The 55,048-nt window shown below is 69.3% G+C and carries 53 protein-coding genes (2 of these 53 running past the window's edge); 34 read left to right on the forward strand and 19 right to left on the reverse strand.

The window, feature by feature from the left end:
* The 3 genes in view from ttcA to AC3WQM_RS13435 are tightly spaced (at most 52 nt apart) and all read right to left on the reverse strand, a layout consistent with a single transcriptional unit that may run on beyond the window.
* Positions 1 to 90, reverse strand: the beginning of a protein-coding gene (ttcA, locus tag AC3WQM_RS13425) for a tRNA 2-thiocytidine(32) synthetase TtcA (RefSeq protein WP_487848062.1). The gene continues 840 nt to the left of window position 1, outside the view; the window shows 90 of its 930 coding nt (coding positions 1-90); it begins with the start codon at positions 88 to 90; the stop codon falls past the left edge of the window.
* Positions 91 to 142: 52 nt separating this feature from the next.
* Positions 143 to 520 (reverse strand): dihydroneopterin aldolase, encoded by a 378-nt coding sequence (locus AC3WQM_RS13430; RefSeq protein WP_056576172.1) that lies wholly within the window; start codon positions 518 to 520, stop codon positions 143 to 145.
* Positions 521 to 534: 14 nt separating this feature from the next.
* The gene (locus tag AC3WQM_RS13435; protein WP_492679315.1) at positions 535 to 1,320 is read right to left on the reverse strand and encodes an SDR family oxidoreductase; all 786 of its coding nucleotides are present in this window, start codon (positions 1,318 to 1,320) and stop codon (positions 535 to 537) included.
* Between the two features lie 42 nt (positions 1,321 to 1,362).
* Between AC3WQM_RS13435 and AC3WQM_RS13440 the strand changes: the two genes are divergently transcribed.
* The 8 genes from AC3WQM_RS13440 (at position 1,363) to AC3WQM_RS13475 (ending at position 8,631) form a co-directional block, all read left to right on the forward strand.
* Positions 1,363 to 2,475 carry a class I SAM-dependent methyltransferase gene (locus AC3WQM_RS13440; RefSeq protein WP_492679317.1) on the forward strand — a complete coding sequence of 371 codons (1,113 nt, stop codon included), beginning with the start codon at positions 1,363 to 1,365 and terminating at the stop codon, positions 2,473 to 2,475.
* A gap of 392 nt (positions 2,476 to 2,867) precedes the next feature.
* Positions 2,868 to 3,767, forward strand: a complete 900-nt coding sequence (locus AC3WQM_RS13445; RefSeq protein WP_492679319.1) for a TauD/TfdA dioxygenase family protein — start codon at positions 2,868 to 2,870, stop codon at positions 3,765 to 3,767.
* A 26-nt stretch (positions 3,768 to 3,793) separates the two neighbouring features.
* Complete coding sequence (locus AC3WQM_RS13450) at positions 3,794 to 4,804, forward strand: ABC transporter substrate-binding protein (RefSeq protein WP_492679321.1); 1,011 nt, start codon at positions 3,794 to 3,796, stop codon at positions 4,802 to 4,804.
* 60 nt (positions 4,805 to 4,864) lie between these two features.
* Positions 4,865 to 5,728: an ABC transporter ATP-binding protein gene (locus AC3WQM_RS13455; RefSeq protein WP_492679323.1), complete on the forward strand. Its 864-nt coding sequence runs from the start codon at positions 4,865 to 4,867 to the stop codon at positions 5,726 to 5,728.
* Positions 5,725 to 6,594, forward strand: a complete 870-nt coding sequence (locus tag AC3WQM_RS13460; protein WP_095948215.1) for an ABC transporter permease — start codon at positions 5,725 to 5,727, stop codon at positions 6,592 to 6,594. Before AC3WQM_RS13455 ends, AC3WQM_RS13460 begins: the two co-directional genes overlap by 4 nt.
* A 99-nt stretch (positions 6,595 to 6,693) precedes the next feature.
* The gene (gene hisN / locus AC3WQM_RS13465; RefSeq protein ID WP_492679325.1) at positions 6,694 to 7,470 is read left to right on the forward strand and encodes a histidinol-phosphatase; all 777 of its coding nucleotides are present in this window, start codon (positions 6,694 to 6,696) and stop codon (positions 7,468 to 7,470) included.
* 9 nt (positions 7,471 to 7,479) lie between these two features.
* On the forward strand, positions 7,480 to 7,674 hold the full coding sequence (locus AC3WQM_RS13470; RefSeq protein WP_056575522.1) for a DUF2905 domain-containing protein: 195 nt from the start codon (positions 7,480 to 7,482) through the stop codon (positions 7,672 to 7,674).
* A gap of 30 nt (positions 7,675 to 7,704) precedes the next feature.
* Positions 7,705 to 8,631, forward strand: a complete 927-nt coding sequence (locus AC3WQM_RS13475; protein WP_062477915.1) for an ROK family protein — start codon at positions 7,705 to 7,707, stop codon at positions 8,629 to 8,631.
* Here the strand turns inward: AC3WQM_RS13475 and AC3WQM_RS13480 are convergent.
* The gene (locus AC3WQM_RS13480; RefSeq protein WP_354345646.1) at positions 8,604 to 10,118 is read right to left on the reverse strand and encodes an aminotransferase-like domain-containing protein; all 1,515 of its coding nucleotides are present in this window, start codon (positions 10,116 to 10,118) and stop codon (positions 8,604 to 8,606) included. The genes AC3WQM_RS13475 and AC3WQM_RS13480 overlap by 28 nt on opposite strands.
* Before the next feature lie 171 nt (positions 10,119 to 10,289).
* Between AC3WQM_RS13480 and AC3WQM_RS13485 the strand changes: the two genes are divergently transcribed.
* Positions 10,290 to 10,628, forward strand: a complete 339-nt coding sequence (locus tag AC3WQM_RS13485) for a hypothetical protein (protein WP_489059247.1) — start codon at positions 10,290 to 10,292, stop codon at positions 10,626 to 10,628.
* A 46-nt stretch (positions 10,629 to 10,674) separates the two neighbouring features.
* Here AC3WQM_RS13485 and glmU read toward each other — a convergent pair whose 3' ends face one another.
* On the reverse strand, positions 10,675 to 12,105 hold the full coding sequence (glmU, locus tag AC3WQM_RS13490; protein WP_139705299.1) for a bifunctional UDP-N-acetylglucosamine diphosphorylase/glucosamine-1-phosphate N-acetyltransferase GlmU: 1,431 nt from the start codon (positions 12,103 to 12,105) through the stop codon (positions 10,675 to 10,677).
* Between the two features lie 49 nt (positions 12,106 to 12,154).
* Here glmU and AC3WQM_RS13495 point away from each other — a divergent pair, with 49 nt between their 5' ends.
* Entirely contained in the window at positions 12,155 to 13,003 is an 849-nt protein-coding gene (locus tag AC3WQM_RS13495; RefSeq protein ID WP_489059245.1) for a DUF6279 family lipoprotein, read from the forward strand.
* 19 nt (positions 13,004 to 13,022) lie between these two features.
* Here AC3WQM_RS13495 and AC3WQM_RS13500 read toward each other — a convergent pair whose 3' ends face one another.
* On the reverse strand, positions 13,023 to 13,793 hold the full coding sequence (locus tag AC3WQM_RS13500; RefSeq protein ID WP_492679327.1) for a Crp/Fnr family transcriptional regulator: 771 nt from the start codon (positions 13,791 to 13,793) through the stop codon (positions 13,023 to 13,025).
* Positions 13,794 to 13,885: 92 nt separating this feature from the next.
* Between AC3WQM_RS13500 and AC3WQM_RS13505 the strand changes: the two genes are divergently transcribed.
* Positions 13,886 to 14,302 carry a BLUF domain-containing protein gene (locus AC3WQM_RS13505; protein WP_492679329.1) on the forward strand — a complete coding sequence of 139 codons (417 nt, stop codon included), beginning with the start codon at positions 13,886 to 13,888 and terminating at the stop codon, positions 14,300 to 14,302.
* Between the two features lie 98 nt (positions 14,303 to 14,400).
* On the opposite strand, the gene AC3WQM_RS13510 is transcribed toward AC3WQM_RS13505, so the two are convergent.
* Positions 14,401 to 14,718 (reverse strand): DUF2917 domain-containing protein, encoded by a 318-nt coding sequence (locus tag AC3WQM_RS13510; RefSeq protein ID WP_062477930.1) that lies wholly within the window; start codon positions 14,716 to 14,718, stop codon positions 14,401 to 14,403.
* Positions 14,719 to 14,893: 175 nt separating this feature from the next.
* Here AC3WQM_RS13510 and AC3WQM_RS13515 point away from each other — a divergent pair, with 175 nt between their 5' ends.
* The gene (locus tag AC3WQM_RS13515; protein WP_062477933.1) at positions 14,894 to 15,877 is read left to right on the forward strand and encodes a LysR substrate-binding domain-containing protein; all 984 of its coding nucleotides are present in this window, start codon (positions 14,894 to 14,896) and stop codon (positions 15,875 to 15,877) included.
* Positions 15,878 to 15,883: 6 nt separating this feature from the next.
* On the opposite strand, the gene AC3WQM_RS13520 is transcribed toward AC3WQM_RS13515, so the two are convergent.
* The gene (locus AC3WQM_RS13520; RefSeq protein ID WP_095743648.1) at positions 15,884 to 16,501 is read right to left on the reverse strand and encodes a 5-formyltetrahydrofolate cyclo-ligase; all 618 of its coding nucleotides are present in this window, start codon (positions 16,499 to 16,501) and stop codon (positions 15,884 to 15,886) included.
* Positions 16,502 to 16,510: 9 nt separating this feature from the next.
* On the opposite strand from AC3WQM_RS13520, the gene AC3WQM_RS13525 reads away from it, so the two are divergent.
* The 3 genes from AC3WQM_RS13525 to AC3WQM_RS13535 all read left to right on the forward strand — a co-directional run bounded on the left by AC3WQM_RS13525 (position 16,511) and on the right by AC3WQM_RS13535 (position 19,988).
* Positions 16,511 to 18,541, forward strand: coding sequence for a lytic transglycosylase domain-containing protein (locus AC3WQM_RS13525; RefSeq protein WP_492679331.1), 2,031 nt, complete (start codon positions 16,511 to 16,513; stop codon positions 18,539 to 18,541).
* 93 nt (positions 18,542 to 18,634) lie between these two features.
* Positions 18,635 to 19,192 (forward strand): MgtC/SapB family protein, encoded by a 558-nt coding sequence (locus tag AC3WQM_RS13530; protein WP_492679333.1) that lies wholly within the window; start codon positions 18,635 to 18,637, stop codon positions 19,190 to 19,192.
* Positions 19,193 to 19,301: 109 nt separating this feature from the next.
* Entirely contained in the window at positions 19,302 to 19,988 is a 687-nt protein-coding gene (locus tag AC3WQM_RS13535; protein ID WP_492679335.1) for a glutathione S-transferase family protein, read from the forward strand.
* 16 nt (positions 19,989 to 20,004) lie between these two features.
* On the opposite strand, the gene AC3WQM_RS13540 is transcribed toward AC3WQM_RS13535, so the two are convergent.
* On the reverse strand, positions 20,005 to 20,742 hold the full coding sequence (locus tag AC3WQM_RS13540) for an OmpW/AlkL family protein (protein ID WP_492679337.1): 738 nt from the start codon (positions 20,740 to 20,742) through the stop codon (positions 20,005 to 20,007).
* Positions 20,743 to 20,907: 165 nt separating this feature from the next.
* Here AC3WQM_RS13540 and AC3WQM_RS13545 point away from each other — a divergent pair, with 165 nt between their 5' ends.
* From AC3WQM_RS13545 to otsA, 4 genes are all read left to right on the forward strand, one after another.
* Complete coding sequence (locus AC3WQM_RS13545; protein WP_492679339.1) at positions 20,908 to 22,179, forward strand: multifunctional CCA addition/repair protein; 1,272 nt, start codon at positions 20,908 to 20,910, stop codon at positions 22,177 to 22,179.
* Between the two features lie 72 nt (positions 22,180 to 22,251).
* Positions 22,252 to 23,043, forward strand: a complete 792-nt coding sequence (gene otsB, locus AC3WQM_RS13550; RefSeq protein ID WP_492679341.1) for a trehalose-phosphatase — start codon at positions 22,252 to 22,254, stop codon at positions 23,041 to 23,043.
* Positions 23,040 to 24,962 (forward strand): glycoside hydrolase family 15 protein, encoded by a 1,923-nt coding sequence (locus tag AC3WQM_RS13555; protein WP_492679343.1) that lies wholly within the window; start codon positions 23,040 to 23,042, stop codon positions 24,960 to 24,962. The genes otsB and AC3WQM_RS13555 overlap by 4 nt, the downstream gene beginning before the upstream one ends.
* Positions 24,959 to 26,344, forward strand: coding sequence for an alpha,alpha-trehalose-phosphate synthase (UDP-forming) (gene otsA / locus AC3WQM_RS13560; RefSeq protein WP_307695552.1), 1,386 nt, complete (start codon positions 24,959 to 24,961; stop codon positions 26,342 to 26,344). Before AC3WQM_RS13555 ends, otsA begins: the two co-directional genes overlap by 4 nt.
* A 19-nt stretch (positions 26,345 to 26,363) precedes the next feature.
* On the opposite strand, the gene AC3WQM_RS13565 is transcribed toward otsA, so the two are convergent.
* Positions 26,364 to 26,846: an Lrp/AsnC family transcriptional regulator gene (locus AC3WQM_RS13565; RefSeq protein WP_492679345.1), complete on the reverse strand. Its 483-nt coding sequence runs from the start codon at positions 26,844 to 26,846 to the stop codon at positions 26,364 to 26,366.
* Between the two features lie 141 nt (positions 26,847 to 26,987).
* Here AC3WQM_RS13565 and glmS point away from each other — a divergent pair, with 141 nt between their 5' ends.
* A complete protein-coding gene (gene glmS, locus AC3WQM_RS13570; protein WP_062481190.1) occupies positions 26,988 to 28,868 on the forward strand; it encodes a glutamine--fructose-6-phosphate transaminase (isomerizing) in 1,881 nt (626 codons plus the stop codon).
* A gap of 245 nt (positions 28,869 to 29,113) precedes the next feature.
* Here the strand turns inward: glmS and AC3WQM_RS13575 are convergent, their stop codons facing one another.
* Both AC3WQM_RS13575 and AC3WQM_RS13580 read right to left on the reverse strand, forming a co-directional pair.
* Entirely contained in the window at positions 29,114 to 29,920 is an 807-nt protein-coding gene (locus AC3WQM_RS13575) for a DUF1266 domain-containing protein (RefSeq protein ID WP_492679347.1), read from the reverse strand.
* A gap of 3 nt (positions 29,921 to 29,923) precedes the next feature.
* On the reverse strand, positions 29,924 to 30,445 hold the full coding sequence (locus AC3WQM_RS13580; RefSeq protein WP_489059222.1) for a hypothetical protein: 522 nt from the start codon (positions 30,443 to 30,445) through the stop codon (positions 29,924 to 29,926).
* 461 nt (positions 30,446 to 30,906) lie between these two features.
* Here AC3WQM_RS13580 and AC3WQM_RS13585 point away from each other — a divergent pair, with 461 nt between their 5' ends.
* The 5 genes from AC3WQM_RS13585 (at position 30,907) to AC3WQM_RS13605 (ending at position 35,753) form a co-directional block, all read left to right on the forward strand.
* Positions 30,907 to 31,293 (forward strand): hypothetical protein, encoded by a 387-nt coding sequence (locus tag AC3WQM_RS13585; RefSeq protein ID WP_492679349.1) that lies wholly within the window; start codon positions 30,907 to 30,909, stop codon positions 31,291 to 31,293.
* 234 nt (positions 31,294 to 31,527) lie between these two features.
* Positions 31,528 to 32,211, forward strand: a complete 684-nt coding sequence (locus AC3WQM_RS13590; RefSeq protein ID WP_099797390.1) for a response regulator transcription factor — start codon at positions 31,528 to 31,530, stop codon at positions 32,209 to 32,211.
* Positions 32,208 to 33,581: a sensor histidine kinase gene (locus AC3WQM_RS13595; RefSeq protein WP_492679351.1), complete on the forward strand. Its 1,374-nt coding sequence runs from the start codon at positions 32,208 to 32,210 to the stop codon at positions 33,579 to 33,581. Before AC3WQM_RS13590 ends, AC3WQM_RS13595 begins: the two co-directional genes overlap by 4 nt.
* Positions 33,582 to 33,719: 138 nt before the next feature.
* A complete protein-coding gene (locus tag AC3WQM_RS13600; RefSeq protein WP_139705330.1) occupies positions 33,720 to 34,208 on the forward strand; it encodes a tripartite tricarboxylate transporter TctB family protein in 489 nt (162 codons plus the stop codon).
* A gap of 33 nt (positions 34,209 to 34,241) precedes the next feature.
* A complete protein-coding gene (locus AC3WQM_RS13605; protein WP_070060062.1) occupies positions 34,242 to 35,753 on the forward strand; it encodes a tripartite tricarboxylate transporter permease in 1,512 nt (503 codons plus the stop codon).
* 9 nt (positions 35,754 to 35,762) lie between these two features.
* Here the strand turns inward: AC3WQM_RS13605 and AC3WQM_RS13610 are convergent, their stop codons facing one another.
* Positions 35,763 to 36,275, reverse strand: a complete 513-nt coding sequence (locus AC3WQM_RS13610; RefSeq protein ID WP_070060061.1) for a bacteriohemerythrin — start codon at positions 36,273 to 36,275, stop codon at positions 35,763 to 35,765.
* Positions 36,276 to 36,393: 118 nt separating this feature from the next.
* On the opposite strand from AC3WQM_RS13610, the gene AC3WQM_RS13615 reads away from it, so the two are divergent.
* Positions 36,394 to 36,822: a YbaN family protein gene (locus tag AC3WQM_RS13615; RefSeq protein ID WP_492679353.1), complete on the forward strand. Its 429-nt coding sequence runs from the start codon at positions 36,394 to 36,396 to the stop codon at positions 36,820 to 36,822.
* 12 nt (positions 36,823 to 36,834) lie between these two features.
* On the opposite strand, the gene AC3WQM_RS13620 is transcribed toward AC3WQM_RS13615, so the two are convergent.
* From AC3WQM_RS13620 to AC3WQM_RS13635, 4 genes are all read right to left on the reverse strand, one after another.
* Positions 36,835 to 37,962 carry a helix-turn-helix transcriptional regulator gene (locus AC3WQM_RS13620; protein ID WP_489059208.1) on the reverse strand — a complete coding sequence of 376 codons (1,128 nt, stop codon included), beginning with the start codon at positions 37,960 to 37,962 and terminating at the stop codon, positions 36,835 to 36,837.
* Between the two features lie 8 nt (positions 37,963 to 37,970).
* A complete protein-coding gene (locus AC3WQM_RS13625) occupies positions 37,971 to 39,110 on the reverse strand; it encodes a helix-turn-helix transcriptional regulator (protein ID WP_492679355.1) in 1,140 nt (379 codons plus the stop codon).
* A 218-nt stretch (positions 39,111 to 39,328) separates the two neighbouring features.
* Positions 39,329 to 39,736, reverse strand: coding sequence for an outer membrane protein assembly factor BamE (locus AC3WQM_RS13630; RefSeq protein WP_492679357.1), 408 nt, complete (start codon positions 39,734 to 39,736; stop codon positions 39,329 to 39,331).
* Positions 39,737 to 39,789: 53 nt separating this feature from the next.
* A complete protein-coding gene (locus AC3WQM_RS13635; protein ID WP_492679359.1) occupies positions 39,790 to 41,259 on the reverse strand; it encodes a YadA family autotransporter adhesin in 1,470 nt (489 codons plus the stop codon).
* 166 nt (positions 41,260 to 41,425) lie between these two features.
* Between AC3WQM_RS13635 and AC3WQM_RS13640 the strand changes: the two genes are divergently transcribed.
* The gene (locus AC3WQM_RS13640) at positions 41,426 to 41,818 is read left to right on the forward strand and encodes a carboxymuconolactone decarboxylase family protein (RefSeq protein ID WP_492679361.1); all 393 of its coding nucleotides are present in this window, start codon (positions 41,426 to 41,428) and stop codon (positions 41,816 to 41,818) included.
* 6 nt (positions 41,819 to 41,824) lie between these two features.
* Here AC3WQM_RS13640 and putA read toward each other — a convergent pair whose 3' ends face one another.
* Positions 41,825 to 45,565: a trifunctional transcriptional regulator/proline dehydrogenase/L-glutamate gamma-semialdehyde dehydrogenase gene (gene putA, locus AC3WQM_RS13645; RefSeq protein WP_492679363.1), complete on the reverse strand. Its 3,741-nt coding sequence runs from the start codon at positions 45,563 to 45,565 to the stop codon at positions 41,825 to 41,827.
* A gap of 159 nt (positions 45,566 to 45,724) precedes the next feature.
* On the opposite strand from putA, the gene AC3WQM_RS13650 reads away from it, so the two are divergent.
* The 4 genes from AC3WQM_RS13650 to AC3WQM_RS13665 are packed head-to-tail and all read left to right on the forward strand — an operon-like array spanning position 45,725 to position 48,082.
* Positions 45,725 to 46,330, forward strand: coding sequence for a helix-turn-helix domain-containing protein (locus AC3WQM_RS13650; RefSeq protein ID WP_492679365.1), 606 nt, complete (start codon positions 45,725 to 45,727; stop codon positions 46,328 to 46,330).
* Positions 46,327 to 46,878 carry a GNAT family N-acetyltransferase gene (locus AC3WQM_RS13655; protein ID WP_492679367.1) on the forward strand — a complete coding sequence of 184 codons (552 nt, stop codon included), beginning with the start codon at positions 46,327 to 46,329 and terminating at the stop codon, positions 46,876 to 46,878. The genes AC3WQM_RS13650 and AC3WQM_RS13655 overlap by 4 nt, the downstream gene beginning before the upstream one ends.
* A complete protein-coding gene (locus tag AC3WQM_RS13660; protein ID WP_492679369.1) occupies positions 46,875 to 47,654 on the forward strand; it encodes a class I SAM-dependent methyltransferase in 780 nt (259 codons plus the stop codon). The genes AC3WQM_RS13655 and AC3WQM_RS13660 overlap by 4 nt, the downstream gene beginning before the upstream one ends.
* 44 nt (positions 47,655 to 47,698) lie before the next feature.
* The gene (locus AC3WQM_RS13665; protein WP_492679371.1) at positions 47,699 to 48,082 is read left to right on the forward strand and encodes a PaaI family thioesterase; all 384 of its coding nucleotides are present in this window, start codon (positions 47,699 to 47,701) and stop codon (positions 48,080 to 48,082) included.
* A gap of 3 nt (positions 48,083 to 48,085) precedes the next feature.
* Here the strand turns inward: AC3WQM_RS13665 and AC3WQM_RS13670 are convergent, their stop codons facing one another.
* Positions 48,086 to 49,060 (reverse strand): DMT family transporter, encoded by a 975-nt coding sequence (locus AC3WQM_RS13670; RefSeq protein ID WP_492679373.1) that lies wholly within the window; start codon positions 49,058 to 49,060, stop codon positions 48,086 to 48,088.
* A 141-nt stretch (positions 49,061 to 49,201) separates the two neighbouring features.
* Here AC3WQM_RS13670 and AC3WQM_RS13675 point away from each other — a divergent pair, with 141 nt between their 5' ends.
* The 3 genes from AC3WQM_RS13675 to AC3WQM_RS13685 form a co-directional block, all read left to right on the forward strand.
* Entirely contained in the window at positions 49,202 to 50,080 is an 879-nt protein-coding gene (locus tag AC3WQM_RS13675; RefSeq protein ID WP_492679375.1) for a LysR family transcriptional regulator, read from the forward strand.
* A gap of 81 nt (positions 50,081 to 50,161) precedes the next feature.
* Positions 50,162 to 54,949, forward strand: coding sequence for a CapA family protein (locus AC3WQM_RS13680; protein WP_492679377.1), 4,788 nt, complete (start codon positions 50,162 to 50,164; stop codon positions 54,947 to 54,949).
* On the forward strand, positions 54,946 to 55,048 hold the 5' end (the start) of the coding sequence (locus AC3WQM_RS13685) for an alpha/beta hydrolase family protein (protein ID WP_492679379.1). Its footprint extends 857 nt past the window's final position; 103 of the gene's 960 nt are visible here — the first part of the coding sequence; the start codon lies at positions 54,946 to 54,948; its stop codon lies beyond the right edge, outside the window. Before AC3WQM_RS13680 ends, AC3WQM_RS13685 begins: the two co-directional genes overlap by 4 nt.

A 55,048-nucleotide genomic window follows, 5' to 3' on the forward strand; every position in this document is an offset into this window, starting at 1 on the left:
CTTTTCGAGCTTGTGCGTCTCGCGTTCGATCTTCAGCGAGTTGGAGGGCGCACCGGCTTCGGGCGTATCGTCGATCCAGACGGCGTTCATTGGGGGGCTACTTCGGGCAAATCAGGGGAAAGACCCCCGATTTTGCCTTGGATCACCATTCCCCGGCTTCGATGCGGATGGCGACTTCGCAGTCGTCGAAGATTTCGAGCTTGGCGATCTTCACGCGCACGCCCCGCACGCCGGGCAGTTGCAGCAGGCGCTGCGCGAGCTTGCCGATCAGGCTTTCGAGCAGGTTGACGTGCTCGGCGGTGCACTCGTCGATGATGATGCGGCGCACCTTGCGGTAGTCCAGCACGTGGAAGATGTCGTCGTCCTGCGGCAGCAGCGGCTGCGGGCCGAGGTTGAGTTCGGCGTCCACCAGGATCGGCTGCGGCGCGGTCTTTTCCTGCTCGAGGATGCCCAGGTTGGCGTCGAAGCGCAGGCCCTGGAGGGTGAGTGTCTGGTGGCCGTGCGGTGTGTTCGTGGACATGGTGGTGGTGCTCGTCACATGAGCGAGAAGTCGCGCTCGAATTTCATGAGGTGCTGGCCGCCGTCGACGAGCAGCGTGGTGCCGGTGATCGAGCTGTTTTCCAGCGCGAACTTCACGGTGGCGGCCACGTCGTCGGGCGTGGACGAGCGGCCCAGCGGCGACAGCTTGTGCAGCTGCGCGAACTTGTCATCGTCGAGCATGTGGCTCGCCAGCGTGAGGCCGGGCGCCACGCCCACCACGCGCACGCGCGGCGCGAGCGCCAGCGCGAGCATGGGGGTGGCGGCTTCGAGCGCGGCCTTGGAAAGCGTGTAGCTCAGGAAGTCGGGGTTCGGGTTCCACAGCTTCTGGTCGAGCAGGTGCACCACGGCGCCGCCGTGCGCATCGCGCCGGGCCAGGTGGTCGTGCAGCGCCTGCGCCAGCAGGATGGCCGCGCCGGTGTTGCTGCGCGCGTGGCGCTCCATGAGCGCGTAGCTGAAGCTGGCGGCGTCGTCGTGCTCGAAGAGGGCGGCGCTGTGCACCACGGCATCGACAGCGCGAAAGCGTGCCGCCACGCGCGGCAGCAGGGCGCGCGTGGCCTGCTCGTCGGCCAGGTCGGCCTCGAACAGCGCCGAGTCGCCCGAGCGCGCGGCGCAGTCGGCCACGGTCTGCTCGGCTTCGGCGCGCGAGCTGCGGTAGTGCACCGCCACCTGCCAGCCGCCCGCGGCGAGCGCCAGCGCGATCTCGCGGCCCAGCCGGCGGCCCGCGCCCGTGACGAGGACGGTGCGGCGGCGATCGGGGGAGGAGGGGGGGATGGCGCTCATTCGGAGGAAGAAGACAGAAGACAGGAAGAGGACAATGGCGCCGTGACGACGCCAACGACAAACAGTTTACCCATCGCCCTCGACCATCTGATTGCACGCTCCGTCGAGCGCGCGGGCGGATGGATCGGCTTCGACCGCTTCATGGCCCTGGCCCTGTATGCGCCGGGGCTGGGCTACTACGCCAACACCTCGGCCAAGTTCGGCCACATGCCCTCGTCCGGCAGCGACTTCGTGACCGCGCCCGAGCTGACGCCGATGTTCGGCCACACGCTCGCGGTGCAGGTGCTCGAGGCGCTGGAGAAGACCGGCACCGACACGGTGTGGGAATTCGGCGCGGGCTCGGGGGCGCTGGCGGTGCAGCTGCTGCATGCGCTGGGCGAGATGGGGCGCAGCGATGTGCGCTACCGCATCGTCGATCTGTCGGGCACCTTGCGGGAGCGGCAGCAGCAGGCGCTGGCGGGGCATGCGGGGCGGGTTGAATGGCTCGGGGAACTGCCCGAGTCCATGCAGGGCGTGGTGGTCGGCAATGAAGTGCTCGATGCGATGCCGGTGCAGCTGCTGGCGCGGGTGAAGGGGGCTTGGTTCGAGCGGGGGGTGGTGCGGAATCCGGCGGGGGATGGGTGGACGTGGGCGGACCGGGCTACCGAGTTGCGGCCGCCGGTGGAGGTGTCGGGGGTGCATGACTACCTCACCGAGGTGCATCCGCAGGCGCAGGCTTTTATTGCGACGCTGGCGGATCGGCTTGAGAAGGGGGCGGCGTTTCTCATCGACTACGGGTTTCCTGAAGGCGAGTACTACCACCCGCAGCGGCACATGGGGACGGTGATGTGCCACCGGGGGCATCAGGCGGATGGCGATCCTCTGTCGGAGGTTGGGTACAAGGACATCACTGCGCATGTCGACTTCACGGGGATTGCCGTGGCGGGGCAGGAGGCGGGGCTTTCTGTTCTTGGCTACACGAGCCAGGCGCGGTTTCTTTTGAACTGCGGGATGTTGGGGCTGATGGAACAAGGGACTGTGGCGCAGCGGGGGATGGCGGCTCGGTTGATTCATGAGCATGAGATGGGGGAGTTGTTCAAGGTGGTGGGGTTTGCTGTCGGTGAAGCCTGGGACGCTGTGGGGTTTGCTGAAGGGGATCGGAGTCACACCCTCTGAGGGTTTGCTTCCCGAGGCCGGGTCTCGCCCCGGCGGGCGACTCACTTTCTTTTGCTTCGCCAAAAGAAAGTAAGCAAAGAAAAGGCGACCCCACTGTCTGCGACCCTCCGCTTCGCTACGGGCAACCTGCGGTGCTCGCGTTTCGCGGGGTCTCGCCCAAACTCGCTTCGCTCAAACAAGGGCGAGCCCTGATCCGCGAAACGCTGCGCTCCTCGGCGCAGCCAGAGGGGCTTGGGAGCCGGGCGGGCCGTCGCTGCGCTCGGCCACCATGGCGCCAAAGGCGCTGCGCGCTTTGGGCGCCTGGGGCTTGTGCTTTCAACGGAAAGAGTTGGTCATAAGCAAGCAACAAAGACTTCGTTGGGGAATGGAGGGCGCGCTTCTACATTCGCGGCATGACTGCCGTTCTTTCCCGTGCAACCTCCACTGCCGAGGTCCCGGCGCAGCCCTTCGAGGTGCGGCCTTTCGATGCGCCTGTCGGTGCGGAGATCGTCGGGCTCGACATCGCTGAGCCGATCAACGCCGCCGACTTCCAACGCATCCACCGCGCGCACCTGGACCACCACGTGCTGGTCTTTCGCGACCAGCGCATTACGCCCGCGCAGCACATCGATTTCAGCCGCCGCTTCGGGCCGCTCGAGATCCACGTGTTGCACCAGTTCCAGCTGAAGAACCACCCCGAGATCCTGATCGTCTCGAACATCAAGGAGAACGGCGAGCCGATCGGCCTCGGCGACGCGGGCGTGTACTGGCACTCCGACATTTCGTACAAACCCCATCCCAGCCTGGGCTCGCTGCTGCACGCGCAGGAGCTGCCGAGCGAAGGCGGCGACACGCTGTTCGCCGACCAGCACCTGGCGTGGGAGGCGCTGCCTGCCGATCTGCAACAGCGCATCCTGTCGCTGAAGGCCGAGCACAGCTACCTTGCCAAGTACGAAGAGCTGCGCGCCAAGAATCCGTGGCGGCCCAAGTTGTCTCAGGCGCAGATCGATCAGGTCGCTCCCGCCGTGCAACCCGTGGTGCGCACGCACCCGGAGACGGGGCGCAAGGCGCTGTTCGTCAGCGAGCACTTCACGACGCGCATCGTCGGCCTGCCGCAAGGCGAGAGCGATGCGCTGCTGGCCGAGCTGTTCGCGCACAGCACGCGGGCGGAGTTCGTGTACCGCCACACGTGGGCGCCGCACGACCTGGTGTTCTGGGACAACCGCTCGCTGATGCACCTCGCGGCAGGCACACCCGACCACCTGCGCCGCCGGCTCAACCGCACCACCATCGTGGGCGACACGCCGTTCTGATTTCTTTTTATCTTCCGGACTTTCCAATGAACCGCTTCACTCGCCGCGCCGCCGCGCTCGTCACCGGCCTCGGCCTTCTCGCCGGCAGCCTGGCCGCGCACGCCGAAGGGCAGATCCGCATCGCCGAGCAGTTCGGCATCGTCTACCTGCTGCTCAACGTGGCGCAGGAGCAGAAGCTGATCGAGAAGCACGCGAAGGCCGCGGGGGTCGATGCGAAGGTGGAGTGGGTCAAGCTCTCGGGCGGCTCGGCGGTGAACGACGCGCTGCTGTCGGGCAACATCGAGATCGCGGGCGCCGGCGTGGGGCCGCTGCTCACGCTGTGGGACCGCACCAAGGGCAAGCAGAACGTGAAGGGCGTGGCCTCGCTGGGCAACTTCCCGTACTACCTGGTGAGCAACAACCCGAACGTGAAGTCGATCGCCGACTTCACGGACAAGGACCGCATCGCGCTGCCTGCCGTGGGCGTGTCAGTGCAGTCGCGGGTGCTGCAGATCGCGTCGGCCAAGCTGTGGGGCGACAAGGAGTTCAACAAGCTCGACAAGATCAGCGTGGCGCTGCCGCACCCCGATGCGGCGGCGGCGATCATCAAGGGCGGCACGGAGATCACGGGGCACTTCGGCAATCCGCCGTTCCAGGAGCAGGAGCTCGCGGGCAACCCGAACGCGCGCATCGTGCTGAACTCGTACCAGGTGCTGGGCGGGCCGTCGTCGGCCACGGTGCTGTACGCCACCGAGAAATTCCGCAACGAGAACCCCAAGACCTACAAGGCGTTCGTCGATGCGCTCGACGAGGCGGCGAAGTTCGTCACGGCCAACCCCGAGAAGGCGGCCGGCATCTACCTGAAGGTGAGCAACGCCAAGCTCGACCGCGAACTGCTGCTCAAGATCATCAAGAACCCCGAGGTGCAGTTCAAGACCGCGCCGCAGAACACCTACGTGTTCGCGGAGTTCATGCACCGCGTGGGCGCGATCAAGAACAAGCCGGCGTCGGTGAAGGACTATTTCTTCGACGACGCGCACACGGCTTCGGGGAATTGAGTGAGCACGGCGAAGGTGCGCTCGGGGTTTGACTCCTTCCCCCTCTGGGGGAAGGCTGGGATGGGGGCGGGCAGAGCGGTGGCGAAGCTGGCGCCGTCTGCCCCCACCCCGGCCCTCCCCCGGGAGGGGAGGGAGGAAGACCGCAGCCAAGACCTTGCCCCGCTGCTGCAGGTCGACAAGGTCAGCCTCGAGTACCGCACGCCCGAGCGCGTGGTGCGCGCCACGCACCGCGTGAGCTTCGACGTGCATGCCGCCGACCGCTTCGTGCTGCTCGGGCCCTCGGGCTGTGGCAAGTCCACGCTGCTCAAGGCCGTGGCCGGGTTCATCCCGCCGGTCGAGGGCGAGATCCGGCTCGACGGCCGGCGCGTGACGCAGCCGGGGCCCGACCGCATCGTCGTGTTCCAGGAGTTCGACCAGCTGCCGCCGTGGAAGACGGTGAAGCAGAACGTGATGTTCCCGCTGCTCGCCTCGCGCACGCTGGGGCGCAAGGAAGCGGCCGAGCGCGCGCTGCACTACCTCGACAAGGTGGGCCTCTCGAAATTCGCCGACGTGCACCCGCACCAGCTCTCGGGCGGCATGAAGCAGCGCGTGGCGATCGCGCGGGCGCTGGCGATGCAGCCGCGCGTGCTGCTGATGGACGAGCCCTTTGCCGCGCTCGACGCGCTCACGCGCCGCCGCATGCAGCAGGAGCTGCTCGAGCTGTGGGACGAGGTGCGCTTCACGCTGCTGTTCGTCACGCACTCGATCGAGGAAGCGCTGGTGGTCGGCAACCGCGTGGCGCTGCTGTCGCCGCATCCGGGGCGCATGCGCGCCGAACTCAACAGCCACGGTTACTCGCTGGACAGCCTGGGCGGTGCGGACTTCCAGGCGACCGCGCGGCGCATCCACGACATGCTGTTCGAGGAAGAACGGGGCACCCCATGAGCACCCTGACGCCCCCCATCCGCCCTGAATACGAACGCACGCTCGAGCCCTTCACCGAACTGCCGGTCGAACGCGCGCTGCCGCTGGCCACGCGCCTCGCCTCGCACACCTGGCTGCGCAAGGGCCTGATCCTTGCGGTCATCGCCGTGCTGTGGGAGCTGGCGGCGCGCTGGCAGGACAACGACCTGCTGCTGCCCACCTTCACCGCCACCGCCCGTGCATTGATCGAAGGGCTGGCCAGCGGCGAGCTGGTCGAGAAGGTGCGCATCTCGCTGGCCGTGCTGCTGCAGGGCTACCTCGCGGGCGTGCTGCTGGCCTTCGGGCTCACGACGCTGGCCGTGTCCACGCGCATCGGGCGCGACCTGCTGGACACGCTGACCTCGATGTTCAACCCATTGCCCGCGATCGCGCTGCTGCCGCTGGCGCTGCTGTGGTTCGGGCTGGGCCGTGGCAGCCTGGTGTTCGTGCTGATCCATTCGGTGCTGTGGCCGCTGGCGCTCAACACCTATGCGGGCTTCCAGGGCGTGCCCGAGACGCTGCGCATGGCGGGGCGCAACTACGGGCTGAAGGGGCTGCGCTACGTGCTGCAGATCCTGGTGCCGGCCGCGCTGCCGTCGATTTTGTCGGGGCTGAAGATCGGCTGGGCCTTTGCGTGGCGCACGCTGATCGCGGCCGAGCTGGTGTTCGGCGCCTCGTCGGGCAAGGGCGGGCTGGGCTGGTACATCTTCCAGAACCGCAACGAGCTGTACACCGACCGCGTGTTCGCCGGCCTCGCGCTGGTGGTGCTGATCGGCCTGCTGGTGGAAAGCCTGGGCTTTCGCACGCTGGAGCGGCTCACGGTGCGGCGCTGGGGCCAGCAGCGCTAGCCCCCGGGTGAAGGGGCCGGGCGGACGAATGTCCCGGCGATGGCGCAAGGGCCGTGGGCTCGGGTCTAATCGCAGCTTTTGGCACGCGTTCTCCTTCCCATGAGCTCTTCCGCCCCCGAACTTTCCGCGATCGCCGGTGCGCTGGCCGATGCCGCCGCCGCCCAGTCGATGCGCTACTTCCGCACGCCGCTGGACATCATCACCAAGGCCGACGAAAGCCCGGTCACGCTGGCCGACCGCGCCGCCGAGACAGCCATGCGCGAGATCCTCGGCGCACGCGTGCCCACCGACGGCATCTTCGGCGAGGAGCACGGCCCCGAGCGCCTCGACGCCGACCGCATCTGGGTGCTCGACCCGATCGACGGCACGCGCAGCTTCATCACCGGCTCGCCGCTGTGGGGCACGCTCATCGGCGTGCTGCAGGGCGGGCGCGTGGTGCTGGGCATGGTCGACATGCCGGTGCTGAAGGAGCGTTGGATCGGCGAGGCCGGCAAGGGCGCCACGCGCGACGGCCAGCCCGTGCGCGTGAGTGGCTGCACCGAGATCGCCAAGGCCCGCATCGTGACCACCTCGCCCGACATCTTCTCGCCGGCCGACTGGAGCGCCTTCGACCGCCTGAGCCGCCAGTGCGCGATGCGCCGCTTCGGCGGCGACTGCTACGGCTACGCGCAGCTCGCGGGCGGCACCATCGACCTCGTGGTCGAGACGGGGCTGCAGCCCTACGACTTCCTGGGCCCGGCGGGCCTGATCGAAGCCGCGGGCGGCGTCGTCACCGACTGGGAGGGCCGGCCGCTGGGGCTGAATCCCGACCAGCGCGTGATCGCTGCAGCCACACCCGAACTTCACCGACAAGCCCTGGCTGTACTGGCCGCCTAGACTGTCTGCATGTTCCGCTGGCTGATCGTCGTCGTCCTGGCGCTGGTGCTCATGAGCGGCCTGACCGCCTGGCTGCGCCGCTTCGGCTTCGGACGACTGCCCGGCGATTTCGAGTTTCGCGCCTTCGGCCGCGACTGGCAGCTGCCGATCGCGAGCACGGTGGTGCTCAGCATGATCGCGGCGCTGGTCGCGCGGCTGCTCTGAGAAACGCCTGAGAAAGAAGAGAACCCCGTAATGAGAGCCTGCGTAGACATCGGCGGCACCAAGGTCGCCGTGAGCCTTTCCGCTTCGAGCGATGCGCCGCTGATCGGCCGCCGCAGCGAGCCCACCGCCAAGACCGGCAGCAACGACGCCGTGGCGGTGCAGATCCTGCGGCTCATCGACGAGGTGTGCGCGGAGCAGGGCATCGATCCGGCGAGCATCGACCGCGTGGGTGTTTCGTCGACCGGGCCTTTCGAGCTGCACGACGGCATGGTCGAGCTGGCCACGCCCAACATCTGCGGCGGCATCGCCGGCCCCTCGCGCGGGCTGCCCAACAACTGGATGACGGCCATCGTCGAGGCGCCGCTGGCGCGCCGCTTCGCCCGCGTGCGCGTCGAGAACGACGCCGTGGCCGCGCTCGAGGCCGAGCGCCACTGGGGCGCGCTGAAGGGGCTCGACAACTGTGCCTACGCCACCTGGAGCACCGGCGTGGGCGTGGGCCTGTGCGTCGACGGCAAGGCGCTGCGCGGCAAGAACGGCAACGCCGGCCATGCGGGCCACAGCTTCGTGGTCGACGACGACAGCGGCGCGCTGTGCGGCTGCGGCAACCTGGGCGACGTGGAAGCGCTGGCGGGCGGCAATTCGATCGCGCACCGCTTCGGCCAACCCGCAGCCGATCTGTTCACGGCCGCCGCGGCCGGTGACGCCGCGGCACTCGAGAAGGCCGACGCGCTGTGCCGCGTGATCGGCCGCATGCTCTACAACCTGGTCATCACGCTCGACCTGCAGCGCATCAGCCTGGGCGGCAGCGTGTTCTGGCACCACCGCGACTTCGTGCTGCCGCGGCTGCAGGCGCAGGTCGACGGCAAGCTGCCGCCGCTCACGCGCGGCGTGTTGCTGGTGCCCGCCGGGCTCGGCGACAAGGTGGGCGACTACGCGGCCCTGGCGCTGCTCGACTGAGCCGCGGCGCGCGGCGATCGCACCCCCGTCGCCGGCGGGTGCTTCTGCGCCGCACAGCCTTCCTCGACGATCCGTCCGAGCCGCCGCAGCCCCGCATCGACCGCCTCGCTGAAGGGCCAGCCGCAGTTGATGCGCAGGTAGTGGTCGAAGCGCGAGGCGTTCGAGAACTGCGCGCCCGGCGCCACCAGCATGTGCTCGCGCAGGGCCGCCTCGAACACCGCCACCGACGACAGTCGCTCGGGCAGCTCCACCCACAGCTGGAAGCCGCCGCGCGGCAGGTTGAGCCGCGTGCCGGCCGGGAAGTAGCGGGCGATGGCGTCGGCGGTCTGGTCGCGCTGCGTGTGCAGGCGTTCGCGCAGGCGGCGCAGGTGGCGGTCGTAGCCGCCGCTGGCAATGATCTCGCCCGCGGCGATCTGCGCCAGCGCCTCGTTGTTGCGCGTCTGCGCGTACTTGAGCATTTCGACCTGCGCGTGCCAGCGCCCGGCCGTGATCCAGCCCAGCCGCAGGCCCGGTGCCAGCACCTTGTGCAGCGAGGCGCAATACACCACGTTGCCCGTGCGGTCCCAGGACTTGATGGCGCGCGGCGGCACCTCGGTTTCCACCAGGTCGCTGTAGGTGTCGTCCTCGACCAGCGCGATGCCGTGGCTTTCGCACAGCTGCACCAGCCGCTGCTTGTGGGCGTCGGGCATCACGCTGCCGATGGGGTTCTGCAGGTGCGGCACCACCACCACGGCCTTGATGTCGTCGTAGGTGTGGATGGCCAGGTCGAGCGCCTCCAGCGAGATGCCGGTCTGCGGGCTGGTGGGAATCTCCAGCCCGCGCAGGCCCAGGCTTTCGAGCACCTGCAGCAGGCCGTAGAAGGTGGGCGATTCGACGGCCACGGTGTCGCCGGGCTTGGCGATGGCGCGCAGCGCGAGGTTCAGCGCCTCGATGCAGCCGTTGGTGACCAGCACGTCGTCGGGCGCCACCGTCATGCCCACGCGCAGGTTGCGCTGGGCCACGACCTGGCGGAATTGCTCATGGCCTTTTTGCGAGGAGGCCGTGGTCAGCAGTTCGGGGCGCTGGCGCAGCGCGCGCGTCATGGCGTTGCGCAGCGCCTCGGCCGGGTAGAGCTCGGGGGCGGCGCGCGAGATCGCGAAGTTGAGCTTCACGTCGTTCAGCCGCCCGCGCGCCATGAAGTTGGCCATGCGCGTGCGCATGTTGACGAACTGCGCCGGGTCGGGCGGCAGGCCGGACACGGGCTCTTCCATGGCCGCGATGGCCAGCCGCTGCGGGCGGCGCACGAAGTAGCCCGAGCGGTCGCGCGCCTCGACCCAGCCTTCGCTTTCCATGGCGCGGCAGACCTGCAGCGCGGTCGAGAGGCTGATGTCGTGCAGCCGCATCAGGCTGCGCAGCGACGGGAGCTTGTCGCCGGCCTTGAGCGAGCCGGCGTGGATCGCGTCGACGTAGTGCGCCGCGAGCTGGCGGTAGAGCGGTAGCGAGTCCATGGGTCGATGTTCCCCGCATCGGGCATCCAAAAACAGATGCAGTTGCTCGGGAAAATGACCATAACAGATGGTGCGACAGACCGGCTGTTCCGGTCGCAATAGCCATCGGGTGTGCCTGTTTTTCGGGCGGCGAAATTCCTACGATGAACCCTCATCCACCCGAGGTCCGCCATGATCACCACCCTCTGCGAAGCGCCCGATTCCATCGTCCTTGAACCCGGCCAGTCGCTGCGCACCGCCGTCGATGCGGGCGCCTGGCTTCAACTGGCCGAAGGCCGCGCCCGCGTGGTGTCGCCGCCGGGCTGGCTGGGCGAGAGGGTGTTCATGACCGAGACGCTGCTCGGCGAAGGCGACGTGCACTGCGTGCCGCAGGGCGGCTGGATCGAGGTGTCGGCGGTGACGGCGGTGCACCTGCGGGTGCATGCGCCGGTGCGGGCGGTTCGGGCCACGGCGCCGGTCGAAGAGGCGCGGCCGGTGATGCGCTTCGTGCGTTTGCTGACGGGCTGGTGAGGCCCGGGGCAGGGCGCCTGCCCCGAACAAGCGCCCAAAGCCGCCGTCAGTTCTTCGGCAACTTCTGCGGCCGCTTCCAGTTCGCGAAGCTGACCTGCTTGCCCCGTGCGACGGTCAGCGCGCCCGGCTCGGTCGACTTGTTCACCGTCGAGCCGCCGCCGATGGTGCCGCCCGCGCCGATGGTCACGGGGGCCACGAGCACGCAGTTGCTGCCCACGTGCACGTCGGCCTCGATCACGGTGCGGTGCTTGTTGGCGCCGTCGTAGTTGGCCGTGATGCTGCCCGCGCCGTAGTTCACGCGCTCGCCCACCGTGGCGTCGCCCAGGTAGGCCAGGTGGTTGGCCTTGGCGCCGGCCGCCAGCGTGGAGTTCTTGACCTCGACGAAGTTGCCGATGTGCACCTCGGCGCCCAGCTGGGCACCGGGCCGCAGCCGCGCAAAGGGGCCGACCAGCGCGCCCGCGCCCACCGTCACGCCGGCCTTCTCGCCGTCGATGTGGGTGAAGGGGTGGATCACCGCGCCCGCTTCGATGCGCACGTTGGCGATCACGCAGTTCGCGCCGATGCGCACGCCTTCGCCCAGCGACACCGTGCCTTCGAACACGCAGTTGACGTCGATGTCGACGTCGGCGCCGCAGCTCAGCGTGCCGCGCAGGTCGAAGCGCGCCGGGTCGGCCAGGCGCACGCCCTGTTCCATCAGCGCATTCGCCTGGCGCAGCTGCCAGGCGCGTTCCAGCGCCGCGAGCTGGGCGGGGCTGTTGATGCCCGCCACCTGCAGCGCGTCGGTCGTGACATGCGCCACCACCGGCACGCGGTCGTCGGCCGCGAACTTCACGATGTCGGTCAGGTAGTACTCGCCCTGGGTGTTCTTGTTGTCCAGACGCGCCAGCCAGCCCTTGAGCAGCCGCGCGGGCGCGGCCATCACGCCGCTGTTGATCTCGCGCACGGCGCGCTGCGCCTCGGTGGCGTCCTTGTGTTCGACGATGGCCGTCACCTCGCCACCTGCCGTGGTGCGGATGATGCGGCCGTAGCCGGTGGGGTCGTCGAGTTCGATGGTCAGCAGCGCGAGCCGCTCGCCGCCGCTGGCAGCGATGAGGGTGCGCAGCGTGTCCTCGGCGATCAGGGGCACGTCGCCCGACAGGATCACCACGGTGCCGTCGTCCGGCAGCTGCGGCGTGGCCTGCTGCACGGCATGGCCGGTGCCCAGCTGGGGCTCCTGGCGCGCGAAACCGAGGGCGGCGGCGTTCACGGCGGTGGCCTTGATGGCGGTCTCGACCTGCTCGGCGCCGTGGCCCGTCACGACCACGACATGGCGCGCGCCGATGCGCGCGGCGGTGTCGGTCACGTGGGCCAGCAAGGCGCGGCCGGCCAAACGATGCAACACTTTGGGCAGCTTGCTCTTCATGCGCGTGCCCTTGCCGGCCGCCATGATGACGACGTCGACCGGTCCCTGGTTGCTCTGCTGCGGAGTCTGATTCATGCGCTTTTCTTCCCGGATTCGTTGTGCTGGACTGGCCCGAATTATCGGTGTGCTGCTGCTGGCCGCTGCCCTGGGGGCTTGCAGCGCGGTCAAGCTGGCCTACAACAACCTGCCCGAACTGAGCTATTGGTGGCTCGACGGCTACTTCGACTTCGACGGCGCCCAGACCCCCAAGGTGCGCGACGAACTCACCCAGCTGCTGGCCTGGCACCGCCAGAACGAGCTGCCGCGCATCATCGGCCTGCTGCAGGAGGCCCAGGGCCTGGCGAGCGCCGAGGTGACGCCGGCCCAGGCCTGCCAGCTGGCCGACCGGGTCCGCGAGCGCCTGCTGGCCGTCACCGAGCGCGCCGAGGCCGCCAGCGCTGAGCTCGTGCTGAGCCTGAGCGACGCGCAGCTGCAGCAGCTCGAGCGCAAGTACGCGAAGAACAACACCGAGTACCGCAAGGACTGGCTCGACCGCAGCCCCGCGCAGGTGCAGGACAAGCGCTACGACCAGTTCCTCGAGCGCCAGGAAGACTTCTACGGCCGCCTGACGACCGAGCAGCGCGCGCTGCTGCGCCAGCAGGTGGCGCAGTCGGTGTTCAGCCCGCGGCTGGCGTTCGAGGAACGGCGCCAGCGCCAGCAGGAGGCGCTGGTGCTGCTGCGGGGCTTTCTCGGCGCCAATGGTGCCCCGCGCACCTCGCCGGCCGAGGCCCGCGCCGCGCTGCATGCCTATATCCTGCGCATCGCCGATCCGCCGCCCGGCCCGTGGCGCGACCAGCAGCAGGCGCTGCTGCAGGAGGGGTGCCGCAACCTGGCGGCGCTGCACAACACCACCAGCGCCACGCAGCGCGAACAGGCGGTGCGGCGGCTGCAGGCCTACCAGAGCGACCTGCGGCAGCTGGTGGCGGCGCGCTGAGGCGACCGGCCGGCTCCCCTCAGATCATCGGCACCGGCCGCAAGGGGCGCTCGAAGTAGTCGCCCAGCGTTTCGAGCGCATGCGGCTCCAGGATGCGCAGCCAGCCGCCGTCGAGCTTGTACAGGCCCAGGCGCTGCAGCCGCCGCATCGTCTTGTTGGTGTGCACCAGCGACAGCCCCAGCGCGTCGGCGATGTGCTGCTGGTTGAACGGAAACTCCACCCAGCCGTCGCGCACCATGCCCACGCGCTGGGCGCGCCGGTACAGGTGCATGAGCAGCATGGCCACGCGCTCGCCCGCATTGCGGCGCCCGGCGCTGACGAGGTGGTCGTCCACCAGTTTTTCCTCGCGCGCGGCCAGCCAGGTGATGTCGTAGCCGAGCCGGGGCTGGGTCTGGAACAGCGCCCACAGCCGCTCGCGCGCGAAGGCGCAGAGCGTGGCGTCGGTCACGGCCTCGACGCCGTGGGTCTGGCCGTCGGCAAACTCGTCCTGCAGGCCGACGAAATCGCCGGGCAGCAGAAAACCCAGGATCTGCCGCCGGCCGTCGCTCAGGGTCTTGTAGCGGAAGGCCCAGCCCGCGTAGAGCGTGAACAGCTGCGGGCTGGCGCGGTGCTCGTCGACGATGGTGCCGCCCGCCTCGACGCGGCGGGTGCCGGTGCGAAAGGACTGGATGGCCTGCAGCTGCTGCGCCGTCACCGGCAAGAAGGCCTCGAGGCGCCGCAGCGCGCAGTTTTCGCAGGGGTTCGTGCCCTGCGGGGGAGAGGCGGCGACGGGGTAGTCCTCGAATTTCACGCCGCACTATAGGCTGGCGTTGCTATGTCTTTTGACATTTCGGGGCGTGCGGCGGGCCTCTAGACTCGAAGCGACTTCCCCTTTCGCACCGCATGACACAAGAACAAGCACCCGCAGAACTGCTGCACGAATTCCTCTATTGCAGCCTGCTCGCCCCCGACCTGCCGCCGGCCACCGTGGGCGCGATCGTCACGCAGGCCCGCGCGCGCAACGCCGAGGACGGCATTTCCGGCCTGTTGGTGTTCGACGGCCAGTGCTTCTGCCAGCATTTCGAGGGGCCGCGCGAGGCGGCGCAGGGGTTGATGGCGCGGCTGCAGCGTGATCCGCGCCACGTGGCGCTCGTGGTGGTCCACGAAGGCCCGCTGGCCGAGCGGCGCTACACCGGTTTTGCCATGGGCCTGGCCGAATGCGAGGGCCCCGACCCGATCTCCGCGCTGCAGGCCCTGCGCGGGGAGGCCGCGCTGGCGCACTTCCTGGCGCTGCGCGCCAGCTTCGACATCAGCGGCTGAACCCCGGGGCCCCGGCGGCGGGGCACGAAAACGACGGGCAAAGAAAAAGGCGGCCGAAGCCGCCTTTGTTCAGAAGAGCCGGGAGTGCAGGCGGTCGGTCAGACCGGGTCCCACACGTAGGTGGCACCGTAGCCATCCCAGGCTTCCATGACGATGCGCTGGCCGGCGGCCACGGTGAGCGACTCGCCCGGGGCCAGCACGATGTCTTCGCTGGGGCCGTGGGCGGTGGCGTCGGGCGTGACCCACACGCGGCCCTGCTTGACGCGCAGCACGCTCGCCGACCGCGCCTTCAGGCTCATCGCCTCGCCGGGCGCAATCTGCCAGGCGCCACGGCGCACGGCCGGCGGAATGGCCGCAGTGCGGGTGGAACGGGACAGGGAAGCGAGCGATTCGTTGGTGCAGACGGCGGTGGACATGATGAGGACTCCTTGGCTGATCCGAAGCGCCTTTGACAGACAGAGAGGTTGGCGCAGTTCGGGAATGAATGATCGTTTTTGCGGCCTTGGAGGTCCAATGAAAACGAGGTAGCCTACTGATGCGATTCCCGCATCAATCGGCCGGCCGCCGGGAACGCACACCAAAGTCATACCCATGCAACATTCGCAAACCCACCTGCGCTCCCGCCCGATTTCCGCGGGGCACCTGCGGGCCTTCGAGGCGGTCGCGCGGCACCTCAATTTCCGCGCCGCGGCCGAGGAAATGGCGCTCACCCAGTCGGCCGTGAGCCGGCAGATCCAGTCGCTCGAGGAAGAGGTGGGCGTGTCGCTGTTCCTGCGCCACACGCGGGCCGTGGAGCTGACCAGCGCCGGGGCGCAGTTGCTGCTGTCGGTGCAGCAGGCGCTGCCGCGCATCGACATGGCGGTGCGGCAGATCCGCCAGAGCGCGGGGCGCAAGAGCGTGGCGCTCACCACCTTTGCCTCGTTCGCCTCGATGTGGCTGATTCCGCGGCTGGAAGCCTTCCAGCGCGACAACCCCGAGATCGACATCCGCATCGACGCCAGCGACATCGCGGTCGACCTCGACGTGGCCGACGTGGACATCGCGCTGCGCTACGGCCCGCCCGAAGGCATGCCGCCCGGTGCCGTGCGTCTGTTCGGCGAGACGCTGACGCCGGTGGCGAGCCCGTGGCTCATCAAGAGCAACCCGCCGATCAAGACGCCCGCCGACATCGCCCGCTTCACGCTGATCGAGGCGGGCGACGCGCACCGCACGCACCTGGAATGGCTCACGTGGCGGCGCTGGTTCGAAGTGAACGGGCTGGAGCGCGCGCAGCCCAAGCGCTGGCTCTATTTCAACTATGCGTACCAGATGGTGCAGGCCGCGCTCACGGGCCAGGGCCTGGTGCTGGCGCGCAGCTCGCTCATTGCCGAAAGCCTGGCCAACGGCGACCTGATCGAGGTGCTGCCGCAGCACCGGCTGGACTCACCGATGGCCTACTGGCTCATCTCGGGGCCGCGCAACGCGCTGCGGCCCGAGATCAAGGCCTTTTCCGACTGGCTGGAGGCGCAGGCCGTGACCACGCGCCAGACCATCGGCGAGGTGCCCGACCCGGACACGGTGGACAACCTCGACTGAGCCGGCTCAGGAGGTCGGCCAGACGACGCCGTTGTCGTTGAGGATCGCATCCAAGGGCAGGTCGTGCGCCTCGGGCTCGAAATCTTCCAGGAAGCCGTTCGTGAAGCCCAGCCCCACGGTGAACGGCCGCGGCTCGAGCGCTGCCAGCGTGCGGTCGTAGAAACCGCCGCCGTAGCCCAGCCGGTAGCCGCCCGCGCTGTAGCCCACGCAGGGCACGAACAGCAGGGTCGGCACGATCAGCTCGGTGTCCTTGGGCTTGGGAATGCCGTAGGCGTCTTCTTCCATCTGGCAGCCCGGGTACCAGGCATGGAAGGTGAGCGTCTTGTGAACTTTGTCGATCACCGGCAGTCCGATGCGGCGGCGCTGTGTTTCTTCCATGAGTTCGCCGTCTTCCTTCCAGCGATGCAGTGCGGGCAGCGGGTCGAACTCGCCCTTGATCGGCCAGTAGGCGCCGATCACGGTGTCGGGCCGGCCGACCAGCCAGATCCGCATCACCCGCTGCAACAGGTCGGCCCGCGCGAGGCGGTCGGGCAGCGCCAGGCGTTGCTCGATGAGTGCCTTTCGCAGTTGACCCTTCAGAAAACTCGCCGTGGCCGAGGTGTCGGCATCCTTTGACTTGTCCATAATCCCCCGATGCAGTTCCCAAGCATTTTGGCATCCGCGCGCGCTCGTCAGCGCCGCGGCGCGCCCGCCCTGGTTTTTTCCGCCGTTCTCGCACTCGCCGCGCTGCTGTCGCAACAGCCCGCCGCCGCGCAGAACAACACCAACGACGACGTGCTGGTCCAGATGAAGCAGGCCTTCCAGCGCGGCGACAAGGCCCGTCTCACGGCCTTGCTGCCGCAGGCCCGCGGCCACGCACTCGAACCCTGGGCCGCCTACTGGGAGCTCAAGGCCCGCCTGCAGGAGGCTGCCCCCAACGAGGTGCAGGACTTCTACGCGCGCTACCCCAACACCTACCAGGAAGACCGCCTGCGCAACGACTGGCTGCTGCTGCTCGGCCAGCGCCGCGACTGGGACGGCTTCGCCGCCAACATCGCCGGCTTCCGCATGGGCGACGACGCCCAAGTGCGCTGCTACGCGGTGCTGGTCGACACGCTGCGCACCGGCACGGCCACGCAGGCGCAGGCCGACGAGGTGCGCCGCAACTGGTTCGCGCAGAAGGACAGCGACGACGGCTGCCTCACCGCCGCCGACCGCATGGTCGCGGCCCGCCTGATGACGACCAACGACGCCTGGAAGAAGGCGCGCCTGGCCATCGAGGCCAACCGGCCCGCCGCCGCACGCGGCGCCGTCACCATCGCCGCCCCCGATGCGCTGCCGCTGTTCGAAGAGGTCAACGCCAGCGCCGCCAAGTTCCTCACCGGCCGCGCCTTCGTGGCCGCCAAGTCGCGCAAGGAACTGGTGGTGCTCGCGCTCATCAAGATCGCGGTCGCCGACCCCGACCAGGGCGCCTCACAGCTCGAGGGCAAGTGGGGCCCGATGCTCTCCGCCGAAGAGCGCAACTGGGTCTGGGGCACCATCGGCCGCGCGGCCGCGAACAAGCTCTCGCCGATGGCCGTGAGCTATTTCGGCAACGTCACGAAGAACAGCGACCTGTCGGACGACATGCTCGGCTGGCGCGTGCGCGCCGCACTGCGCGCCGGCCAGTGGAAAGACGTCGCACCCGCCATCAACGCCATGAGCGACGCCGCCCAGCAAGACCCCACCTGGGTCTACTGGAAGGCCCGCGCACTCAGCAGCGCCGGTGGCGACGAGCGCCGCGCCCAGGCCCGCGAGCTGTACACCAGCATCGCCGGCACGCGCGGCTTCTACGAAATGCTGGCGCTCGAAGAGCTGGGCCAGCGCGTCGTGGCCGCCACGCGGCCCGCGCCGCTCACGCCCGAGGAAAAGAACGCCGCGCGCACCAACCCGGGCCTGCAGCGCGGCCTGCAGGCCATCGGCATGGGCCTGCGCTCCGAAGGCACGCGCGAATGGAACTACGCCACCAACCTGCACGACAAGGGCGGCATGGACGACCGCGCCCTGCTGGCCGCCGCCGACCTGGCCTGCCAGCGCGAGGTGTGGGACCGCTGCATCAACACCAGCGAGCGCACCAAGGGCGTGATCGACGTCGAGCAGCGCTTCCCCATGCCCTTCCACGACACGGTGCTGCGCAAGAGCCAGGACATCGGCCTGGACCCCGCCTACGTGTACGGCCTGATCCGCCAGGAAAGCCGCTTCATCATGGACGCGCGCTCGGGCGTCGGCGCCTCGGGCCTGATGCAGGTCATGCCCGCCACGGCGCGCTGGACCGCCCGCAAGATCGGCCTGACCGACTTCACGCCCGGCCAGATCAACGACCGCGAGACCAACATCACCATCGGCACCAACTACCTGAAGCTCGCGCTCGACGACTTCGACGGTTCGATGGCGCTGGCCGCCGCGGCCTACAACGCCGGCCCGGGCCGCCCGCGCAACTGGCGCAACGGTCCGGTGATCGACGCCGCCATCTGGGCCGAGAACGTGCCCTTCAGCGAGACGCGCGACTACGTGAAGAAGGTGCTGGCCAACACCACCCACTACGCGGCCATCATCAGCGGCAGGCCGCAGTCGCTGAAGGAGCGCCTGGGCCGCGTGGGCCCGCGCAACGCCGCCGAGCCCGAGCCGAACAAGGACCTCCCCTGAAGCACATGAGCCCCCACGCTCATCACTTCGTGTATTCGCTGCCCCCCGAGGGGGCGCAGGCCTCCCTTGGGGCGGCCCGGCGCGAGGCCTGACATGACCTGGCGCGACGAGGTGCTCGACACCGTCGCGTCCGAATTCTCGGACGTGGGCGACGTCGCGCAACTCACGCGCATCTCGGTGCGGCTGCTGCTGGCAGCCGTACTGGGCTTTTTCCTCGGCTTCGAGCGCGAGCAGCAGGGCAAGGCGGCCGGCGTGCGCACGCACATGCTGGTGGCCATCGGCTCGGCGCTCTTCGTGCTGATCCCGCAGCAGACCGGCATCGTGCCGGCCGACATGAGCCGCGTGATCCAGGGGCTGGTGGCCGGCGTCGGTTTCCTGTGCGCCGGCACCATCCTCAAGCAGGGCAAGGACGAATCCCACGTGCAGGGCCTCACCACCGCCGCCGGGCTGTGGATGACGGCCGCCATCGGCATGGCCTGCGGGCTGGGCCGCGAGGTCACGGCCGTGTTCAGCGCGCTGCTGGCGCTCGCGGTGCTGTCGCTGGTGCCGCGCCTCGTGGGCCTGATCGAGCGCGTCGTGAAACCATCCACGGACGCCGCCGGCCCGCGCGTGATCGTCCCGCCGGAATCCCGCCAGGGCGACCAACGCTGAAGCAGCCCGCATCAATTCGCGCCGCCTTCGTCATCAATCGCAGCCCGCCGCCCGGCTAGCATCGACGGCTTTGCCCCGCATTCCCGCACTGACCCGGAGACCCTGACAGATGTCCAAGCTCTACATCGGCAACAAGAATTACTCGTCGTGGTCCATGCGCCCCTGGGTGCTCATGACGCAGGCCGGCATTCCCTTCGAAGAGGTGATGGTGCGCTTCGATTCGTTCGACGCCACCTCGCAGTTCAAGCACGTGGTCGGCGCCATCAACCCGGTGGCCAAGGTGCCGGTGCTGGTCGACGGCGACCTCGCCGTGTGGGACACCCTCGCCATCGCCGAGTACCTGGCCGAGCGCTTCCCCGAGAAGCAGCTGTGGCCCCAGGGCGTGGCCGAGCGGGCCCGTGCGCGCAGCATCTGCGCCGAGATGCATTCGGGTTTCACCGAGCTGCGCGGCAACTGCCCGATGAACATCGAGGCCTCGCTGCCCGAGGTGGGCGCGCGGCTTTTGGCCGAGCAGCCCGGCGTGCAGCAAGACCTCGACCGCATCGTGCAGATGTGGACCGAGCTGCTCGAGACGCACGGCGGCCCGATGCTGTTCGGCGCCTTCACCATCGCCGACGCCTTCTTCGCGCCGGTGGGCATGCGCATCCGAGGCTACGGCTTGCCGGTGCCGCCGGCCATCGATGCGTACATCGCGCGCGTGGCGGCCCTGCCGGGCGTCGCTGCGTGGATCGCGGGCGCCCTGGCTGAAAAAACCTTCGTGGCTTTCGACGAGCCTTACCGCACCTCGCGCGACTGAGGCTCGCCGGACCTCATCAGAACCGGTACGTCGCCGCCAGGTAGGTGACGATCGGGTTCAGCTTCAGGCTCGCCTCGCTGCGGGCCACCGGCAGGCCGGTGATGCTGGTCGTGGTGAGCTTGGCCTTGGTCTTCAGCGGGATGTAGGACACCGAGAACGACACGCCCCAGTGCTTGTCGAACTGGTAGGCCACGCCGGCGTTGAGCACGGGCGCGAACGAGCTGTCGAGCTTGGCGGTGGTGTTCACCGAATACGGCGACACGTGGAACTGGCTGGCGAGGGCGCCCTGCAGGTTCGACGTGAGCTTCACGTCGCTGTACCAGACGTAGGTGGCGCCCAGGCCCACGAACGGACGGAAGGCGTCGTTGCCTTCGTTGAAGTAGTACTTGGCCAGCACGGTCGGGCTCCACTGGCGGGCCTGGCCGAGTTCGCCCACGCGCGCCAGCGTGCCGCTGCCGTTGAGCTTGAACTTGGGCGGCACGCCGAGCACGCCCTCGACGGCCCAGTGGGGGTCGATGAAGTAGGCGACGTTCATGCCCAGCGTGTCCGAGTCGGTGACGCTCGCGCCCGAGCCGGCCAGCACGCTGTGCACGGGCGAGGTCACGGTCAGCGGCTTGCTCGAATCCTGCGGCGACAGGTGGAACCAGCCCGTGCCGACGACCCAGTCGCCCGCGTTCTGCGCCAGGGCGCTGCCCGATGCCAGGACCCCGAGTGCCGCCAATGCCAACGATGCTGTTGTTGTGAGTTTCTTCATAGCTGTGAATGCTCCTTGGGTATTGAAAACAGCCCCGCGCACGGGGGCGCCGGCCAGCGACCGGTGCTTCGCGCGACGCGGATTTACGAACGACCGTTCGCATCGCTCGTCGATTATCGAACGACCGTTCTTTTTTTGCCTAACGAGTATCCCTACACTGCACTCATGAACATTTTTCTCGTCGGCGGTGCACTGCGCGACCGGCTGCTGGGCCGCCCCGTCTCCGACCATGACTGGCTGGTGGTGGGCGCCACGCCCGAGGCCATGGTGGCGCGCGGCTACCTGCCCGTGGGGCGCGATTTCCCCGTGTTCCTGCACCCGCGCACGCGCGAGGAGTACGCGCTGGCCCGCACCGAGCGCAAGAGCGCGCCGGGCTACCGCGGCTTCGTGGTGCACGCGGCGCCCGACGTCACGCTGGAGCAAGACCTCGCGCGGCGCGACCTGACCGTCAACGCCATCGCGCTGCCTGCCGAGCACGTGGGCGCCGACGGCAGCTTCGAGGCGCGCCCCGAAACGCTGGCCGACCCCTTCCATGGCCAGCGCGACCTGCGCGACAAGGTGCTGCGCCACGTGACCGACGCCTTCCGCGAAGACCCGGTGCGCATCCTGCGCGTGGCGCGCTTTGCCGCGCGCTTCGACGACTTCAGCGTTGCGCCCGAAACCATGGCGCTCATGCGCGAGATGGTCGCGGCCGGCGAGGTCGATGCGCTGGTGCCCGAGCGCGTGTGGCAGGAGCTCGCGCGCGGCCTGATGGAAACGCGGCCCTCGCGCATGTTCGAGGTGCTGCGCGACTGCGGCGCGCTCGCCGTGCTGCTGCCCGAGGTCGATCGGCTGTGGGGCGTGCCGCAGCCGGCGCAGCACCATCCCGAGATCGACACCGGCGTGCACCTGATGATGGTGCTCGACACCAGCGCGCGGCTGGGCGCCACGCTGCCCGTGCGCTTCGCCTGCCTCATGCACGACCTCGGCAAGGGCACCACGCCCGCCGACATGCTGCCGCGCCACATCAACCACGAACTGCGCAGCGTCGACCTGCTGCAGGCGGTGTGCGAACGCTGGCGCGTGCCGGTGGAGCTGCGCGAGCTGGCCGAGGTGGTGGCGCGCGAGCACGGCAACATCCACCGCAGCGGTGCACTCGACGCGACGCCGCTGGTGCGCTTGCTGGAGCGCTGCGACGCCTTCCGCAAGCCGGCGCGCTTCGCCGAGGCGCTGCTGGCCTGCGAATGCGACGCGCGCGGCCGGCTCGGCTTCGAGGACGCGGCCTACCCGCAACGCCCGCGCCTGCTCGCGGTGCTCGCGGCGGCGCAGAGCGTGGCCACCGACGTGGTGGCGCGCGAGGCGCAGCAGGCCGGCGCCACGGGGCCGCGCATCGGCGAGGCGATCCACCGGGCGCGCATCGCGGCGGTGAAGGCGGCCTTGCCCGCCACGGCCGACTGAATCCGGTCATCGGCGCACGCCGGGACTTTGGCCGACACGCGCCGCGTGCGAGCCGTGCTATGGTTTTTCCCAATGCCAAAGTCCTCCAGCAGCAACGCCCAGTTGCCACCTCCGCCGGGCCGGGACGCCGCCCTTTTTCTCGACTTCGACGGCACGCTGGTCGGCCTCGCGGCCACGCCGGAAGCCATCGAGGTGCCGCCCGCCCTCGTGCCTCTGTTGAGCGACCTGCGCGACCTGCTCGGCGGCGCGCTCGCGGTGGTGTCGGGCCGCCAGATCGACGCCATCGACCGTTTTCTCGCGCCGCTGCGGCTGCCCGCGGCCGGTGAACATGGCGTGCAGCGGCGCGACGCGAAGGGCGGCATGCAGGAGCAGCGCGCGCCCGACCTCGTGCCCATCCTGGACGTGGCCAACGAACTCGCACGCATCCACGAAGGCCTGCTGGTGGAGCGCAAGCACGCCGCCATCGCGCTGCACTACCGGCTCGCGCCGCAGCTCGAAGCTGTCTGCCGTGACGCGATGACGCGCGCCATCGAAGGCCATCCGCAGCTGGAGCTGCTGCACGGCAAGTTCGTGTTCGAGGTGAAGCCCGCGGGCGTCAACAAGGGCCTCGCGATCGAAGCCTTCATGAACGAGGCACCCTTCGCGGGCCGCACACCGATCTTCGCGGGCGACGACACCACCGACGAGAGCGGCTTCGCCGTCGTGCAGCCGCGCGGCGGTGTCGCGATCAAGGTCGGCACCGGGCCGAGCCTGGCGCTGCACCGGCTCGAATCGCCGCGCGCGGTCTACGAATGGCTGGTGCAGGCACGCGACCTGCTGGCCGCACCCGATCACCACAAAGCATCACCGAGGAGCCCCGCATGAGCGAACAACAACTGCCGGTGGCCCCCGAGGACCGCGCGGGCAACGCCCTGGCCGGCGCGGCGGGCCCCGACGACCGGGCGCCCGTCGACGCCGCGAAAGTGGCGGCAGCCTTGCCGCGCGGCTTTGCGCCGCCGGCCGAGCCGTCGCTCAATGTCGGCGTGATCGGCAACTGCGCCTACAGCGCGCTCATCGATGCGCGCGCCCGCGCCGTCTGGTGCTGCCTGCCGCGCTTCGACGGCGACCCGGTCTTCAACGCGCTGCTGCATCCCGGCGAAGAAGCCGGTGCCTGGGCCATCGAGATCGAGGACTTCGCCTCCAGCAAGCAGTGGTACGAGCCCAATACCGCCGTGTTGCGCACGCAGCTGTTCGACAGCGCAGGGCAGGGCATCGAGATCACCGATTTCGCGCCGCGCTTTCACAGCCGCTCGCGCTATTTCCGCCCGCTGATGATGGTGCGCCGCGTGCGCCCCATTGCCGGCACGCCGCGCATCCGCGTGGCGCTCGACCCGCGCTTCCAGTGGGGCGCCTCGGAGCCCATCGAGGTCACGCGCGGCAGCAACCACATCCGCTACGTCGGGCCCGACGTGACCCTGCGGTTGAACACCGATGCGTCGATCTCGCACATCCTGTCGCGCCAGCCCTTCGTGATCTCGCGCGAGTACAACTTCATGTTCGGCGTGGACGAGACGCTGCTCGAAGGCATCGCCGACACCGCGCGCAAGTTCGAGCAGGAAACCATCGCCTACTGGCGCACCTGGAGCAAGCGCCTGGCCATTCCTTTCGAGTACCAGGACGCGGTGATCCGCGCGGCCATCACGCTCAAGCTCTCGCTGTACGAGGACACCGGCGCCATCGTCGCCGCCATGACCACCAGCATCCCCGAGGCGCCGGGCAGCCAGCGCAACTGGGACTACCGTTACTGCTGGCTGCGCGACGCCTTCTTCGTGGTGCGCGCGCTCAACTCGCTGAGCGAGGTGGGCACCATGGAAGACTATCTGCGCTGGCTGGCCAACGTGGTGATCGGCTCGCACGGCGAGCACATCCAGCCGCTGTACGGCATCGGGCTGGAGCGCGAGCTGCCCGAGTCTTTTGTCGACGGCCTTCCGGGCTACCGCGGCATGGGGCCGGTGCGCGTGGGCAACCAGGCGCAGGAGCACTTCCAGCACGACGTGTACGGCAACATCGTGCTCGGCGCGGCGCAGGCGTTTCACGACCACCGGCTGCTGAGCCGCGCAGGCGTGGCGGAGTTTCCGCACCTGGAGGCCGTGGGCGAACAGGCGGTGCGCGTGTACGGCACGCCCGACGCCGGCATGTGGGAGCTGCGCACGCGCGCCCGCGTGCACACCAGCTCGGCGCTCATGAGCTGGGCCGCCTGCGACCGGCTCGCCAAGATCGCGCGCACGCTGGAGCTGCCCGAACGCGCGGCCTACTGGCACGGCCATGCGGCACGCATGAAGGAAGAAATCCTGGCCAAGTCGTGGTGCGAAGAGCGCCAGGCCTTTGCCGAGAGCTTCGGCGGGCACGAACTCGACGCGAGCATCCTGCTGATGGTCGAGGTGGGGCTGATCGATGCGCGCGACCCGCGCTTCATCTCCACCGTCGACGCCATGGAAAAGTCGCTGTGCGACGGTCCCTACATGCGCCGCTACGAAGCCGCCGACGACTTCGGCAAGCCCGAGACCGCCTTCAACATCTGCACCTTCTGGCGCATCGACGCGCTCGCCAAGATCGGCCGCAAGGCCGAGGCGCGCCAGATCTTCGAGACCATGCTCGCCGCGCGCAACCCGCTGGGGCTGCTGTCGGAAGACACGCACCCGGTCACGGGCGAGATGTGGGGCAACTTTCCGCAGACCTATTCGATGGTCGGCATCATCAACGCGGCCGTGCGCCTGTCCGCCCCTTGGGATTCGTGCATATGAGTCGACTTGTCGTTGTTTCCAATCGAGTGGCCGACCCACGCAAGCCGGCAGCCGGCGGCCTCGCCGTGGCGCTCGGAGAAAGCCTGCAGCAAAGCGGCGGCCTGTGGTTCGGCTGGAGCGGGCAGATCGTCGAGGGCGGGCCCACGGGCGAAGGCGAGATGCACAAGCAGCAGGCCGGCAAGGTGACGCTCGCCACGCTCGACCTGAGCCGCGACGACCACGACAGCTACTACCTGGGCTACAGCAACGACGTGCTGTGGCCGGTGTTCCACAACCGCCTGGACCTGGCGCATTTCGATGCCGGCTTCATCGGCGGCTACCGCCGCGTGAACCAGCTGTTCGCGCGCAAGCTGATGCCGCTGCTGAAGGACGACGACATCATCTGGATCCACGACTACCACCTGATGCCGCTGGCCGCCGAGCTGCGCGCCATGGGCTGCAAGCAGCGCATCGGCTTCTTCCTGCACATTCCGCTGCCGCCGCAGATCATCATCGCGGCCATTCCGCAGCACGAATGGTTGATGCGCTCGCTGTTCTCGTACGACCTGATCGGCTTCCAGGCGCAGCAGGACGTGCAGCACTTCGAGCACTACGTGCGCAACGAGGCCCATGGCGAGTACCTGGGCAACGACATGTACCGCGCCTACGGGCAGACGGTGCGCTGCAACGCCTTCCCCATCGGCATCGACGTGGACGAGTTCGCGGCGCTCACGCACGCCAAGGAATCGCGCGACATGTACGAGACCATGAAGCGCGAGTACTCCAGCCGCCGGCTGCTGCTGGGCATTGACCGGCTCGACTATTCGAAGGGCATCCCGCAGCGCGTGCGCTCGTTCCGCGAGCTGCTGGCCAACTACCCCGAGAACCGCCGCAGCGCCACGCTGATCCAGATCGCCTCGCCCACGCGCGAGACGGTCGATGCCTACGCCGACATCCGCCGCGAACTCGAATCGCTGTGCGGCGCCATCAACGGCGACTACGGCGAGCTCGACTGGATGCCGGTGCGCTACATCCACCGCATGGTGGCGCGCCGCCGCGTGCCGGGCCTGTGCCGCGCGGCGGCCGTGGGGCTGGTGACGCCGTTGCGCGACGGCATGAACCTCGTGGCCAAGGAATACATCGCGGCGCAGGACCCGGCCGACCCCGGCGTGCTGGTGCTGTCGCGCTTTGCCGGTGCGGCGGAGCAGCTGAAGGAAGCGCTGCTGGTGAATCCGTACGACACGCACGGCACGGCAGAGACGGTGCAGCAGGCGCTTCAGATGCCGCTGGAAGAGCGGCGCGAGCGGCACCAGAAGCTGCTGTCGCGCATTCGCGAGCACGACATCCACTGGTGGCGGCGCACCTTCCTCGAAGCGCTGCGCGAGGCGGCGAGCGAGCGCTGATCGCGACCAGAGCCCCGCGTCAGCCCAGCGGCACCCGGGCCCCGAACTTTGCGCGCTTGAGGCTGAAGAACGCCTTCACGTTGCGCACGTTGGCGTCGGCCGTGAACAGCCGCTGCGTCAGCGCGCCGTAGCCGGGCATGTCGCGCGCCACCACGACCAGCACGAAATCGGGCCCCGGCGACACGCGCCAGCACTGCTGCACGGCGTCGTCCGCGATCACGCGGGCCTCGAAGGCGTCGAGCGCGGCGGCGTCCTGCCGGTCGAGCGAAATCTCCACCACCGCCTGCAGGCCGTGACCCAGCACCGTGGCGAGCCGATCGGGCGAGAGCAGGGCGACCTGGCGCTCGATGAGCCCCTCCTGCCGCAGGCGCTGCACCCGACGCAGGCAGGTGGGCGGCGAGATGCCCACCTCGGCCGCCAGGCGCTGGTTGGTCTGCGAGGCGTCGTTCTGGAGCGCATCGAGCAGCTTGAGGTCGATGGTGTCGAGGGAGATTGATTCCATATGAGTTGAAATTATGGAATAAAACTCCATCTATGGGTTTCGGTGAAATAAAAGTCCGAAACTGAGGAGATTTAGACGCCATATTTCTTGGTCGTCTCCCTACCATCGAGCCCTTCTGTTCTTCAAGACAAGGTACATCCCATGTGCGGCATCGTCGGCGCAGCCTCCCATCGCGACATCGTTCCGGTCCTGGTCCAGGGCCTTCAGCGGCTCGAATACCGCGGCTATGACTCCTGCGGCGTCGCGGTGCATGCCGGCGGCCTGAGCCGCGCGCGCACCACCTCGCGCGTGGCCGACCTGCTGACGCAGGTGCGCGACGACAAGGTCGAAGGCCTCACCGGCATCGCCCACACGCGCTGGGCCACCCACGGCGCACCGGCCGTGCACAACGCCCACCCCCACTTCAGCCACGGCGTCGGCGCCGACGCGCCTGCCGCGCGCCCGGGCCGCATCGCGCTCGTGCACAACGGCATCATCGAGAACCACGAGCCGCTGCGCGCCGCGCTCGAGGCCAAGGGCTACGTGTTCGAGAGCCAGACCGACACCGAGGTCATCGCCCACCTCGTCGACAGCCTCTACAACGGCGACCTGTTCGAAGCCGTCAAGGCCGCCGTGCTGCAGCTGCACGGCGCCTACGCCATCGCCGTCATCTGCCGCGACGAACCGCAGCGCGTGATCGGCGCGCGCGCCGGCTCGCCGCTGATCCTGGGCGCCGGCAAGGACGGCACCGAGAACTTCCTGGCCAGCGACGCGATGGCGCTGGCCGGCGTGACCGACCAGATCGTGTACCTCGAAGAAGGCGACGTGGTCGACCTGCAGCCCGGCAAGTACTGGATCGTCGACAAGAACCACAAGCCCGTCACGCGCACCGTGCGCACCGTGCACGCCCACAGCGGCGCGGCCGAGCTGGGCCCGTACCGCCACTACATGCAGAAGGAAATCTTCGAGCAGCCGCGCGCCATCGGCGACACGCTCGAAGGCGTCGAGGGCATCGTGCCCGAGCTGTTCGACGGCATCGGGCAGGACGGTGCCACCGGCGCGAGCGCGCACCGCGTGTTCCAGGACATCGACAAGATCCTCATCCTGGCCTGCGGCACCAGCTACTACAGCGGCTGCACTGCCAAGTACTGGCTCGAGAGCATCGCGAAGATCTCCACCCAGGTCGAGATCGCCAGCGAGTACCGCTACCGCGACTCCGTGCCCGACCCCAAGACGCTGGTCGTCACCATCAGCCAGTCGGGCGAAACCGCCGACACGCTGGCCGCGCTCAAGCATGCGCGCTCGCTGGGCATGGAACAGACGCTGACCATCTGCAACGTCGCCACCAGCGCCATGGTGCGCGAGTGCAAGCTGGCGTACATCACGCGCGCCGGCGTCGAAATCGGCGTGGCCTCGACCAAGGCCTTCACCACCCAGCTCGCGGGCCTGTTCCTGCTCACGCTGGCCATCGCGCAGTCCAAGAACCGCCTGAGCGCGCTCGACGAAGCGCGCTACCTGAAGGAAATGCGCCACCTGCCCGTCGCGCTGCAGTCGGTGCTCGCGCTCGAGCCGCAGATCATCGGCTGGGCCGAAGACTTCGCGCGCAAGGACAACGCCCTGTTCCTGGGCCGCGGCCTGCACTACCCGATCGCGCTCGAAGGCGCGCTCAAGCTCAAGGAAGTGACCTACATCCACGCCGAGGCCTATGCCGCCGGCGAACTCAAGCACGGCCCGCTCGCGCTCGTCACGAGCGAGATGCCCGTGGTCGCCGTGGCGCCGAACGACGCCCTGCTCGAAAAGCTCAAGAGCAACCTGCAGGAAGTGCGCGCCCGCGGCGGCGTGCTCTACGTGCTGGCCGACGGCGACACGCAGATCGCCAGCGGCGAAGGCCTGCACGTGATCCGCATGCCCGAGCACTACGGCGCGCTGTCGCCGCTGCTGCACGTGGTGCCGCTGCAGCTGCTGGCGTATCACACGGCGTGTGCGCGCGGGACGGACGTGGACAAGCCGCGGAACCTCGCGAAAAGCGTGACGGTGGAGTGAGCGTGCGTGGGCGGCGCGATCCTGATGATCGCGCCAAATAAAGTCTTGAACGCGCAAATAGCGTCTTAAATACTTTGAATTTGTTGATTTCCGTTTACGAGTAATCCAGTCCTCCATGCGAACAACGGCCGCAAGAAATTGCGGCCGGCCAGTTCGCGTCGGACAGGTGGATCAAACGTCCACGGAAATCAACATGAAGCGATCCGACGAGCTGGATCTTTTCCAGCGCTGTCGTCGAATGCAACTCACAGAGGCGACAGCACCCAAGGGCTGCGCTCATCGGTCATGAGATCTTCGGCAATACCGATGATTCCGCCCAGCGTCATATTCTGACCTGCCCAGCTGGCCCGGCCAATGATGTAGCTCTTTGCAAACTGCGGCCATGACGAAAAATTCGAGCGCAATTCTTTTTCTGCATGCGAAAGAATGCGATCGAATTCAGCCTGCTCGATGTATTCGCAGTCCAATGACATCCTCGCAACCGTGACGAGGCGGCCCAGATCCCAGGCGAGGATGCCGGCACTGTAATCCTTGGGAAGGTACGCGCCATTGACTTTGTCTCCGAGAAGACGAAAAACGGATCGCAGATTCTCCAGCATCTCCATCGCCTGCGCCAAAGCCGAGAAAACGAGATCTTTTTCCTCGTTCGACCCCTGCGCGGCAATCTGCTCGCGCACCGTTTCCGGGGAGCCGTATCGACCGCTGGCGATCAAGGCCTCGAGAACCTCCTGGCGCTCGTCTCCTGAAGCACCATCGCTGTAAATACGAAAAACAATGTCGTAAAAAAAGCGATGGCCATGGCGACCGAGTGACGCCAGGGTTTCAGCAGCCTCCTGGGGCGAGCGTATGCCCCAGTGCGAGCCAAGTCCCTCGACGAGCGCATCGTCCGACAGCCCCGTTGCGTAGCTGTCGCAATACGCCATGATCTGTTCGGAGTTGATGAGCCCCGCTTGAAGGGCTCGCTGCGCCACCGGATCCACTGCGGCCCCATCGGGGCAATTCCTGTATTTCTTGCCAGAAACTATCTGGAATAACTTCTTCAAGAAACCCATGGGTCAGATTTGCTTGAAGGTGGCATTGACGGCGCGATGCTTGAGCGCATTCACAAGAACTTCAAAGTCTGAATCCTTCACCATGTGAATGGCATCGAATTCGTGCTTCTTGGGTGCCATCGACGGCGTGCTGATTTCTATTGTTTTCTCTGCACTCGATGTGGAGGTTTCCGGAATATCCGTGATGGTGACTTGCTTGATGGCGTCATAGCCCACGGTGGTCAGTACGCCCGAGAATTTCTTGACAGTCGTGAAAGACATGCCCTTTTCATCAAGAACAATGCTGGCGCCCTGGCTGTTGGCTGCGCGCTTCTTGAAAAGAGTTCCCACCGTCAGGTACGTGACATATGCTCCGATCAACATGAGAATGCCATTGGCCACGCCGGTCGGCAGGTGAAGCCGAAGGGTGCCTATTTTCAGATCGGCAATCGGATAGAAAATGGCGGCAATGATGATTGCCGGGCCAATCAGGCCGAAAACGTACTCGAGAATCGAGTATTCCATCTTGTAATTGATGGTGTGCATGTAGCATTTTTCCTTATAGTTGATTTGGCCGGGCGATCGCCCGATAGGTAGTCGGTCCTGCAAAATTCCTCCAACCCCCGGACTAATGTAACAAATCGCGTCTTGGTGCCGGCAGCCTGCTGTGCCTTCAATGCGCCTGCACAGGCTTCGCATCCCACCCATGTCGAACGCGAGACAGGAACGCCCACGATGAGAAAGCCGTCCATTGGCCGCTTGGCCTTTGCCAGAACGCGTGTCCGCGCAGCGCTGGACCTTGGTCGAAGTCTTCACGCCCCCTCGGTTGATCGATGACAGCGAGACGATCCGTGCGCACTGCGTGCATCGCGATGGCGGTGAGCGCACTTCTGGCTGCTTGCGGTTCACGCGATTCCCAGCCGCCCGAGCGAATGCCACCGGCGCCTGCCGCCCCCACCACGGTGATGCTGCCGCCCGTCGCGTACGGGCATGACCAGGGCCGCCCGATGTCTGAAGCCGATGACGCGTGCGGCGTGCCGGGCCCGCTGCGTCAGGCCGTGCAAGATCAGTTGAAGGCGCGGTATGAGGTTGTGCGCCCCGTGCTGGGTACTGGCAGGGAAGCCGCCCTTGTGCTGAAGATCGACATCATGGACATCGTGACCATCAGCGCCGGCGGCCCCATGATCGTGGTCATCCATGCGGTGCTCGAACAACCGGGACTGCCCCCTGCGCAATTCAAGGCCCTGCGCCAGGTGCACACCCCCTACGCCGATATCACGGCGGAGACGACCGAATGCAGCGCCATGGACGCCGTGATTCACGGGTTGGGTGTGGACGTTGCGAAATGGATGCGCAAGCCGGCGGACGGGGTGTCTATGGTGAACGGAGAGTGAGTGTGGTCTTCGACCTGATGGGTCCAGGTCAGCTCCTCGCACATGCGGCCACGCGACCACGTGGCTTCATGGACAAACGGTAATGAAGCGCAGGCCTTTCCCTCTCCCACCTGGGCTAGCATTTGCGTTGCAGGCCCCCGCCTCCCAGGGGGCGCAACGTGAGCACAACCGCACCGCCATCCATGGGTATTTCTCGCCGTGGCCGCACCGACTGACGTGCTCGGCCCCACCGTCATCTGGCACTGCCTCATCGTCGAGGACGATGCCGACAACGCGCGCTACATCGCCGAAGGCTTCCGTTCGCTCGGCCATGTGGCGGTGATCAGCCGCGACGGCGCGGACGCGTTCGCGCGCGCCACGGGCGAGACGTGGGACCTCGTCATCCTCGACCGCATGCTGCCCAACGACGTGGACGGCCTGTCGATCCTCACCACGATGCGCGCCCTCGGCAAGAAGACGCCGGTGCTGGTGCTCAGCGCCTTGAGCGCGCTCGACGAGCGCGTGCGCGGGCTCAAGGCCGGCGGTGACGACTACCTGGCCAAGCCCTTTGCCTTTTCCGAACTCGCGGCGCGCGCCGAGGCGCTGGTGCGCCGCTCGCGCAGCGGGCCCGAGATCCGCACGCTGCAGCTGGCCGACCTCACGCTCGACCTGGCGCGCCGCCACGTGGAGCGCGGCGGCCGGCCCATCGCGCTGCAGCCGCGCGAGTTCAGGCTGCTGGCCTACCTCATGATGCATCCGGGCCAGGTGGTCACGCGCACCATGCTGCTCGAGGCCGTGTGGGACTACCAGTTCGACCCGCAGACCAACGTGATCGACGTGCAGGTGAGCCGCCTGCGCGGCAAGCTCGATGCGGGCGGCGCGCCGACGCTGATCCACACCGTGCGCGGCGTGGGCTACACGCTGGCCGCGCCGCAATGACCCGGGCCCTGCGCCAGCTGTGGCGCTCGGTCGGCTTCCGCCTGGCCTTCTACTACGGCCTGCTCGTGGCCATCACGATGCTGGCCGCGCTGGCCATCGTCTACATGCAGACCGTCGGCGTGCTGCAGCAGCGCATGGTGCGGCAGGTGGCCGCCAGCGTGCAGCAGCTGGTGGTGCGCTACGAAGCGCGCGGCGCCGAAGGCGTGGCGGGCGAGATCGCCCATGCGCTTTCCGACGGCCGCAACTCCGACAACGAGATCTACCTGCTCACCGACCGCGACGGAAACAAGCGCGCGGGCAACCTCGACCAGATGCCCTCGCTGGCGCCCGATGCGGGCGACGGCGTGCACCGCCGCGTGGTGCGCGCGGGCCAGACCGTCATCGCCTACCTCGTGATGCGCCCGCTGCCCGACGGCGGCATGCTCGTGGTGGGGCACGACCTGCGCGACCAGGAGTCGATCGAATCATTGGTGGCGAGCGCCAGCGCGGCGGCGGGCATCGTGGCGGTGCTGCTGCTCATCGGCGGCACCTTCGTTTTCCGCCAGGAGCTGGAGCGCAGCGTGGGCGCGGTGCGGCGCACGGCCGCGCGCATCGCGGCGGGCGAGCTGCAGGAGCGCGTGGCGCCTTCGGGCCAGGAGGACGAGTTCGCGCTGCTGGAGGGCGACATCAACGCGATGCTCGACCGCATCCAGTCGCTGATGGACGGCGTGCGCCATGTGTCCAACACCATCGCGCACGACCTGCGCACGCCGCTCACGCGCGTGCTGGTGCGCCTGCGTGCGGTGGAAGCGGGGCTGGGCGACGCCCACCATCCGCAGCGCGAGCCCGTGGCCACCGCCATCCGCGAGCTCGAGGAGCTGGCGGTGATGTTCGAGAAGCTGCTGCAGATCGCCGAGGTCGAGGCCGGCGCGCGGCGCCAGCAGTTCGCGCCGGTGGCGCTGCACGTCATCGCCGACGACGTGGCGGAGCTGTACGAGGCGGTGGCCGAGGTGCGGGGCATCGCGCTGCTGCGCGAGCCGGCCGACCGCGCCATCGCGCTCGGCGACCGCGACTTGCTCGCGGGCGCCGCGGCCAACCTGCTCGACAACGCGCTGAAATACGGCGGGGCCGGCGCCACGGTGCGCATCGGCACGCACACGGTCGACGGGCGCGCGCAGTTGTTCGTGCAGGACGACGGCCCCGGCATTCCGAGCGCCGAGTACGAGCGACTGGGCGTGCGCTTCCATCGGCTGGACCACAGCACGCCGGGCCACGGCCTGGGGCTCGCGAGCGTGCAGGCGGTGGTCGCGCTGCATGGCGGGCGCCTGCAGTTCGGCGATGCCCGCCCGGGCCTGCGCGCGTGCATCGACCTGCCGACGGCGGACGCCTGAGCGGCGCCTTCACCGTCTTCTTGCGCCTCGAACATTGCCGAATGGCAATGCTTTGTTCATACACACCGCGGCGCTGAATTCCTAGGATCGCTGACGCACATCCTGTGCCGATCAACGCAGTTCCAGGAGACATCAACGGTGAGAATCAAGAGTCAGAGAGACTTCTGCTCGGGCGTGCTTTTCAGCGCCTTCGGCGTGGCCTTCGCATGGGGCGCCACGACCTACAACGTGGGCACCGGCGCCCGCATGGGCCCCGGCTACTTCCCGCTCATCGTGGGCATCCTCATCGCCTTCATGGGCGTGCTGATCACGTTCAAGGCCCTCACGGTCGAGACCGACGACGGCGAGCCCGTGGGCCGCATCGCATGGAAGCCGCTGCTGTTCATCATCGGCGCCAACCTGATCTTCGGCGTGCTGCTCGGCGGCCTGCCGAGCATCGGCCTGCCGTCGATGGGGCTCATCGTCGCGATCTATGCGCTGACCTTCATCGCGAGCCTGGCGGGCGACAGCTTCGGCTGGAAGGGCGTGACCCTCCTGGCGACCGTGCTCGCGCTCGGCAGCTACCTGGCCTTCGTGGTGGCGCTGAAGCTGCAGTTCCAGGTGTGGCCCACCTTCATCGCCGGCTGACCCGCGCAGAACAACAAGAAATCCAAGAGAACAATGGACCTGATTACCAACCTCTCGATCGGCTTCGGCGTGGCCTTCACCGCGCAGAACCTTGTCTATGCCTTCGTCGGCTGCCTGCTGGGCACGCTGATCGGCGTGCTGCCGGGCATCGGCCCCGTGGCCACCATTGCGATGCTGCTGCCCGCCACCTACGCGCTGCCGCCCGTGTCGGCGCTCATCATGCTGGCCGGCATCTATTACGGCGCGCAGTACGGCGGCTCGACCACCGCGATCCTGGTGAATCTGCCGGGCGAATCGTCGTCGGTGGTGACCGTGATCGACGGCTACCAGATGGCGCGCAAGGGGAGGGCCGGGCCGGCGCTCGCTGCGGCGGGGCTGGGCTCGTTCTTCGCAGGCTGCGTCGGCACGCTGATTCTTGCCGCCTTCGCGCCGCCGTTGACCGAGCTGGCCTTCAAGTTCGGCCCGGCCGAATACTTCTCGCTGATGATCCTGGGCCTGATCGGCGCCGTGGTGCTGGCGTCGGGTTCGCTGCTCAAGGCCATCACGATGATCCTGCTCGGGCTGGCATTGGGCCTCGTGGGCACCGACGTGAACTCGGGCGTGGCGCGCTACAGCTTCGATATTCCCGAGCTGACCGACGGCATCGGCTTCATCGCGATCGCGATGGGCGTGTTCGGCTACGGAGAGATCATCGCCAACCTGGCCGTGCCCGAGCATGAGCGCGAGGTGTTCACCGCCAAGGTCAAGGGCCTGTGGCCCACCAAGGAAGACTTCCGGCGCATGACGCCCGCCGTGCTGCGCGGCACCGCGCTGGGCTCGGCGCTGGGCATCCTGCCGGGCGGCGGCGCGCTGCTGTCGGCCTTCGCGGCCTACACGATCGAGAAGCGCATCAAGCTCAAGCAGGGCGAGGTGCCCTTCGGCAAGGGCAACATCCGCGGCGTGGCGGGACCGGAGTCGGCCAACAACGCCGGCGCGCAGACCTCCTTCATTCCGTTGCTGACGTTGGGCATTCCGCCCAATGCGGTGATGGCGCTGATGGTCGGTGCCATGACCATTCACAACATCCAGCCCGGTCCGCAGGTGATGACCAGCAACCCGGAACTCTTCTGGGGCCTCATCGCCTCGATGTGGATCGGCAACCTGATGCTCATCGTGCTGAATCTGCCGATGATCGGCATCTGGATCAAGCTGCTGACCATTCCCTACAAGTGGCTCTTTCCGTCGATCGTGCTGTTCTGCGCGGTGGGCGTGTACTCGGAGAACAACAACACATTCGACGTGTGGATGGTCGCGATCTTCGGCATCGTGGGCTACCTGTTCCTGAAGCTCAAGTGCGAGCCCGCGCCGCTGCTGCTGGGGTTCATCCTCGGGCCGATGATGGAAGAGAACCTGCGCCGCGCGCTGCTGCTGTCGCGCGGCGACTGGAGCGTGTTCGTCATGCGCCCGCTGTCGGCGGGGCTGCTGGCCGCCGCGGCGCTGCTGCTCATCGTGGTGCTGCTGCCTTCGGTGAAGGCCAAGCGCGAAGAGGCTTTTGTCGAGGAGTGACGCGGCGCGTCACCCGCCGAACAGGCGCCGCATCCATCCCATCTTGACCTGCCCTGCGGCGCCGCCTTGCTGCACCGCCTTGCGCACCTGCGCGTGCACCAGCACTTCCGCCGATGAATCCGTCGTGTGCAGGTGCGCCTTCACGGTTGGCACGTACGCGCCGTCTTCATGGCGGATGTGGTTGAACAGCCAGCGCGAGAGCATGTCGTGCAGTTCGGCCAGCACCTCTTCGCCGTGCTCGAAGCGCGCGCGGAATTCGGTGACGCGGCGCACGAAGATCTCGTGCACCTTCCGGTGCGGACCCGTGAAGGGGTAGCCCGCGTCCTCGATCATGGCTTCCTCGAACGCGAAGTGCGAAGCGGTGTAGTCGATGGTCTCCTCGATGATCCGGCCCACGACCTGGCGGTCGTTGGTGCGCCGGGCATCGTCCAGCGCATTGATGTACTGCACGATGCGCTGGTGCTGCGTGTCGATCTCATGGATCCCCGTATTGAGCTCGGTCTTCCATACAAGGTGGGCCATGGTCTTCAGAACTTTGCAGGTGGATGTAAAAGTCCAGTATCGGCAGCCGAAAGCGGCGCGCGGTTGATCTGAATCAAGCGCGTCCGCGGGGCGAAAGAGAAAGAAAGACAATCGGCCCGTGACGCCCGCCGAAGACCCCCCACAGAAGCCGCCCGCTGCCGCGGAGCCCCAGCCGTTGCCGCTGGTCGTGCGCTGGCTGCTGATGGTCTTTGCCGGGCTGTGCCTGGTGCTGGCTGCCATCGGCGTGGTCGCGCCGGGCATGCCGACCACGGTCTTCGTGCTGATGGCCGCGTGGGCCGCGGCGCGCAGTTCGCCGCGGCTGCACCGCTGGCTGCTGAACCACCGGCTCTTCGGTCCGCTGCTGCGCAACTGGGAGAACGGCCGCACCGTGAGCCGCCGCGCCAAGTGGAGCGCCACCGCGGCGATGGCGTTCTGCGCGGTCGTCATCGGGTTCACCGCGCACAAGCCGTGGCTCGCGGGCGTGGCCATCGGTTCGATGGCGGTCGTGCTGACGTGGCTGTGGCGGCGGCCGGAGCCGCAAGGCTGATCCGGGGCGCGGCTATCGGCTGGCGCGCGCCAGTGGCAGCGTCAGCAGCGCACTCACCAGTTCCGCCTGCCGCGTGGTGCCCGTCTTCTCCATTGCCCGTTGCAGGTGCGAGCGCACGGTCGGCAGGGCGATGCGGCTGCGCTGCGCGATCTCCTTGAGCGCGAACCCCGAGGCGATCTGCACCGCGACCTTGGCCTCGGCCGGCGTCAGGCCGAAGCACTCGGCGACGATGAAGGCGTCCAGCGGCGCCTTCGAGGCCTGCGGGGCGTGCAGCAGGATCAGCGCGCACGACTGCTGGCCGAACATGCCCATCGTCTGCGTGGCGTCCATGCGCGTGACGAAGGCCAGGATGCGGGCGCCGTCCCTGCGGCGCAGGACCACCGCCTCCCGCCTGGCTTCACCGCCGTTGCCGCCGAGCTGCATCGCATCGATGCCGCGCGCGAGCCGCTCCTGGTTCTCCGGGTGATGGCAATGCAGGAAGCCGTGGCGCTCGCTCACCACATCCTGGCTGTTCAGCCAGGCCTGTGCCAACGGGTTGACGTGCCGGATGCGCCGGGCCTCGTCCACCAGGAGCATCGGATGCGCGAACTGGTCGAGCAGGTGCCGCGCCACCCCCAGCTCGACGAAGGCCGCGCGGATGTGCTGCACGTTCCGCAGCGCCTCGCCCAGGTGATGCCGGACCTGGTCGATCACCGGCAGGTCGGCGGGCCCGATGGGCGCGCTGCCGTGGCCGCGCATGATGCCCAGCAGGTAGAGCGCGTCGTCGCTGTCGAGGATCTTCGTGGCCGACAGGTAGCGACCGCCGTGCGGGATCAGGAAGTCCTGATAGAAGGGGCTCGCGGCCACGTAGCGCGCGTCGAAGTGCTCGTGGCAGTGCATCCACCGGCCGACCGGCGTGGCCAGGGTGGGCGCCATGCGCGGATTGATCGAGTGGAAGAAGCGGATGTAGTCGAGCGCCGCCTGCGGCGTCGCGGGGCCGCCTTCGCCGCTGAAGATCAGCGCGCCGCTGCGCTTGTCCACGCCGATGACCTGGACCGCCCACAGGTCCAGCTGCGCGGCGAGGCTGGACAGCGGCTGCTGCCAGTCGAGCCGGCCGGCCGCCGCGGCATACAGGTCGGAGATGAGCGGGTCGGAGAGCATGCGGCGCCTCAGGGCGACCCGTGTGCGAAGGTGCGCGCTGGCAGCGACAGCAGCACGCGCACCAGGTCCGACTGGCGGTTCACGTCGGCCTTGAGCATCACCTGCGCGACCTGGGTGCGCACCGTGGCCAGCGCCTTGCCGCTGCGCTGCGCGATCTCCTTGATGTTGCTGCCGCCCGCGAGCTGCGCCGCCACGCGCGATTCGGCGGGCGTGAGCTTGAAGCATTCCGCGAGGATGAACGGGTCGAGCCCCTGCGCGCGTTGCGCGGGGCCGTGCAGGATGACCAGCGCGCGGGCGCCGAGGCCGAAGGCGCCCATCGCCTGGTCGGGCCGCACGGCGCTCACGAAGGCCAGCCACGGTTCACCCGAGGCGCCTTTCAACGGCACCACGCCGCGCCGCAGCGAGGGCGGTGCTTCGGTTTCGGACAGCTGCAGCGCGTAGATCGCTTCGGTCAGCGCCTCGTTCTCCCCCTTGCCCAGGCCCGCCAGGAAGCCGCCGCGCTCCGCGACCACCCGGCCTTCGCGCAACAGCCTGGCCGCCGCACTGTTGCGGTGGCGGATGCCGCGCGTTTCGTCGACCAGCAGCATCGGATAGCCGAACTGGTTCAACAGCTCGCGCGCCATGCCGAGCTCGGCGTAGGCCTCGCGCACATGCACGAGGTTGTGCATGGCCTCGGCGAAGTGGAAGCGGAACTGCTCGAAGACCTTCATCTCGCCGCTGTGCAGCGGGTGGCTGCCGTGGCCGCGCATCATGGCCAGCAGGAACACGACCTCGTCGTTGTCGATGAGCACGGTGCCCGAGGCGTACCGGCCGCCGTGGGGAATGAGGAAGTCCTGGTAGAACGGGTCGTGTGCCACGTAGCGGTCGTCGAAGTGCTCGTGGCAGTGCAGCCATTGGCCGGGGGGCGTGGCCAGCGCCATGCCGACGCGCGGGTCGAGGGCGTTGTACTGCCGGAAGTAGTCCAGCGCGGTCTGCGGCGTGGAGCGGCCGCCGTGCACGCTGAACATCAGGTGGCCGCGTCGCTTGTCGACGCCCATGATCTGGATGGTCCACAGGTCGAGGTAGCGCGCCACATGGGCCAGGGTGGTCGACCAGTGGGCCCGTCCGCTCGCGGCGGCGTAGATCTCGGAAACCAGCGCATCGATCACGTCATCCTCCCTGTGCAAGCCTGCAAGGGATGGAATCCGAAAGGCGCGGGTCCGTCATCCCATGAACCCGGGACGTGCGATCTGCGTCGGATCGTTCCGGGGCGCCTGCGTCGCGCAGTGCCAGCGGCATGGTCGGCGCGCCTGGCGCGCCGCGCATCATGCAAACGAATGATGCGCCTGGGATGCGGCTTCGGCTAGCGTTTGCGTCGCCCCGGGGCTCAGCCCTTCGCCAGCTCCGCGCAGACCGCCGGGTTCCAGTGGAAGCTGCGTGCCTTGTAGTCGGTGTCGAAGATCACCTTGTAGCGGCAGCTCGTGGCGCCGCCACCCGAGCGGAAGTGGAAGACGTAATCCCACTCGCGCACGGCCGCCATGCCTTCGTCGAAGTGGGGGCGGCCGATGAGCGCGTACAGCTGGTCCTTGGTGGTGCCGGGGCCGATGGCGCGCAGGTTCTCGCGGTTCGGAAAGCTGCCTTCGGTCTGCCAGGTCTGCTGCTGGTCGGCGCCGGGCCAGACGAGCTCGGCGGCCTTGCCGTCGCTGTCGATGCCGCGGCTCACGTACGAGGTGCAGCCGGCGAGGGTGAGCAAGGCCAGCAGCGCGGCGGTGGGCAGAAAAAAGGTGCGTGTCATGAAAGAAGAATCCCTGTGGCCTGGAGCGATGGCAGTGCGGTGATTCATGCGGCTCACCACTGGAAGCCCGCACCGGCCGAGACGCCGACGTTGCCGCGCGAGTTGGCCGAGCCGGTGAACTTCATCACCCACTTGCCGTTGTCCGAGATGCTCGAGAAGCCGACCGCGAGCGCGCTCTGGCCCTCGTAGCCGGCGATGCCGGCCGCGATCATGTTCTTGCCCGGCATGTAGGCCTGCGGCATGCCGGCCATCGCCATCGCACCGGCGGTGCCGGCATTGGCATCGCGCTGGTTCACGCGGATGGCGTCGCGCCACTGCGCGCCCTGGGCGTTCAGCTGGTTCACGTTCACGGCGTCGGTGCCGGCCACGCCGGGCGCCACGTTGGACACGGTGGTGCCGTTGGGCGCCTGTCCGTTGCCCAGCACGATCTGGTTGTGGTTCACGCTGCCGTCCACGTTGGTCACGTAGTTGACCGCGCCGGCCTGCACAGCCTGCAGCTGGCGCACGTTGACCGCGTCGGTGGCCTGCGTGCCGCCCGCCACGTTCGTGATCTGCCGTTCGCCGCCCGCGCTGCCGACCGAGACCGCGCCCTGCGCGGAGCCCACGGCGACGTTCGAGAAGCGCTCTTGCTGGCCGCCCATGCCCGCGCGGTCGGCGGTGGCGCCAGCGCCGAGTGCCACGCCGTTGACGGCGCTCGCTGTCGCGCCGGTGCCGATGGCCACGGCGGCCGCGGCCGATGCGGTGCTCTGGCGGCCGACGGCCACGGCCGATTCGGCGCCCGCGGTGGCGCGGTCGCCCACGGCCACGGCGCTGTCGGCCAGCGCCTGCGTGTTCGCGCCCAGCGCGGCGGCGTTGATGCCGTCGGCGATCGCCTTGTCGCCGGCCGCCAGGCTGCTCTTCTTGCGCGCCTGCGTGTTGGCGCCGAGCGCGGTCGAATTGATGTCGCTCGCGGTGGCGCGGTCGCCCACTGCGACGCTGCTGGTGGCCACGGCCGTGCTGTTGGCGCCGATGGCCGTGGCGTTGGTGCCGAAGGCCTGGGCCACGTTGCCCACGGCCGTGCTGCTGACGCCCGCGGCCACGGTGGTGGAGCCGATGGCGGTGGCGTAGGTTTCGGTGGCGCGTGCGTCGGAGCCCGCTGCCACGCTGCCGAAGCCGGTGGCCTTGGCGGCCGTGCCGCCGAGCAGCAGCGCGTCGCCGCCGAGGTTGCCGCTCACCATCCCTTGCAAGGCCGCGGCATCGGGGCCGCCGTTCACGGGATCGGTCGGCACGCCGGTGATGAGCGCGAAGCCGCCGCTGCCGTTGGGCACCTGGCAGGCCCACGTGGGACCGGCGCCGCCCGAGCTGCAGACCGCGCCCGAGCCGGTCGTGTAGCTGGCACCGCCCAGGCTCACGTCGGCCCAGGCCGACGGGCCGGCAAGGCCGGCGGCCAGTGCGAGCACGGCGCCCGCGATGCCTCTGGTTTTCTTCTTGTGGACGAATGCGACGCGCGCACCGCCTCCCACGTGCTGGATGACGTGTTCCATGGTTCTCTCTGCTCCCTGAGATGGCGCCTGATGGCGCGCTTGATGTGTGACGCTTCGACTGTATGAACCGCCGGGCGCGTGAACCTAGGACCTAATTCACAATAAATGTGAACGACCCGAAAGCAATTGTTGCTTTCCATCGCGCATTCACACTTCAGGAGCCCGCATGAAACCCCAGCCCATCGAGCACGCCGCCGCCTCCGACGAGGTCCGCGCGGTGTTCGACGACATCAAGGCGTCGCGCAACGTGCCCGACGTCAACAACTTCTGGAAGTACCTGGCCAACGACCCGGCCACGCTCAAGCGCACCTGGGCCAGCCTCAAGGAGGTGATGTCGCCGGGCGCGCTCGACCCGGTGGTCAAGGAAATGATCTACCTCGCGGTGAGCGTCACCAACAACTGCGGCTATTGCATCGCGAGCCACCACGCGGGCGCGGAAAAGGCCGGCATGACGCCGGCCATGTTCGCCGAGCTGATGGCCGTGGTCGGCATGGCGAACGAGACGAACCGGCTGGTCAACGGCTACCGCGTGCCGATCGATCCCGCGTTCGATAAGTAAGCCTGCTCAACCGATCGTCATCAGGCTCGCATTGCCGCCGGCCGCGGCGGTGTTCACGCTGAGCGCGCGCTCCAGCACCAGGCTCTCGAGCGGGATGTCGGCGTCGCCCGGCGCGAAGCCGCGCACGCCGACGAGGGGGCCGGGCCGCGCCGCCACCTGCTGCAGCACGCTGGCAAGGTGGCCCGCGTCGCCGTGGTGCAGCACGGCGTCGAAGACCACGGTGGGCGCGCGCCAGTCGTTGGCGAGCACGACCGCGTGGCGCGCCTCGTCGGGCAATGCGGCCAGCAGCGCGTGCGCGCCGGGCGCATCGGCGGGCCAGATGGCGGTGCTGCCGACCGACAGCACGGCCGCCAGCTGCACGAGCCGGTCGGCTTCCGCATCGGCGAGGCACAGCACGGCCTCGCGCGGCTGCAGCGTGTAGACGTTGCGCTCGCCGGTCGGGCCGGCCAGCGTGCGTGCGCGGCCCACGTGGGCCAGGCCCGCGAAGCGGCGGCACTGCGCGGCCAGCGCGTCGCGGCCCGTGGCGCGCGCCCAGCCTTCGAGCGCCGCGAGGCTGCTGGCAGGTGCCACGGGTTGGTCTTCGGCCACGGCGCGCGCCAGCACGTCGTCGGGCCGCGCCGATAGCAGGCGCGCCATGTACAGCGGCCCGCCGGCCTTCGGTCCGGTGCCCGACAGCCCTTCGCCGCCGAAGGGCTGCACGCCCACCACGGCGCCGACCATGTTGCGGTTCACGTAGACATTGCCGGCCTGCGCCTGCGCCACCACCTGCGCAATGGTCTCGTCGATGCGCGTGTGCACGCCCAGCGTGAGGCCGTAGCCGCTGCCGTTGATCTGGCCGATGAGCGCGCCCAGGTCGCGGCGGCGGTAGCGCAGCAGGTGCAGCACGGGGCCGAACACCTCGCGCTGCAGCTCGCCCAGGTGTTCCAGCTCGACCAGCGTGGGCAGCACGAAGGTGCCGTGGCGCGTGTCGTGGCCGAACTCGCGGCCCTGGCGGAACACACGCCGTCCGCGCCCGCGCATGCCGGCGATGTGGCGCTCGATGCCGTCGCGCGCCTCGTCGTCGATGACGGGGCCCACGTCCACCGCGAGCCGCGCGGGGTTGCCGATGCAGCTCTCGGCCATCGCACCCTGCAGCATGGCGACGAGGCGGTCGGCCGCTTCTTCCTGCACGCACAGCACGCGCAGCGCCGAGCAGCGCTGGCCGGCGCTGTCGAAGGCCGAGGCCATCACGTCGGCCACCACCTGCTCCACGAGCGCGGACGAGTCCACGATCATCGCGTTCTGTCCGCCGGTCTCGGCGATCAGCGGCACCGGCGCGCCGTGCGCACCCAGGCGTGTCGCCAGCGTCTTCTGCAGCAGGCGCGCGACCTCGGTCGAGCCCGTGAACATCACGCCCTGCACGCGCGCGTCGCCGACCAGCGCGGCGCCGACGGTCTCACCGCGCCCCGGCAGCAGCTGCACCGCCGCGCGCGGCACGCCCGCTTCCCACAGCACGCGCACGGCTTCGGCGGCGACCAGCGGCGTCTGCTCGGCCGGCTTGGCCAGCACCGGATTGCCGGCCGCGAGCGCGGCGGCCACCTGGCCGGTGAAGATCGCGAGCGGAAAGTTCCACGGGCTGATGCACACCACCGGCCCGAGCGGGCGGTGCGTGGCGTTGGCGAAGTCGGTGCGCGCCTGCGCCGCGTAGTAGCGCAGGAAGTCGACCGCCTCGCGCACCTCGGCGATGGCGTTGGCGCCGCTCTTGCCGGCCTCGCGCATCAACAGGCCGAGCAGGCGCGGCTGCTGCGCTTCGAGCGATGCGGCGGCGCGCTCGAGCGCGGCGGCGCGTTCGGCGGGCGGCGTGGCGGCCCACGCCGCGGCGACGGCTTCGGCCTGCGCAATGGCCGAGGCCACGTCGCCCGGCACCGCGTCCTGCACCTGGCCGACGAGGTCGCGGCGGTCGGCGGGGTTGCGCACCTCGGCCCAGGTGCGACTGGCTTCGTCTTCAGCGCGCGGCGCAGCGAGCATCGGCGTGGCGCGCCACGGCTCGGTCGCGCTGGCCTGCAGCGTGGCGGCGAGCGCATGCAGCGTGGCTTCGCTCGCGAGGTCGAGGCCTTGAGAGTTGGCGCGCTGCGCACCGTAGAGCGCGGCCGGCAACGGAATGGCCGCGTGCGGCAGGCCCATCGCGCCTTCCTCTGCAGCCATGCGCTCGACGGTCGCGACCGGGTCTTCCACCAGCGTGTCGAGCGGAATCGACGCATCGGCGATGCGGTTCACAAACGAGGTGTTGGCGCCGTTCTCCAGCAGCCGCCGCACCAGGTAGGCCAGCAGCGTCTCGTGCGTGCCCACCGGCGCGTAGATGCGGCAGGGCCGCCCGAGCGGCCCCACCACCTGCTCGTACAGCGGCTCGCCCATGCCGTGCAGGCACTGGAATTCGTACTGGCCCGGCGTGTAGCGCGACGGGTCGGCCATCGTGTAGATCGCGGCCAGCGTGTGGGCGTTGTGCGTGGCGAACTGCGGGTACACCGCGTCGGGCGCGTCGAGCAGGCGGCGCGCGCAGGCCAGGTACGACACGTCGGTGTAGGCCTTGCGCGTGTAGACCGGGTAGCCCGCCAGCCCGTCGAGCTGCGCGCGCTTGATCTCGCTGTCCCAGTAGGCGCCCTTCACGAGGCGCACCATGAGCCGGTGGCCGCTGCGGCGCGCGAGGTCGATCACCCAGTCGATGACGAAGGGGCAGCGCTTCTGGTAGCCCTGCACCACGAAGCCGATGCCCTGCCAGCCCGCCAGCGCGGGCTCGAAGCACAGGCGCTCCAGCAGGTCGAGCGACAGCTCGAGCCGGTCGGCTTCTTCGGCGTCGATGTTCAGGCCGATGTCGTAATGCAGCGCCAGCAGCGCCAGGTCGCGCAGCACCGGGTACAGCTCGGCCATCACGCGCGTGTACTGCGCGCGGCTGTAGCGCGGGTGCAGCGCCGACAGCTTGATCGAGATGCCCGGCCCGCCGTACACGCCGCGCCCGTTCGAGGCGCGGCCGATGGCGTGGATCGCGTCTTCGTAGGCCGCGCGGTAGCGGCGCGCGTCGTCGGCCGTGAGCGCGGCTTCGCCGAGCATGTCGTACGAATAGCGAAAGCCCTGCGCCTCCAGCGCGCGCGCATGCGCCAGCGCCTGGGCGATGGTTTCGCCGGTGACGAACTGCTCGCCCATCATGCGCATCGCCATGTCCACGCCCTTGCGGATCAGCGGCTCGCCGCCCTTGCCGATCAGCCGCGTGAGCGTGGCCGACAGGCCCGTCTCGCTGTGCGTGGCCACCAGCTTGCCGGTGAGCAGCAGGCCCCAGGTGGCGGCGTTGACGAACACCGACGGGCTGTGCCCCGCGTGCGCCTGCCACTGGCCTTGGGCGATCTTGTCGCGGATGAGCGCGTCGCGCGTGTCGGCGTCGGGAATGCGCAGCAGCGCCTCGGCCAGGCACATCAGCGCCACGCCTTCCTGCGACGACAACGCGTACTCCTGCAGCAGGCCCTGCACGAGGCCCGAGCGGCCGCCGCCGTTTTTGCGCTGGCGCAACTGGTGGGCGATGCGGTGGGCCAGGGCATGGGCCTCGGCGGCCTGGTCGGCCGGCAGCCGGGCCTGCGCGAGCAGCGGTGCCAGCGCCTCGGATTCGGGCGGCCGGCAGGCGGCCGTGATGCGGGTGCGCAGCGCGGACGGCGCGGCCGGGCCGTCGGCGAAGGTGGCGAAGGTCGAGGGAAGGGGGGCGGGATCGTTGGCGCTCATGGTGCGTCGGTGGTGGTGATGTGTTGGATGATTTCAGCGATAGGCATGAATATTTCTCCAAAGAACAGTAACTTCGACGAGCAAGTCTCTGCGGCCGAGACGGCCGGTTTTCACCTCGGGGTTGACTGAATATCTATTTCACTGGATATTTAATCCAATATGAAAGAAGAATCAGCGTCACCCCCCAGCCTCAACGAACGTATCGCCCAGCGTGTGCGCGCACTGCGCGCCGCGCGCGATCTCTCGCTCGACGCCCTGGCCACGCACTGCGGCGTCAGCCGCTCGATGATCTCTCTGATCGAGCGCGGCGAGAGCAGTCCGACGGCCGTGCTGCTCGAAAAACTCGCGACCGGCCTGGGCGTGCCGCTGGCCTCGCTGTTCGAGTCCGACGCGCCGGCCGCCAGCCCGGTGTCGCGCCGCGCCGACCAGCTCGAATGGCGCGATCCGCATTCGGGCTACCTGCGCCGCAACGTCTCGGCCGGCGGCGACGCCTCGCCGATCCAGATCGTCGAGGTGCTGTTTCCGCCCGGCGCACGCGTGGCCTACGAAACCGGCGCGCGCGAGCCGCGCATCCACCAGCAGGTGTGGGTGCTCGAAGGCTGCATCGAACTCGCGGTCGGCGACGCCCAGCACCGGCTCGAAGCGGGCGACTGCCTCGCGCTGGTGCTCGACCAGCCGACGAGCTACTTCAACCCCACCCGCGAGACGGCGCGCTACGCGGTCGTCATCACCAGCGCGCCTTCTCACGCATCCAACCGGAAATGACCATGACTGCTGCCACCACCACCCCGCGCCTGCGCGCCCTTTCTTCCGTGACCGAGGCCGAGCTGAACGCGCTGGCCGACGTGCTCATCGACTGCGTCGACGGCGGCGCCTCGGTGAGCTTCATGCAGCCGCTCACGCCCGAACGCGCGCGGGCCTTCTGGCGCCACGTGGCCGACGGCGTGGCGCGCGGCGAGCGCGAGCTGCTCGTGGCCGAGGACGACGCGGGCATCGTCGGCACCGTGCAGCTGGTGCTGGCGCAGCCCGAGAACCAGCCGCACCGCGGCGAGGTCGCGAAGATGCTGGTGCACCGCCGCGCGCGCCGCCACGGCCTCGGCGCGCTGCTGATGAAGGGCGCCGAGCAGCGTGCGCGCGACCACGGCAAGACCCTGCTGGTGCTCGACACCTCCAGCCCCGAGGCCGAGCGGCTGTACACCCGCTGCGGCTGGCTGCGCGTGGGCACCATCCCCGGCTACGCGCTGCTGCCCGACGGCACGCCGTGCGGCACCACCTACTTCTACCGCGCGCTCGACGACGCCACCGTTGCATGAGCGCATTCGACGACCTGCTGCACGACGCCCAACAGCGCCCGCTGACCGGCTGGGACCTGTCGTGCGACGGCCGCATCGCCACCACGCCCGCGCCCTGGCATTTCGAGGACGCGGTCGACCAGCTGGCCCGCCGTTCGCCCGACCTGCTCGACATGGGCACCGGCGGCGGCGAGTGGCTGAGCCGCCTGCCGCACCGGCCCGCGCGCACCGTCGCCACCGAGGGCTGGGCGCCGAACGTCGGCATCGCGCGCGAGCGGCTGGCGCCGCTGGGCATCGAGGTGGTCGAGGTCGAGGGTGCCGACGACAACGCGCTGCAGGCGGACGACGGTGTGCAACCGAAGCTGCCGTTCGGCGATGCGTCGTTCCACCTCGTCGTCAACCGCCACGAGTCCTTCGCGGCGCGCGAGCTGCAACGCATCCTCGTGCCGGGCGGGCACTTCCTCACGCAGCAGGTCGCGTCGGATTTCAACGCCGGCTTCCACGCGCTGCTCGACCTGCCGTGGTCCGCGCCGCCGCGCTGGCAGCTCGACACCGCCACCGCGCAACTGACGCGGGCCGGGCTGCGCGTGGAGCACGGCGAGGCGGGCGCGGAGCGCCTGCGCTTTGCCGACATCGGCGCCTTCGCGTGGTACCTGCTGCAGGTGCCGTATGTGTGCCCCGGCTTTCGCATCGACGCCTGCCGCGCGGCGCTGCAGCGGTTGCATGCGCGCATCGCGGCAGGCGAGGCGCTCGAGGTGCGGCAGGCGCTGTTCTGGCTCACGGCCGTGCGGCCCTGAGCCCTGCGGTCTACAGTCGGCGGGTCCTTTCATTTCCCGTCGCCATGAAACATCCCTTCGCCGAACTGATCGACCTGCACTGCGAGCAAGCCTCCGCCGGCGCCAGCACCATGACGCTGGTGGTCGCGCCGCAGCACCTGAACCCGCACGAGGTCGTGCACGGCGCCGTGCTGTATGCGCTGGCCGACACGGGCATGGGCACGGCGCTGTACCCCACGCTCGAAGCGGGCGAGATCTGCGCCACCATCGAGATCAAGATGAACTACTTCAAGCCCGTGTTCGAAGGCCAGGTCGTCTGCAGGACCACGCTGCTCAACCGCGGGCGCACCGTCGCCAACCTGGAGTCGCGGCTGTACGTGGGCGAGGTGCTCGTGGGGCTGGCGAACGGCAACTACGCGATCTTCCGGCGCAGCCGCGCCGAGGGCTGATGTTCAGGGCGTGACGCCGCAGGTGCGCTGACCCGACGCCGGCGCGCGGACCGGGGCCACCGGCGTCGCCGCGCGCTTCGCTGCCGCCACATGCAGCAGCAGCGCCACCACCACCATCGCCACGCCGACGATCTCGTGCGTCGCGGGCGGCTTGCCGAGCGCCAGACTCATCAGCAAGGCCGACACCGGCACGAAGTTCAGGAAGGCCGTGCCCGTGACCGCGCCGAGCGCGCGCACGCCGTGGTTGAAGGCCAGCACCGCGAGCGCCGACGGCACCAGCCCCACGTACAGCAGCACCTGCCACGACAGGCGCAGCCCTTGCGCGTCGGGCGCGGGCGAGGCGCCCAGCGCGGTCATGCCCACCGCCACGGCCAGCAGCAGCGGCCATGAGGCCAGCACCGTGAGCGCGGTGTAGTCCACCGTGTCCAGCGTCGGGAAGCGCGCCGCGCCGCGCGTGTAGACGACCCAGCCCAGCGTGCCGACGAAGGCGATGGCGTCGCCCAGCAGCGTGTCGTGCGACAGGCCCGCGCCGCCGGGCGACAGCAGCCCGGCCACCGTGGCCACGCCGGCCAGCGCCAGCGCGGCGGTCAGCAAGGTGGTGCGCGTCGGGCGCACGCCGTCGAGCCACCAGCGCAGCAGTTGCGTGGTGATCGGCGTGGTGGCGATCAGCACCGCGCCGTGCGAAGGCACCGAGTGCGAGAGCCCGACGAACAGCAGGATGCTGAACACGCCGAAGCCCGCAAAGCCGTGCAGCGCCAGCGGCACCGCGTGCTGGCGCAGCTTGTGCCAGCCGCCGCTGCCGCGCAGGCCCAGCAGCGCGGCGAACACCAGCGCCGACAGGGTGTAGCGGATGAGCGTGAGCCACACCGGCGCCACGTGCTGCAGCACGCCCTTGCCGACGAGGAACAGGCTGCCCCAGCTGGCGGTGGCGAAGAGCAGGGCCGCAATGCCCGGCAGGCGTGAGGAAGGGGAGGACACGGGGAAACCTTTCAAGGAAACGGTGAGTGCGTGACCTGAAGGATGGGGACGGCCCGCCGCGAAGGCCATTCGTTTCTTTGGACAGGGGCTTCCGAAAAAGCGAACGGACGACTGCGCCGCACGCGCTCACAATCCGCGGTCATGGAGCTGTACCAACTGAAGACCTTCGTCGCCATCGCGAAGGAGGGCAACCTGACCCGTGCCGCCGAACGCGTGTTCACCAGCGCCCCGGCCGCCAGCGCGCAGCTCAAGGCGCTCGAAGACGAACTCGGCGTGCGCCTGTTCGAGCGCACGCCGCGCGGCATGTCGCCCACCGCGGCCGGCCGTCGCCTGCTCGAGGAGGCCGAGCGCACCCTGGCCTCGGCGATGCGCATGCAGTCGGCCGCCGACCAGCTGCGCGGCGCGGCGCAGGGCGTGGTGCGCTTCGGCACGGTGGTCGATCCGGTGGCGCTGCGCCTGGGCAGCGTGCTGGTCACGCTGGCGCAGCAGCACCCGCAGGTCACGCTGCAGCTCAAGCAGGGGCTGTCGTACGAAACCCTGGCGGCCGTGCAGCGCGGCGAACTCGACTGCGCCTACGTGCTCAGCGATGCCGAGCGGCTCGAAGGCTTCGAGCTGCGGCGCCTGGGCGTGGTCGACCTGGCCGTGGGCCTGCCGCTGTCGGTGGCGCAGGCGCACCCCGATCTCACGCTCGCGCAGCTCACCGACCTGACCTGGGTCGGCACGCCGCCCTCGTGCATCCTGCGCGCGCACCTCGAAAAGCTGTTCGCTTCGGCCGGGCGCGACTACCGCCAGGGCGTCACCGCCGACGGCGAGAGCGCCATCCGCAGCATGGTCGCCAGCGGCATGGGCGCGGGCCTGATGCGGCTGGACCAGGCCGAGCAGGGTGAGCGCCAGGGCGAACTCGTGGTCTGGAACGGTTGGCGCTCACACACGTGGCTGTGCTGGGTCGCGCCGGCCGGCGGCCAGCGATCGGCGGCGGTCGAGGCCGTGCGCGGCGCGGTGTTCGACGCCTGGGCGTGACCCGGGCCTGATCCGGGTCCGACGCCGCCCCGGATTTCCGCAGTGGCAGGCTGCGCCGTGGCCTGTCATCATTCGCGGCGCATGACTCACCAAGCTCCCGTCCCCCTCGCCGATCTGTTGAACCGCGCCAGGCAGGCCCTGGCCACCCCGGACGGGGCGCTGCCCCCGGCCCCGCCCGCCACCGACGAGGCCGGCTGCGTGGTGTTCCTCGCGATGGGCGAGGGCGAAAGCCGCGCCCGCGTCGTCATGGGCCGCGGCCCCGACACCGAGGCCGCGTGGCAGGCCGCCGCCGAGGCGCTGGCCGTGAAAGCCCAGCGCGCCGAGCGGCCCGCGCAGCGGCTGCGCGCGGAGATCGTCGAGCGCGCCACGCCCATGACCTGGGGCGAACTGAAAGCGCGGCTGGCGCAGACCAAGCGCAACTACTTCAACGAAGGCATCGCGCTCGACGCGCGCTTCGAGACCGCGCTGCTCGCGCAGGAGATGCACGGCAGCGCCGTGCTCTACAACGGCACGCTGGACCATGCCGACCCCAACAGCGGCAACCTGCGAACGCACACGAAGCGCCGCTTCGGCGACGAGCGCGACTTTCCCGCCGACGACGCCGCGCCCGTGTGGTGCTTCACCACGCGCGCCGTGTACGTCGACGCCGAGGGCGCCTGGCCGCTCACCGCGCAAGGGCAGGCCGCGGGCTTTCGCACGCTCACCGACTGGAACGCAAAACAGGTGCGCGCGCTGGTCGATTCGGCGAGCGACTACCTGGCCGAGCAGGTCAAGCCCACGGGCGAGTTCCACTACGGCTGGTTCCCCTGCTTCGACCGCGCGATTCCCACCTACAACACGCTGCGCCACGCCAGTTCCACCTACGCCATGCTCGAAGGCTGGGAGCTCACGCGCAGCGACACGCAGAAGGCCGCCATCGACCGCGCGCTGGCCTTCCTGAGCCAGCGGCTGATCCGCCGCGCCACGCTGGTCGACGGCACGCAGGCCGCGTTCCTGGTCGACATCGGCAACGAGATCAAGCTCGGCGGCAACGCCGTGTGCCTGCTGGCGCTCGTGAAGTACACCGAGCTCACCGGCGATGCGCAGTACCAGCCGCTGATGGAGCAGCTCGCGCTGGGCATCCGCTCCATGCAGGACCCCGAGACGGGCCGCTTCGTGCACGTGCTCAACCATCCGGGGCTCGACGTGAAGGAGCCCTACCGCATCATCTATTACGACGGCGAGGCGGCCTTCGGGCTGATGCGGCTGTACGGCCTCACGCGCGACGCGCGCTGGCTCGCGGTGGTCGAGAAGGCCTTCGAGCACTTCATCGCCGCGGGCCACTGGCGCGCGCATGACCACTGGCTGAGCTACTGCGTCAACGAGCTCACGCGCTTCAAGCCCGAGACGCGCTACTACCAGTTCGGCCTGCAGAACATGGCGGGCCACCTGGACTTCGTGCTGGAGCGCATCACCACCTTCCCCACGCTGCTCGAGCTGATGATGGCCGCGCGCGAGATGGTGCTGCGGCTCGAAGCCGACCCTGCCCTGCGCCCGCTGCTCGCGGGGCTCGATCGCCACAAGTTCGACCGCGCGCTGGAGCACCGCGCGCGCTACCTCGCCAACGGCCACTTCTGGCCCGAGCTGGCGATGTTCTTCCGCCACCCCGACCGCATCGCGGGCGCGTTCTTCATCAAGCACCACAGCTTCCGCGTGCGCATCGACGACGTGGAGCACTACCTGTCGGGCTACGTGGCCTACCACCGCCTGCTCGAGGCGCGCGAGGCGCAGCAACAGAGCGCACAGCTCTCGCAAGCCGCGACCGAGCCGGCCGCACCGCGCGGGCTCGAAGGCACCGTGCTGTGGGGCGGCGACGTCAACCTGGGCCGGCGCCAGCACTACCGCATGCACGAACTCGGCGGCCCCGCCCGCATGCTCGGCGACATCCCCGCGCTGCGCGAGGCCGACCTGCGCATCGTGAACCTCGAATGCGTAGTCGCCACCACGGGCGCGCAGGGCGTAGAGAAGGACGAGGGCGGCCCGTATTACTACCGCGCGCGGCCCGAGATGCTCGCGGTGCTGACCGAAGCCGGCATCGACATGGTCGCCACCGCCAACAACCACAGCGGCGACTACGGCCCCGAGGCGCTGCTGGAGCAGCACGGGCTGCTGAACGCCGCCGCCATCGCGTTCGCCGGCACCGGGCCCGACCTCGATTCCGCGCTGAGCCCCGCCTTCCGCCAGGCTGGCGGGCTGCGCGTGGCGCTGTTCTCGCTCGACGCCACGCAGCCGCGCTTTGCGGCCACCGCGAAGCTTCCTGGCGCCGCCTGGCTGTCGCTCGACGACCCCGCGGCCTGGCGCGCCACGCTCGCGCCGCGCATCGCCGCCGCGCGCCATGAAGCCGACGTGGTGCTGGTGGCCGTGCACTGGGGCGAGAACCTGGAGACCGAGCCCTCGCGCGCCGAGATCGCCGTCGGCCATGCCATCGTCGAGGCCGGCGCCGACGCGGTGCTCGGCACCTCGGCCCACGTGCTGCAGGGCATCGAGGTCTACCAGGGCCGGCCGATCCTGCACGACGCGGGCGACCTGCTGTTCGACGCGATCCGCAACGACCTCGCGGACTCCGGCGTGTTCTCGCTGCGCCTGGGCCCGCACGGCGTCGAAGAGGTGGTGTTCACGCCGGTGGGCGTGGGCTTCGGCTTCTCGCAGCAGCTCGCGGGCGAAGCGGCCGAAGCCGCCAGCGCGCGTTTCGCCGAACTGTGCCGCGCGCTCGGCACCGAGATGACGGCGCGGCCCGACGGGCGTTGCGCGCTGCGGCTGTCGCCACCCGAACGCACCGCGCCGGCCGGGCGCCCGCCGCTGGCGCCGCTGTCGGCCTCGCGCCCGCCCGCACTGGTCGGCCCCGTGCTCGCGCCCCGGCCCGAGTGGTCGGTCGATGCGGTGCCGGCCGACGCGCAGATGCGCCCGATCCAGATCGGCCCGCTGCGCCTCGTGGGCATCCGCTGCGCGCCGACGCAGATCGTGGGGCGCCGGCTGCTGTGGGTCGAGTCGTTCTGGACCGTCGATGCCCCCGTGAGCGCCGACCTGCGCGTGCAGTTCCGCGCGATGCCGATGCGCAGCAGCACCATGCCGCTCTGGGGCGAGGCCATGGACCACGACCCCTGCGACTGGATGTGGCCCACCAGCCGCTGGACGTCGGGGCGCATCTACCGCGACCGCTACGGCCTGCGCGCGCCGCGCCTGGGCCTGCTCGAGAACGACGTGCTGCAGATCGAGGTGCGCGTGCGCGGCAGCATGTCCGACCTGCCGGGCGCGCGCCGGCTGCCCGTGTGGTGCGGCCTGCGCGTGCCGAAATTCCCAACGCCGCTGCCCCAGCGCCCCGCGCCCGTGCTCGCCGCGCTGCGCCCCGGCGCAACGCCGCAGGCGTCGCCTGTGTGGACCGCCGACGAGCTGCAGCGCGTGGTCGGTGGGCAGTGGCTGGTGCCGCCGCCGCCGGGCTGGTTCGTGAACGCGGTGGTGCGCGGACCGGCGCACATGGCGCGGCTGCCGAAGCCGGCGCTGTTCATCGCGTCGGACTACCGCACGCTCGCCAAACACGAGAACTACAGCAAGCCGCGCAGCGACAACCCCGACCGCCATGACGACCTGCCCGCGCTGCAGCAGGCGCTGGCGGGCGCCGTGGTCGCGCACCCGGTGGCCGGGCTCGACCCGTCGCTCCCGCTGCTGCAGGTGGACGACCCGATCCGCGCCATGATCGACCTGGGCATCGCCGCGCGTGCGCGCTTCCAGGGCCGCGTGGTGGGCGTGACCGGCACGGTCGGCAAGTCGTCCACCATCGCCATGGTGCGCGACCTGCTGCCCGAGGCGGCGCGCGTGCACACCACCATCGACAACTACAACTCGCGCGTCGGCGTGCCGGCGATGCTGGCCAACCTCGCGGCCGACGCCGACGTGTGCGTGCTCGAGATGGCGCAGAGTTCGCTGTGGATGGACCGCGGCCCGATCTCGCTGCTGGCGCGCCCGCACGTGGCCATCCTCACCGAGATCGGCCTGTCGCAGACCCGCCAGACCGCCACGCTCGAGCAGACGGCCGAGTTCAAGTCGCGCATCTTCCTGGGGCTGGAGCCCGGCGGCGTGGCCATCGTGCCCGACCACATTGCCTGCCTGGCGCAGGTGGTGCGGGCCGCGGCGCGCACGGCGGGTGCGATCTGGGTGGTGGGCAGCGGGCCCGACGCCAACATCCGCATCGTCGACACCCGGCCCGAGCCCGACGGCGGCTGCCGCGTGCGCATCGCGCTGCCGGGACGCACGGTGGAGTACCTGTTCCCGATCGCGAGCGCCGGGCTGGTGCGCAATTCGTCGCTGGCCTTCGCCGCGCTGCTGGCCATGGGCTTCGACGCCGAGGCCGCGTGCGCACGCATGCCTTTCGTGCGCCTGCCGGCCTCGGTGATGCAGGTGCGCGCGCTGCGCACGCCGGGCGGCGTGCAGGCCACGCTGATCGACGACAGCTGGAACGCCGAGGTCATGTCGATGCGCAACGCGATGGAGTTCGTGCGCACCTACCAGCGCGCGGTGCACGGGCCGGTGACGCGCAAGATCGGCGTGCTCGGGCGCATCATCAACCTCGACAAGGAAGCCGAGGCCATGCACCGCAGCCTGGCCGCGCCGCTGCTGGCCTCGGGCATCCAGCACCTCGTGACGCACGGCGCCGAGATGCGCTGGCTGCGCGAGGAGGTGCCGGCCGAACTGCTCGGCCCGCACTTCGAAGACGCCGCGCAGCTCACCGGCTACCTCGTCGACTTCCTGCGCGACGGCGACCTGGTGCTGGTGAAAGGCGACCGCCAGCAGTCGGACTTCGGCCTTATTTCCGAACTGCTGCAGAAGCTATGAAACCCCGCGCGCGCCTGGCTTGTTTGCTGCTCGTGATCGCACTCGTGCAGACGGCCTGCGCGCAGCGTGCCGATCCGCCGAAGGCTTCGGCGCCGCGCG

This window comes from Variovorax sp. FW301-JW7, assembly GCF_058788795.1.

Excerpts from the sequence above, each read along its gene's own strand:
- AC3WQM_RS13650 (WP_492679365.1), top strand. The coding sequence starts at position 45,725 with ATGAAAGAAGAATCAGCGTCACCCCCCAGCCTCAACGAACGTATCGCC.
- AC3WQM_RS13555 (WP_492679343.1), top strand. The coding sequence starts at position 23,040 with ATGAGCGAACAACAACTGCCGGTGGCCCCCGAGGACCGCGCGGGCAAC.
- otsB (WP_492679341.1), top strand. The coding sequence starts at position 22,252 with ATGCCAAAGTCCTCCAGCAGCAACGCCCAGTTGCCACCTCCGCCGGGC.
- AC3WQM_RS13540 (WP_492679337.1), bottom strand. The coding sequence starts at position 20,742 with ATGAAGAAACTCACAACAACAGCATCGTTGGCATTGGCGGCACTCGGG.
- AC3WQM_RS13620 (WP_489059208.1), bottom strand. The coding sequence starts at position 37,962 with ATGCTCTCCGACCCGCTCATCTCCGACCTGTATGCCGCGGCGGCCGGC.
- AC3WQM_RS13535 (WP_492679335.1), top strand. The coding sequence starts at position 19,302 with ATGTCCAAGCTCTACATCGGCAACAAGAATTACTCGTCGTGGTCCATG.
- AC3WQM_RS13470 (WP_056575522.1), top strand. The coding sequence starts at position 7,480 with ATGTTCCGCTGGCTGATCGTCGTCGTCCTGGCGCTGGTGCTCATGAGC.
- AC3WQM_RS13630 (WP_492679357.1), bottom strand. The coding sequence starts at position 39,736 with ATGACACGCACCTTTTTTCTGCCCACCGCCGCGCTGCTGGCCTTGCTC.
- AC3WQM_RS13680 (WP_492679377.1), top strand. The coding sequence starts at position 50,162 with ATGACTCACCAAGCTCCCGTCCCCCTCGCCGATCTGTTGAACCGCGCC.
- AC3WQM_RS13660 (WP_492679369.1), top strand. The coding sequence starts at position 46,875 with ATGAGCGCATTCGACGACCTGCTGCACGACGCCCAACAGCGCCCGCTG.
- hisN (WP_492679325.1), top strand. The coding sequence starts at position 6,694 with ATGAGCTCTTCCGCCCCCGAACTTTCCGCGATCGCCGGTGCGCTGGCC.
- AC3WQM_RS13565 (WP_492679345.1), bottom strand. The coding sequence starts at position 26,846 with ATGGAATCAATCTCCCTCGACACCATCGACCTCAAGCTGCTCGATGCG.
- AC3WQM_RS13505 (WP_492679329.1), top strand. The coding sequence starts at position 13,886 with ATGACACAAGAACAAGCACCCGCAGAACTGCTGCACGAATTCCTCTAT.
- AC3WQM_RS13435 (WP_492679315.1), bottom strand. The coding sequence starts at position 1,320 with ATGAGCGCCATCCCCCCCTCCTCCCCCGATCGCCGCCGCACCGTCCTC.
- otsA (WP_307695552.1), top strand. The coding sequence starts at position 24,959 with ATGAGTCGACTTGTCGTTGTTTCCAATCGAGTGGCCGACCCACGCAAG.
- AC3WQM_RS13610 (WP_070060061.1), bottom strand. The coding sequence starts at position 36,275 with ATGGCCCACCTTGTATGGAAGACCGAGCTCAATACGGGGATCCATGAG.
- glmS (WP_062481190.1), top strand. The coding sequence starts at position 26,988 with ATGTGCGGCATCGTCGGCGCAGCCTCCCATCGCGACATCGTTCCGGTC.
- AC3WQM_RS13445 (WP_492679319.1), top strand. The coding sequence starts at position 2,868 with ATGACTGCCGTTCTTTCCCGTGCAACCTCCACTGCCGAGGTCCCGGCG.
- AC3WQM_RS13455 (WP_492679323.1), top strand. The coding sequence starts at position 4,865 with ATGGGGGCGGGCAGAGCGGTGGCGAAGCTGGCGCCGTCTGCCCCCACC.
- AC3WQM_RS13485 (WP_489059247.1), top strand. The coding sequence starts at position 10,290 with ATGATCACCACCCTCTGCGAAGCGCCCGATTCCATCGTCCTTGAACCC.
- AC3WQM_RS13585 (WP_492679349.1), top strand. The coding sequence starts at position 30,907 with ATGTCTGAAGCCGATGACGCGTGCGGCGTGCCGGGCCCGCTGCGTCAG.
- AC3WQM_RS13640 (WP_492679361.1), top strand. The coding sequence starts at position 41,426 with ATGAAACCCCAGCCCATCGAGCACGCCGCCGCCTCCGACGAGGTCCGC.
- AC3WQM_RS13450 (WP_492679321.1), top strand. The coding sequence starts at position 3,794 with ATGAACCGCTTCACTCGCCGCGCCGCCGCGCTCGTCACCGGCCTCGGC.
- AC3WQM_RS13510 (WP_062477930.1), bottom strand. The coding sequence starts at position 14,718 with ATGTCCACCGCCGTCTGCACCAACGAATCGCTCGCTTCCCTGTCCCGT.
- AC3WQM_RS13545 (WP_492679339.1), top strand. The coding sequence starts at position 20,908 with ATGAACATTTTTCTCGTCGGCGGTGCACTGCGCGACCGGCTGCTGGGC.
- putA (WP_492679363.1), bottom strand. The coding sequence starts at position 45,565 with ATGAGCGCCAACGATCCCGCCCCCCTTCCCTCGACCTTCGCCACCTTC.
- AC3WQM_RS13460 (WP_095948215.1), top strand. The coding sequence starts at position 5,725 with ATGAGCACCCTGACGCCCCCCATCCGCCCTGAATACGAACGCACGCTC.
- AC3WQM_RS13480 (WP_354345646.1), bottom strand. The coding sequence starts at position 10,118 with ATGGACTCGCTACCGCTCTACCGCCAGCTCGCGGCGCACTACGTCGAC.
- AC3WQM_RS13575 (WP_492679347.1), bottom strand. The coding sequence starts at position 29,920 with ATGGGTTTCTTGAAGAAGTTATTCCAGATAGTTTCTGGCAAGAAATAC.
- AC3WQM_RS13675 (WP_492679375.1), top strand. The coding sequence starts at position 49,202 with ATGGAGCTGTACCAACTGAAGACCTTCGTCGCCATCGCGAAGGAGGGC.
- AC3WQM_RS13530 (WP_492679333.1), top strand. The coding sequence starts at position 18,635 with ATGACCTGGCGCGACGAGGTGCTCGACACCGTCGCGTCCGAATTCTCG.
- AC3WQM_RS13635 (WP_492679359.1), bottom strand. The coding sequence starts at position 41,259 with ATGGAACACGTCATCCAGCACGTGGGAGGCGGTGCGCGCGTCGCATTC.
- AC3WQM_RS13430 (WP_056576172.1), bottom strand. The coding sequence starts at position 520 with ATGTCCACGAACACACCGCACGGCCACCAGACACTCACCCTCCAGGGC.
- AC3WQM_RS13655 (WP_492679367.1), top strand. The coding sequence starts at position 46,327 with ATGACCATGACTGCTGCCACCACCACCCCGCGCCTGCGCGCCCTTTCT.
- AC3WQM_RS13515 (WP_062477933.1), top strand. The coding sequence starts at position 14,894 with ATGCAACATTCGCAAACCCACCTGCGCTCCCGCCCGATTTCCGCGGGG.
- glmU (WP_139705299.1), bottom strand. The coding sequence starts at position 12,105 with ATGAATCAGACTCCGCAGCAGAGCAACCAGGGACCGGTCGACGTCGTC.
- AC3WQM_RS13580 (WP_489059222.1), bottom strand. The coding sequence starts at position 30,445 with ATGCACACCATCAATTACAAGATGGAATACTCGATTCTCGAGTACGTT.
- AC3WQM_RS13475 (WP_062477915.1), top strand. The coding sequence starts at position 7,705 with ATGAGAGCCTGCGTAGACATCGGCGGCACCAAGGTCGCCGTGAGCCTT.
- AC3WQM_RS13525 (WP_492679331.1), top strand. The coding sequence starts at position 16,511 with ATGCAGTTCCCAAGCATTTTGGCATCCGCGCGCGCTCGTCAGCGCCGC.
- AC3WQM_RS13605 (WP_070060062.1), top strand. The coding sequence starts at position 34,242 with ATGGACCTGATTACCAACCTCTCGATCGGCTTCGGCGTGGCCTTCACC.
- AC3WQM_RS13520 (WP_095743648.1), bottom strand. The coding sequence starts at position 16,501 with ATGGACAAGTCAAAGGATGCCGACACCTCGGCCACGGCGAGTTTTCTG.
- AC3WQM_RS13595 (WP_492679351.1), top strand. The coding sequence starts at position 32,208 with ATGACCCGGGCCCTGCGCCAGCTGTGGCGCTCGGTCGGCTTCCGCCTG.
- AC3WQM_RS13665 (WP_492679371.1), top strand. The coding sequence starts at position 47,699 with ATGAAACATCCCTTCGCCGAACTGATCGACCTGCACTGCGAGCAAGCC.